This is a genomic window from Aeromicrobium sp. NPDC092404 (assembly GCF_040684095.1).
Taxonomy (GTDB): domain Bacteria; phylum Actinomycetota; class Actinomycetes; order Propionibacteriales; family Nocardioidaceae; genus Aeromicrobium.
Genome location: NZ_JBFBFI010000002.1, coordinates 1,001,940 through 1,057,666, shown reverse-complemented (window position 1 = coordinate 1,057,666; position 55,727 = coordinate 1,001,940). Strand labels below are relative to the sequence as shown.

Annotated in this window: 57 protein-coding genes (2 of these 57 cut by a window edge); 21 read left to right on the top strand and 36 right to left on the bottom strand. The window is 69.6% G+C overall.

Annotated elements, in window-relative coordinates; genetic code table 11:
• Both AB0N22_RS15790 and AB0N22_RS15785 read left to right on the top strand, forming a co-directional pair.
• A protein-coding gene (locus AB0N22_RS15790; protein ID WP_364642227.1) for a response regulator transcription factor crosses the window boundary here: on the top strand, window positions 1-622 show its 3' portion. It extends 59 nt beyond the left edge of the window; only the last 622 of its 681 coding nucleotides appear in the window; its start codon lies beyond the left edge, outside the window; it ends in the stop codon at window positions 620-622.
• Between the two features lie 125 nt (window positions 623-747).
• Window positions 748-1,299 carry a hypothetical protein gene (locus AB0N22_RS15785; RefSeq protein ID WP_364642224.1) on the top strand — a complete coding sequence of 184 codons (552 nt, stop codon included), beginning with the start codon at window positions 748-750 and terminating at the stop codon, window positions 1,297-1,299.
• Here the strand turns inward: AB0N22_RS15785 and AB0N22_RS15780 are convergent.
• From AB0N22_RS15780 to mshA, 4 genes are read right to left on the bottom strand one after another with little or no spacing between them, the layout of a single operon-like run.
• Entirely contained in the window at window positions 1,296-2,039 is a 744-nt protein-coding gene (locus AB0N22_RS15780) for a phosphoglyceromutase (protein WP_364642221.1), read from the bottom strand. The genes AB0N22_RS15785 and AB0N22_RS15780 overlap by 4 nt on opposite strands.
• An 18-nt stretch (window positions 2,040-2,057) precedes the next feature.
• Window positions 2,058-2,723 (bottom strand): DsbA family protein, encoded by a 666-nt coding sequence (locus AB0N22_RS15775; RefSeq protein ID WP_364642219.1) that lies wholly within the window; start codon window positions 2,721-2,723, stop codon window positions 2,058-2,060.
• Window positions 2,724-2,753: 30 nt separating this feature from the next.
• Window positions 2,754-3,239, bottom strand: a complete 486-nt coding sequence (locus tag AB0N22_RS15770; protein ID WP_364642216.1) for a YbjN domain-containing protein — start codon at window positions 3,237-3,239, stop codon at window positions 2,754-2,756.
• A complete protein-coding gene (gene mshA / locus AB0N22_RS15765) occupies window positions 3,236-4,498 on the bottom strand; it encodes a D-inositol-3-phosphate glycosyltransferase (protein ID WP_364642213.1) in 1,263 nt (420 codons plus the stop codon). The genes AB0N22_RS15770 and mshA overlap by 4 nt, the downstream gene beginning before the upstream one ends.
• 78 nt (window positions 4,499-4,576) lie before the next feature.
• Between mshA and AB0N22_RS15760 the strand changes: the two genes are divergently transcribed.
• Window positions 4,577-5,311 (top strand): SDR family NAD(P)-dependent oxidoreductase, encoded by a 735-nt coding sequence (locus AB0N22_RS15760; RefSeq protein WP_364642210.1) that lies wholly within the window; start codon window positions 4,577-4,579, stop codon window positions 5,309-5,311.
• Window positions 5,312-5,359: 48 nt separating this feature from the next.
• Here the strand turns inward: AB0N22_RS15760 and AB0N22_RS15755 are convergent, their stop codons facing one another.
• On the bottom strand, window positions 5,360-6,970 hold the full coding sequence (locus AB0N22_RS15755; protein ID WP_364642207.1) for a DHA2 family efflux MFS transporter permease subunit: 1,611 nt from the start codon (window positions 6,968-6,970) through the stop codon (window positions 5,360-5,362).
• An 11-nt stretch (window positions 6,971-6,981) separates the two neighbouring features.
• The gene (locus tag AB0N22_RS15750; protein ID WP_364642204.1) at window positions 6,982-7,437 is read right to left on the bottom strand and encodes a MarR family transcriptional regulator; all 456 of its coding nucleotides are present in this window, start codon (window positions 7,435-7,437) and stop codon (window positions 6,982-6,984) included.
• Window positions 7,438-7,597: 160 nt separating this feature from the next.
• On the opposite strand from AB0N22_RS15750, the gene typA reads away from it, so the two are divergent.
• The gene (typA, locus tag AB0N22_RS15745) at window positions 7,598-9,466 is read left to right on the top strand and encodes a translational GTPase TypA (RefSeq protein ID WP_364642201.1); all 1,869 of its coding nucleotides are present in this window, start codon (window positions 7,598-7,600) and stop codon (window positions 9,464-9,466) included.
• 61 nt (window positions 9,467-9,527) lie between these two features.
• On the opposite strand, the gene AB0N22_RS15740 is transcribed toward typA, so the two are convergent.
• On the bottom strand, window positions 9,528-10,331 hold the full coding sequence (locus AB0N22_RS15740; RefSeq protein ID WP_364642198.1) for a hypothetical protein: 804 nt from the start codon (window positions 10,329-10,331) through the stop codon (window positions 9,528-9,530).
• Window positions 10,332-10,723: 392 nt separating this feature from the next.
• The gene (locus AB0N22_RS15735) at window positions 10,724-11,347 is read right to left on the bottom strand and encodes an alpha-ketoglutarate-dependent dioxygenase AlkB (protein ID WP_364642196.1); all 624 of its coding nucleotides are present in this window, start codon (window positions 11,345-11,347) and stop codon (window positions 10,724-10,726) included.
• 52 nt (window positions 11,348-11,399) lie between these two features.
• Here AB0N22_RS15735 and AB0N22_RS15730 point away from each other — a divergent pair, with 52 nt between their 5' ends.
• Window positions 11,400-11,714, top strand: a complete 315-nt coding sequence (locus tag AB0N22_RS15730) for a hypothetical protein (protein WP_364642193.1) — start codon at window positions 11,400-11,402, stop codon at window positions 11,712-11,714.
• 27 nt (window positions 11,715-11,741) lie between these two features.
• Here AB0N22_RS15730 and AB0N22_RS15725 read toward each other — a convergent pair whose 3' ends face one another.
• The 5 genes from AB0N22_RS15725 to AB0N22_RS15705 all read right to left on the bottom strand — a co-directional run bounded on the left by AB0N22_RS15725 (window position 11,742) and on the right by AB0N22_RS15705 (window position 15,772).
• Complete coding sequence (locus AB0N22_RS15725) at window positions 11,742-13,397, bottom strand: BCCT family transporter (protein WP_364642191.1); 1,656 nt, start codon at window positions 13,395-13,397, stop codon at window positions 11,742-11,744.
• Window positions 13,398-13,472: 75 nt separating this feature from the next.
• A complete protein-coding gene (locus AB0N22_RS15720) occupies window positions 13,473-13,742 on the bottom strand; it encodes a DUF2516 family protein (protein ID WP_364642188.1) in 270 nt (89 codons plus the stop codon).
• A 77-nt stretch (window positions 13,743-13,819) separates the two neighbouring features.
• Window positions 13,820-14,356, bottom strand: a complete 537-nt coding sequence (locus AB0N22_RS15715; protein WP_364642185.1) for a hypothetical protein — start codon at window positions 14,354-14,356, stop codon at window positions 13,820-13,822.
• The gene (locus AB0N22_RS15710; protein ID WP_364642182.1) at window positions 14,353-14,766 is read right to left on the bottom strand and encodes a helix-turn-helix domain-containing protein; all 414 of its coding nucleotides are present in this window, start codon (window positions 14,764-14,766) and stop codon (window positions 14,353-14,355) included. Before AB0N22_RS15710 ends, AB0N22_RS15715 begins: the two co-directional genes overlap by 4 nt.
• A 76-nt stretch (window positions 14,767-14,842) precedes the next feature.
• Window positions 14,843-15,772, bottom strand: coding sequence for an asparaginase (locus AB0N22_RS15705; protein WP_364642180.1), 930 nt, complete (start codon window positions 15,770-15,772; stop codon window positions 14,843-14,845).
• Between the two features lie 126 nt (window positions 15,773-15,898).
• On the opposite strand from AB0N22_RS15705, the gene AB0N22_RS15700 reads away from it, so the two are divergent.
• The 4 genes from AB0N22_RS15700 to AB0N22_RS15685 all read left to right on the top strand — a co-directional run bounded on the left by AB0N22_RS15700 (window position 15,899) and on the right by AB0N22_RS15685 (window position 21,644).
• The gene (locus AB0N22_RS15700; RefSeq protein WP_364642177.1) at window positions 15,899-17,626 is read left to right on the top strand and encodes a fibronectin type III domain-containing protein; all 1,728 of its coding nucleotides are present in this window, start codon (window positions 15,899-15,901) and stop codon (window positions 17,624-17,626) included.
• A gap of 48 nt (window positions 17,627-17,674) precedes the next feature.
• The gene (locus AB0N22_RS15695; protein WP_364642174.1) at window positions 17,675-18,886 is read left to right on the top strand and encodes an endonuclease/exonuclease/phosphatase family protein; all 1,212 of its coding nucleotides are present in this window, start codon (window positions 17,675-17,677) and stop codon (window positions 18,884-18,886) included.
• Between the two features lie 210 nt (window positions 18,887-19,096).
• The gene (locus AB0N22_RS15690; RefSeq protein WP_364642171.1) at window positions 19,097-20,536 is read left to right on the top strand and encodes an endonuclease/exonuclease/phosphatase family protein; all 1,440 of its coding nucleotides are present in this window, start codon (window positions 19,097-19,099) and stop codon (window positions 20,534-20,536) included.
• A 19-nt stretch (window positions 20,537-20,555) separates the two neighbouring features.
• Window positions 20,556-21,644 carry a mannose-1-phosphate guanylyltransferase gene (locus tag AB0N22_RS15685; RefSeq protein WP_364642168.1) on the top strand — a complete coding sequence of 363 codons (1,089 nt, stop codon included), beginning with the start codon at window positions 20,556-20,558 and terminating at the stop codon, window positions 21,642-21,644.
• Here AB0N22_RS15685 and manA read toward each other — a convergent pair.
• From manA to AB0N22_RS15665, 4 genes are all read right to left on the bottom strand, one after another.
• Complete coding sequence (manA, locus tag AB0N22_RS15680; RefSeq protein ID WP_364642165.1) at window positions 21,604-22,848, bottom strand: mannose-6-phosphate isomerase, class I; 1,245 nt, start codon at window positions 22,846-22,848, stop codon at window positions 21,604-21,606. The two genes, AB0N22_RS15685 and manA, sit on opposite strands and share 41 nt — an antisense overlap.
• Window positions 22,848-24,722: a DEAD/DEAH box helicase gene (locus AB0N22_RS15675; protein ID WP_364642162.1), complete on the bottom strand. Its 1,875-nt coding sequence runs from the start codon at window positions 24,720-24,722 to the stop codon at window positions 22,848-22,850. The genes manA and AB0N22_RS15675 overlap by 1 nt, the downstream gene beginning before the upstream one ends.
• 161 nt (window positions 24,723-24,883) lie before the next feature.
• Entirely contained in the window at window positions 24,884-26,371 is a 1,488-nt protein-coding gene (locus AB0N22_RS15670; RefSeq protein ID WP_364642159.1) for a sugar transferase, read from the bottom strand.
• Window positions 26,368-26,628 (bottom strand): hypothetical protein, encoded by a 261-nt coding sequence (locus AB0N22_RS15665; RefSeq protein ID WP_364642156.1) that lies wholly within the window; start codon window positions 26,626-26,628, stop codon window positions 26,368-26,370. The genes AB0N22_RS15670 and AB0N22_RS15665 overlap by 4 nt, the downstream gene beginning before the upstream one ends.
• A gap of 173 nt (window positions 26,629-26,801) precedes the next feature.
• On the opposite strand from AB0N22_RS15665, the gene AB0N22_RS15660 reads away from it, so the two are divergent.
• A complete protein-coding gene (locus AB0N22_RS15660) occupies window positions 26,802-28,163 on the top strand; it encodes a polysaccharide biosynthesis tyrosine autokinase (protein ID WP_364642154.1) in 1,362 nt (453 codons plus the stop codon).
• Here the strand turns inward: AB0N22_RS15660 and AB0N22_RS15655 are convergent.
• The 3 genes from AB0N22_RS15655 to AB0N22_RS15645 are packed head-to-tail and all read right to left on the bottom strand — an operon-like array spanning window position 28,160 to window position 30,121.
• Window positions 28,160-28,702: a hypothetical protein gene (locus tag AB0N22_RS15655; protein ID WP_364642151.1), complete on the bottom strand. Its 543-nt coding sequence runs from the start codon at window positions 28,700-28,702 to the stop codon at window positions 28,160-28,162. The two genes, AB0N22_RS15660 and AB0N22_RS15655, sit on opposite strands and share 4 nt — an antisense overlap.
• Window positions 28,702-29,634, bottom strand: coding sequence for a glycine cleavage T C-terminal barrel domain-containing protein (locus AB0N22_RS15650; protein ID WP_364642149.1), 933 nt, complete (start codon window positions 29,632-29,634; stop codon window positions 28,702-28,704). Before AB0N22_RS15650 ends, AB0N22_RS15655 begins: the two co-directional genes overlap by 1 nt.
• Window positions 29,627-30,121 carry an FABP family protein gene (locus AB0N22_RS15645; protein WP_364642146.1) on the bottom strand — a complete coding sequence of 165 codons (495 nt, stop codon included), beginning with the start codon at window positions 30,119-30,121 and terminating at the stop codon, window positions 29,627-29,629. Before AB0N22_RS15645 ends, AB0N22_RS15650 begins: the two co-directional genes overlap by 8 nt.
• A gap of 36 nt (window positions 30,122-30,157) precedes the next feature.
• Here AB0N22_RS15645 and dtd point away from each other — a divergent pair, with 36 nt between their 5' ends.
• A complete protein-coding gene (gene dtd, locus AB0N22_RS15640) occupies window positions 30,158-30,580 on the top strand; it encodes a D-aminoacyl-tRNA deacylase (protein ID WP_364642143.1) in 423 nt (140 codons plus the stop codon).
• A gap of 69 nt (window positions 30,581-30,649) precedes the next feature.
• The gene (locus AB0N22_RS15635; RefSeq protein ID WP_364642140.1) at window positions 30,650-31,777 is read left to right on the top strand and encodes an LCP family protein; all 1,128 of its coding nucleotides are present in this window, start codon (window positions 30,650-30,652) and stop codon (window positions 31,775-31,777) included.
• A 12-nt stretch (window positions 31,778-31,789) separates the two neighbouring features.
• On the opposite strand, the gene AB0N22_RS15630 is transcribed toward AB0N22_RS15635, so the two are convergent.
• The 12 genes from AB0N22_RS15630 to AB0N22_RS15575 all read right to left on the bottom strand — a co-directional run bounded on the left by AB0N22_RS15630 (window position 31,790) and on the right by AB0N22_RS15575 (window position 42,385).
• On the bottom strand, window positions 31,790-33,580 hold the full coding sequence (locus tag AB0N22_RS15630; RefSeq protein ID WP_364642137.1) for a DUF4012 domain-containing protein: 1,791 nt from the start codon (window positions 33,578-33,580) through the stop codon (window positions 31,790-31,792).
• A gap of 75 nt (window positions 33,581-33,655) precedes the next feature.
• The gene (locus AB0N22_RS15625) at window positions 33,656-34,234 is read right to left on the bottom strand and encodes an LPXTG cell wall anchor domain-containing protein (protein WP_364642134.1); all 579 of its coding nucleotides are present in this window, start codon (window positions 34,232-34,234) and stop codon (window positions 33,656-33,658) included.
• Window positions 34,235-34,482: 248 nt separating this feature from the next.
• The gene (locus tag AB0N22_RS15620; protein WP_364642131.1) at window positions 34,483-34,779 is read right to left on the bottom strand and encodes a DUF1416 domain-containing protein; all 297 of its coding nucleotides are present in this window, start codon (window positions 34,777-34,779) and stop codon (window positions 34,483-34,485) included.
• The gene (locus tag AB0N22_RS15615; protein WP_364642129.1) at window positions 34,779-35,627 is read right to left on the bottom strand and encodes a sulfurtransferase; all 849 of its coding nucleotides are present in this window, start codon (window positions 35,625-35,627) and stop codon (window positions 34,779-34,781) included. The genes AB0N22_RS15620 and AB0N22_RS15615 overlap by 1 nt, the downstream gene beginning before the upstream one ends.
• Before the next feature lie 78 nt (window positions 35,628-35,705).
• Window positions 35,706-36,143: a DUF4395 domain-containing protein gene (locus AB0N22_RS15610; protein WP_364642126.1), complete on the bottom strand. Its 438-nt coding sequence runs from the start codon at window positions 36,141-36,143 to the stop codon at window positions 35,706-35,708.
• A 249-nt stretch (window positions 36,144-36,392) separates the two neighbouring features.
• Complete coding sequence (locus AB0N22_RS15605) at window positions 36,393-36,821, bottom strand: thioredoxin family protein (RefSeq protein WP_364642123.1); 429 nt, start codon at window positions 36,819-36,821, stop codon at window positions 36,393-36,395.
• 42 nt (window positions 36,822-36,863) lie between these two features.
• Window positions 36,864-37,304 (bottom strand): lasso peptide biosynthesis B2 protein, encoded by a 441-nt coding sequence (locus AB0N22_RS15600; protein ID WP_364642120.1) that lies wholly within the window; start codon window positions 37,302-37,304, stop codon window positions 36,864-36,866.
• Window positions 37,301-39,106, bottom strand: a complete 1,806-nt coding sequence (locus AB0N22_RS15595; RefSeq protein ID WP_364642117.1) for an ABC transporter ATP-binding protein — start codon at window positions 39,104-39,106, stop codon at window positions 37,301-37,303. The genes AB0N22_RS15600 and AB0N22_RS15595 overlap by 4 nt, the downstream gene beginning before the upstream one ends.
• A complete protein-coding gene (locus AB0N22_RS15590; protein WP_364642114.1) occupies window positions 39,103-40,026 on the bottom strand; it encodes a hypothetical protein in 924 nt (307 codons plus the stop codon). Before AB0N22_RS15590 ends, AB0N22_RS15595 begins: the two co-directional genes overlap by 4 nt.
• Window positions 40,027-40,049: 23 nt before the next feature.
• On the bottom strand, window positions 40,050-40,175 hold the full coding sequence (locus tag AB0N22_RS15585; protein ID WP_364642111.1) for a hypothetical protein: 126 nt from the start codon (window positions 40,173-40,175) through the stop codon (window positions 40,050-40,052).
• Window positions 40,176-40,234: 59 nt separating this feature from the next.
• Complete coding sequence (locus AB0N22_RS15580) at window positions 40,235-42,079, bottom strand: asparagine synthase-related protein (RefSeq protein WP_364642108.1); 1,845 nt, start codon at window positions 42,077-42,079, stop codon at window positions 40,235-40,237.
• Between the two features lie 18 nt (window positions 42,080-42,097).
• Window positions 42,098-42,385 carry a PqqD family protein gene (locus tag AB0N22_RS15575; protein ID WP_364642106.1) on the bottom strand — a complete coding sequence of 96 codons (288 nt, stop codon included), beginning with the start codon at window positions 42,383-42,385 and terminating at the stop codon, window positions 42,098-42,100.
• Between the two features lie 116 nt (window positions 42,386-42,501).
• Here AB0N22_RS15575 and AB0N22_RS15570 point away from each other — a divergent pair, with 116 nt between their 5' ends.
• Window positions 42,502-43,461 (top strand): nucleotidyltransferase family protein, encoded by a 960-nt coding sequence (locus AB0N22_RS15570; RefSeq protein ID WP_364642103.1) that lies wholly within the window; start codon window positions 42,502-42,504, stop codon window positions 43,459-43,461.
• On the opposite strand, the gene AB0N22_RS15565 is transcribed toward AB0N22_RS15570, so the two are convergent.
• Complete coding sequence (locus AB0N22_RS15565; RefSeq protein WP_364642101.1) at window positions 43,458-44,264, bottom strand: hypothetical protein; 807 nt, start codon at window positions 44,262-44,264, stop codon at window positions 43,458-43,460. The genes AB0N22_RS15570 and AB0N22_RS15565 overlap by 4 nt on opposite strands.
• 36 nt (window positions 44,265-44,300) lie before the next feature.
• The gene (locus tag AB0N22_RS15560) at window positions 44,301-44,546 is read right to left on the bottom strand and encodes a MoaD/ThiS family protein (RefSeq protein ID WP_364642098.1); all 246 of its coding nucleotides are present in this window, start codon (window positions 44,544-44,546) and stop codon (window positions 44,301-44,303) included.
• Window positions 44,547-44,700: 154 nt separating this feature from the next.
• Between AB0N22_RS15560 and AB0N22_RS15555 the strand changes: the two genes are divergently transcribed.
• Genes AB0N22_RS15555 through mshD form a run of 3 tightly spaced genes read left to right on the top strand, consistent with a single transcriptional unit; the run spans window position 44,701 to window position 47,675 of the window.
• Complete coding sequence (locus AB0N22_RS15555) at window positions 44,701-45,408, top strand: response regulator transcription factor (protein WP_364642095.1); 708 nt, start codon at window positions 44,701-44,703, stop codon at window positions 45,406-45,408.
• Window positions 45,409-45,444: 36 nt separating this feature from the next.
• Window positions 45,445-46,869 (top strand): carboxyl transferase domain-containing protein, encoded by a 1,425-nt coding sequence (locus AB0N22_RS15550; RefSeq protein WP_364642092.1) that lies wholly within the window; start codon window positions 45,445-45,447, stop codon window positions 46,867-46,869.
• Window positions 46,866-47,675: a mycothiol synthase gene (mshD, locus tag AB0N22_RS15545; protein WP_364642089.1), complete on the top strand. Its 810-nt coding sequence runs from the start codon at window positions 46,866-46,868 to the stop codon at window positions 47,673-47,675. The genes AB0N22_RS15550 and mshD overlap by 4 nt, the downstream gene beginning before the upstream one ends.
• A gap of 5 nt (window positions 47,676-47,680) precedes the next feature.
• On the opposite strand, the gene AB0N22_RS15540 is transcribed toward mshD, so the two are convergent.
• On the bottom strand, window positions 47,681-48,724 hold the full coding sequence (locus tag AB0N22_RS15540; RefSeq protein WP_364642086.1) for an alpha/beta hydrolase: 1,044 nt from the start codon (window positions 48,722-48,724) through the stop codon (window positions 47,681-47,683).
• An 80-nt stretch (window positions 48,725-48,804) separates the two neighbouring features.
• Here AB0N22_RS15540 and AB0N22_RS15535 point away from each other — a divergent pair, with 80 nt between their 5' ends.
• On the top strand, window positions 48,805-50,925 hold the full coding sequence (locus tag AB0N22_RS15535; protein WP_364642780.1) for an RNA degradosome polyphosphate kinase: 2,121 nt from the start codon (window positions 48,805-48,807) through the stop codon (window positions 50,923-50,925).
• Between the two features lie 5 nt (window positions 50,926-50,930).
• Here the strand turns inward: AB0N22_RS15535 and AB0N22_RS15530 are convergent, their stop codons facing one another.
• A complete protein-coding gene (locus AB0N22_RS15530) occupies window positions 50,931-52,016 on the bottom strand; it encodes a hypothetical protein (RefSeq protein ID WP_364642083.1) in 1,086 nt (361 codons plus the stop codon).
• A 44-nt stretch (window positions 52,017-52,060) separates the two neighbouring features.
• Between AB0N22_RS15530 and AB0N22_RS15525 the strand changes: the two genes are divergently transcribed.
• The 4 genes from AB0N22_RS15525 to pstA all read left to right on the top strand — a co-directional run.
• On the top strand, window positions 52,061-52,948 hold the full coding sequence (locus tag AB0N22_RS15525; protein ID WP_364642080.1) for an NUDIX hydrolase: 888 nt from the start codon (window positions 52,061-52,063) through the stop codon (window positions 52,946-52,948).
• 138 nt (window positions 52,949-53,086) lie between these two features.
• Window positions 53,087-54,184: a phosphate ABC transporter substrate-binding protein PstS gene (gene pstS / locus AB0N22_RS15520; RefSeq protein WP_364642078.1), complete on the top strand. Its 1,098-nt coding sequence runs from the start codon at window positions 53,087-53,089 to the stop codon at window positions 54,182-54,184.
• Window positions 54,185-54,285: 101 nt separating this feature from the next.
• On the top strand, window positions 54,286-55,239 hold the full coding sequence (gene pstC, locus AB0N22_RS15515; protein WP_364642075.1) for a phosphate ABC transporter permease subunit PstC: 954 nt from the start codon (window positions 54,286-54,288) through the stop codon (window positions 55,237-55,239).
• On the top strand, window positions 55,239-55,727 hold the 5' end (the start) of the coding sequence (gene pstA, locus AB0N22_RS15510) for a phosphate ABC transporter permease PstA (RefSeq protein WP_364642072.1). Its footprint extends 576 nt past the window's final position; the window shows 489 of its 1,065 coding nt (coding positions 1-489); its start codon is at window positions 55,239-55,241; its stop codon lies off the right edge, out of view. Before pstC ends, pstA begins: the two co-directional genes overlap by 1 nt.

The window sequence follows — 55,727 nt, the reverse complement described above, 5'->3', positions numbered from 1 at the left end:
CCTGCGCAAGGAAGGATTCGAGGTCGCGATCGCCGAGACCGGACCCGACGCGCTGACCGAGTTCGACCGCGGCGGCGCGGACATCGTGCTGCTCGACCTGATGCTGCCGGGCCTGTCGGGCACCGAGGTCTGCCGTGCACTGCGGCAGATCTCGTCGGTGCCGATCATCATGGTCAGCGCCAAGGACACCGAGGTCGACAAGGTCGTCGGGCTGGAGCTGGGCGCGGACGACTACGTCACCAAGCCCTACTCCCCCCGTGAGCTCGTCGCCCGCATCAAGGCGGTCCTGCGCCGCGGGTTCACCGAGGACGTCGACGACAACGCCTCGCTCGAGCAGGGCCGTGTCCGCATGGACGTCGACCGCCACCTCGTGACGATCGACGGGACGGAGACCAAGTTCCCGCTCAAGGAGTTCGAGCTCCTCGAGTACTTCCTCCGCAACCCCGGCCGCGTCCTGACGCGCGGCCAGCTGATCGACCGGGTGTGGGGCGCCGACTACGTCGGCGACACCAAGACGCTCGACGTCCACGTCAAGCGGCTGCGGGCCAAGATCGAGAAGGACCCCGCCAACCCCATCACCCTGACGACCGTACGAGGCCTCGGCTACAAGTACGACTCGTGACGAACGCTCACGATGTCGGAACCATCTGTGACGTGCTGACGCATACGCCACCTCGATCTGGGTAAGAGAGCGTTCGAGGTCGAGGGCGAGCGGGAGGCGTGACTCGATTCGGAAAGGTCAGCATCGTGAGCTCGTTGACAGACGGCTGGCACCGCCTTCCGGCGGTGGCCCGTTGGCCCATTGGGTTCGTCCTGGTTATCGGCGTCTACGCGATCGGCTACGTGGCCATAGCCGCGGCCTTCGGGCTGGACTCCGATCGGGACGACATGACGATCCGGCTCGCCCTGCTGCCGTTCGCAGCCGTGCTCTTCGGGATCGGCCTCTTGGATCAACGTCGCCGCCTTGGCGGCAAGGGGCAATTGAGCCTGTACCGGAAGGCATACCGAACCGGCGTCGTGCCCGAAGGCGCACGGGTCGACAGGTGGCGGAGGGTCGTGCGCAGGCAGGCGCGCTACTTTCGCGAAGGGCGACGCGTCTACTTGGGCCTGTACGCGATCTTCATCGCCGTCTTGGTCGTTGTCGCCGTGCTGGGGACGGTGCTGCACGGGCCCACGTGGCTGTGGTTCCTGGCTCTCGCCGCGGTGACGTCGCTGATCGCCTGGGGGACCGATCGCCTGTGGCTGTGGCGGCGCCGACAGTTCGAGCGCCTGGAGCAGGCTCTGGCGAGCAGCGGCTAGCGACCCTGGTTGGCGACTGCTGCGATCGCGGCGGCCGCGGCGTCGGGGTCGAGGTAGGTCCCGCCCTTGACCGTCGGCTTGAGGTTGTCGTCGAGCTCGTAGACCAACGGGATACCGGTTGGGATGTTGAGGCCTACGACGGCCTCCTCGCTCAGCCCGTCGAGGTGCTTGACGAGGGCGCGCAGCGAGTTGCCGTGCGCGGTCACCAGCACGACGCGACCCTCGAGCAGGTCGGGGACGATCGAGTCGTACCAGTAGGGCAGCATCCGGTCGAGCACGTCGGCGAGCGCCTCGGTGCGCGGCAGCAGCTCGTCGGGCAGTGAGGCGTAGCGCGCGTCGGACGCCTGGCTGAACTCCGAGTCGTCCTCGAGCGGCGGCGGCGGCGTGTCGTACGACCGGCGCCACGTCATGAACTGCTCCTCGCCGAACTCCTCCAGCGTGGCCTTCTTGTCCTTGCCTTGCAGAGCGCCGTAGTGCCGCTCGTTGAGCCGCCACGAACGGCGGACCGGGATCCAGTGGCGGTCGATCCCGTCGAGGACGATCTGCGCCGTACGGATGGCGCGGCGCAGCAGCGAGGTGTGGAGGACGTCGGGGGCGAGGCCGGCGCCCGCCAGCAGCTCGGCGCCGCGGGACGCCTCGGCGAGACCCTGCTCGTTGAGGTCGACGTCGACCCAGCCGGTGAACAGGTTCTTGGCGTTCCACTCACTGTGACCGTGGCGCAGGAGGATCAAGGTGCTCATGCCGACGAGCCTATTGGGTCAGTCCTGCGGGCCTTCGTCGGCCTTCCACTCCAGGTAGATCTGGTTGAGCGCCTGCACGTAGTCGTCCTGCGAGTGGATTCCGGCGAGCGTCCAGTGCTGCTCGACCACGACGTAGGGCAGCTGCGTGACGCCGATGGCCTGCCCGGTGGCCACCTGCGTACGCACCTCGTCGGCGTACTCCGTGCTGGCCAGCAGCGCCTCGGCCGTCTCGAGGTCGAGCCCCACGAGGGCGGCCCTCGTGGCCAGTGCGAACGGGTCACCGATGTCGGCGCCCTCGAGGAAGTGCGCGCGCCAGAGCTGGTGTGCGAGGTCGCGCTGGATGCCCGGACCGGATTCGTCGGCCCAGGTCAGCAGCCGCCACGCGTCGAACGAGTTGGCCCGCACGGCCTCCTCGAAGTTGAGGTCGATGCCGGTGATCCTCGCCGCAGCGGTGACCTGGACGTTGACGAGCTCGGCCTGGTCCGCGCCACCGAGCTCCTCCGCGGCCGCCGCCATCAGGAGCCGGCCGTCGCTGGGGGCCGAGGGATCGAGCTGGTAGGCCCGGAACGTGAGCTCGACGGGCTCGCCGGTGAGGATCGAGAACATCGCAGCAGCGCGCTCGAAGCGGGTGGCGCCGATGTAGGACCACGGATCCGTGATGTCGGCGAAGATCAAGACCTTCACAACGGCAACGCTACGCGATCGCGGAAGGGCTCAGCTCGACGGCTTGAGGTGCTTGAACGCGTCGAGATTGCGGGTCGACTCGCCTCGTGACTCGCGCCAGGCCCACTCCTTGCGGATCGACGACGCGAACCCGAGCTCGAGGATCGTGTTGAACGACTCGTCGGCGTACGTCAGCACGGCGCCGAGCAGGCGGTCGACCTCGTCGGCCGTGACGGCGTGCAGCGGCACCCGGCCGTCGAGGTAGATGTCGCCGGCCGAGTCGACCGCGAAGGCCACGCCGAACATCTTGAGGTTGCGCTCCAGCAGCCAGCGGTAGACCGTCTCGTGGTTCTCGTCGGGGTTGCGGCACACGAACGCGTGGATGCCCAGCGCGTGCTTGCCGATCTCGAGGCGGCACGTCGTCTGCAGCTTGCGCTCCCCCGGCAGGGTGATCTCGAAGACGCCGGGCCGGTGCTCGGTGTGCTCGAGCTCGGCTCCGGCCAGGGCCTCGAGGATCGTCGTGCGTACGTCGCTCATGCTTCGTTCTCCACGTGGGTGCGGTGCCAGGCGATCGCCTCGTCGTAGACCTTGAGCGTACGGTCGGCGGTGACGTCCCAGCCGAAGCCCTCCGCGTGGTGCACGGCCTTCTGGCTCATCGCCCCCCGCAGCTCGGCGTCGGTCAGCAGCGGGTGCAGCGCCGCGGCGTAGTCGCGCGGGTCGTGGCCGTCGACCAGCACGCCGGACACGCCGTCGGACACCGCAGTCGACAGACCGCCCACCCGCGCGGCGACGACCGGGGTGCCGCACGCCTGTGCCTCGATCGCGACGAGACCGAACGACTCGTTGTAGGACGGCACGCAGACGACCGACGCCGCGGCGTACCAGTCCGCGAGCTCGTGCTGCGACACCGTCGGGACGAAGCGGACGACGTCCTCGATGCCGAGGCGGGCGCTCAGGTCGGTCAGGGCGGACGGCCGGTCCAGGCCGGATCCCGAGGCGCCACCGACGATCGCGACGACGAGGTGGTCGCGCAGCCCGGGATCGTCACGCAGCATCTGTGCCGCGGCCTCCAGCACGACGTCGGGGGCCTTCAAGGGCTGGATGCGACCGGCGAACAGCAGGAGCGCCGCGTCGTCCGGGATCCCGAGAGCCGCTCGCGCCTCGGCCTGCCGTCCTGCGCGGAACACCTCGAGATCGACGCCTGGGTGCACGACGGCGACGTGCTCGGGCTCGGCGTCGTACATCTCGATGAGCTCGCGGCGTTCCTCCATCGTGTTGGCGATGAGCCGGTCCGCGAGCCGGACGATCTCCTCCTCGCCGTAGATGCGACCGATCGGCTCGGCATCATCACCGTCGGCGAGCATCGCGTTCTTGACCTTGGCCATCGTGTGCATCGTGTGGACGAGCGGCACGTTCCATCGCTCGCGGGCCACCGTGCCGACCTGGCCCGACAGCCAGTAGTGGGAGTGGACGAGGTCGAAGTGTCCGGGCTCCCGCTCGACCTCGGCCCTCAGCACGTCGCGGACGAACGAGCAGAGCTGGGACGGCAGGTCGTTCTTCTGGAGTCCTTCGAAGGGGCCTGCGGGGACGTGGTGCACCAGGATCCCGGGCTCGGCATCGACGAGCTGGGGCTGGTGACGCGACGTGGCGCGGGTGAAGATCTCGACCTCGATGCCCCGGGAGGCGAGCTGTCGCGAGAGCTCCAGCACGTAGACGTTCATGCCGCCGGCGTCGCCGTCCCCGGGCTGCTCGAGCGGCGACGTGTGCGCCGAGAGCATCGCGATTCGCTTGAGCATCGATCAGCCACCTTTCAACTACATCGTCTCACCCGAGGCCCAACCCGCACCCGCCCGGCGGTCTGACACGATGACGTCATGCCCACCGCCGTCGTCACCGGGGCCAGCAGCGGCATCGGCGCCGCCACTGCGCGCGCCCTCGCCCAGGCCGGATTCCACGTCTTCTGCGTCGCCCGCCGGACCGAGCGCATCGAGGCCCTCGCGGCCGAGATCGGCGGCACCGCGATCACCTGCGACGTCACCGACGAGGCCCAGGTCGCCGACCTCGCCGAAGCGGTCGGCCCCTCGCTCGACCTGCTGCTCAACAACGCCGGCGGAGCGGTCGGCACCGACCACGTCGCCGCGAGCAACCCCGACGACTGGCGCCAGATGTACGAGGTCAACGTCATCGGCACGCTCCTCGTGACCCGCGCCCTGGTCCCGGCCCTCGTGGCCAGTGGAGCCGGGACGCTGATCAACCTCGGGTCGACAGCGGGCCGCATCGCGTACGAAGGTGGCGGCGGCTACACCGCGGCCAAGCACGGCGTCGCCGTCATGACCGAGACGCTCCGCCTCGAGCTCAACGGCCAGCCGGTGCGGGTCACCGAGATCGCGCCGGGCATGGTGCGCACCGACGAGTTCTCGCTCAACCGGTTCGGCGGCGACCAGGCCAAGGCGGACGCGATCTACGCGGGGGTGCGGGAGCCTCTCGTCGCCGACGACATCGCCGAGGCCATCGTCTGGGTCGCAACCCGGCCCCACCACGTCAACGTCGACCTGATGGTGCTCAAGCCGATCGCGCAGGCCGCGCAGCACAAGGTCCACCGCACATGACGAACGGCCCCACCGGTTGCCGGTGAGGCCGTTCGGACGAGGCGCTGGTCAGTGCATGACGACCGGCGTGGCGCCCTCCTCGTCGTCGAGCAGGTGCACGGCCTCGCGCTTGCGCGGGAGGAACGCGACCGGGATCAACGTGGCGAGCAGCACCGCGAAGGCGACCCAGTAGGACGACTGGAAGGCATCCGCCAGGTCCTGGAAGCCCTTCTGGAGCGTTCCGTCCGTGACGTTCAGCATGTCGACGAGCTTGCTGCCGTTCTCGGTGTGCGAGCTTGCCGCCAGCTGGGCTGCTGTCAGACCGCCCTCGACGCCCGGCAGCTTCTCCGAACCGGCCAGGACGTCGCCACTCTTCATCGCGTTGGTCAGCACGACCGAGATCGTCGCGATGCCGGTGGCGCTGGCCACCTGCTGCGTGACGTTGAGCAGCGTCGACCCACGGGCGACGTCGGCCGCCTTGAGCGTCTTGAGCGCCGACGTGAACAGCGGCATCATCGTCGCGCCCATGCCGAGACCAGTGACGAACAGCCAGCCCATGATGGTCCAGTCGGACGTACCCGGATCGGTGCTCTGGGCGAGTCCGAACATGCCGATCAGGATGCCGAGGAAGCCGAACGGGACGATGCGACCCACCGGCATCTTGTCCGTGAGCGCGCCCGCGATCGGCATCGTCAGCATCGCGCCGATGCCCTGAGCCGCGACCAGCAGACCCGCCTTCTTGACCGAGTAGCCGTCGACCTGCTGGAAGTAGGTCGGGACCAGCAGCAGGGCGCCGAAGAACGCGCCGGCGAACAGGAACATCGTGATGATCGAGACGGTGAGGTTGCGGTCCTTGAACAGTCGCAGGTCGAGCAGCGGGTGCTGCGGCTTGAACGACCAGAACACGAACGCACCGATGAGGAGCACCCCGATGATCGCCGGCAGCAGCACCTTCGTGGCCGCGACCGTACCCTCCTCGGGGATCGACGAGACGCCGTAGAGCAGCGAGGCGAGACCCGGCGACAGCAGGATCATGCCGACGACGTCAAGCGACTCGCTCGGCTCCGGGGCGTCCTTGGGCAGGACGCGCGAGGCGTACACGAGGCCGATCAGGCCGATCGGCAGGTTGATGAGGAACACCCAGTGCCACGACGCAGCGTCGATCAGGACACCACCGAGGATCGGGCCCATGATCGGGCCGAGCAGCATCGGGATGCCGAGGATCGCCATGAGGCGGCCCATGCGGTGCGGTCCTGCAGCCTTGGTCATGATCGTCATGCCGAGCGGCATCAGCATGCCGCCACCGAGGCCCTGAAGCACCCGGAAGCCGATGAGGGCCTCGATGTTCCAGGCCGTCGCGCAGAGCAGCGAGCCGATCGTGAAGAGGGCGATCGCCGTCATGTAGAGCCGCTTGGTGCCGAACCGGTCGGCCGCCCAGCCGGTGAGCGGGATGACCGCGGCGAGCGCCAGCATGTACGCCGTGGCGGTCCACGCGACGGTGGAGTAGGCCAGCGGCTCGTCACTGCTCGACAGCTCGGTCTGGAACGTCGGCAGGGCGACGTTGACGACCGTGACGTCGAGGATCGACATGATCGCGCCGAGCACGACGACGCCGGCGATCTTGAGCAGCTCCGGGGTGATCTTGTCGCTGTCGTCGATCTGTCCCGTTGGGGAAGTCATACGCATATCTCCTAGTGGGTGTGCCGGCGCAGGGTGTCGCCGGCGAGGATCTCGCTGATCGCGCGATGCAGGTTGTCGCGCTGGTCTTCGGGCAGGTCCGCCGTGAAGGCCTTGATCGACTGCCGCTTGCAGTCGATGTGTTGCATGCTGAGCTTCTCGCCGACCGGGGTGAGCGAGACGAGCTTGACCCGTCGGTCGTCGGGGCTCTCCCGACGCTCGACGACATCGAGCTTGAGCAGCTGCTCGACGTTGCGACCGGTCGCTGCGTCCGAGAGGCCGAGCGTCTTGGCGATCGCGTGGATCGGCATGGGCTCGCCCTTCTTGGCGAGCAGGAACAACGTCCGTGCCTGCGAGAACGACAGGTCGAGCTCGACCATCGCGTCCATGCCGTCGGACTCGGCGAGTGTCATCAAGCGCATGATGAAGTCCTCCAAGGCGGCATAGAGATCGTCCGGTGAGGTGGGCACGGGAAAAACCTAACGTTGATGCAACCTTTGTGCAAATGAAGTGTTTGTGAACGAGCAATGACCTGCGTGCGGCCGCGATTCGTCTCTCACGGGTCGTCCCCCGTAGAATGGGAAGGCTCCGAGGTGCTCGAGCATTCCCCACGCATAGGACTTTTTTCGCATGCCCATTCGCTCCGACCTGCGCAATGTCGCAATCGTCGCCCACGTCGACCACGGCAAGACCACGCTGGTCGACGCCATGCTCCAGCAGCAGGGTCACTATGACGAGCACCACCAGCTCGCCGAGCGCGCCATGGACTCCGGCGACCTCGAGCGCGAGAAGGGCATCACGATCCTCGCGAAGAACACCGCGGTGAGCTACAACGGTCCCGGTGCTCCCGACGGCGGCGTGACGATCAACATCATCGACACCCCCGGGCACGCCGACTTCGGCGGTGAGGTCGAGCGCGGCCTGTCGATGGTCGACGCCGTCATCCTGCTGGTCGACGCGTCCGAGGGCCCGCTGCCCCAGACCCGCTTCGTGCTCCGCAAGGCCCTCGCGGCCCACATGCCCGTCGTGCTGGTCGTCAACAAGGTCGACCGTCCCGACTCGCGCATCGCCGAGGTCGTCGACGAGACGTACGAGCTCTTCCTCGACCTGCTGGAGGACGGCGCCAGCGAGGACGCCCTCGACTTCCCCGTCGTGTACGCCTCCGCCCGTGCCGGTCGCGCCTCGCTCAACAAGCCCGAGGACGGCGGCATGCCGGACAGCGACAACCTCATCCCGCTGTTCCAGACGATCATGGACGCGGTGCCGGCCCCGGAGTACACCGAGGGCGCGCCCCTGCAGGCCCACGTCACCAACCTCGACGCCTCGCCGTTCCTCGGCCGGCTCGCCCTCGTCCGCGTCTTCGAGGGCACCCTCAAGAAGGGCGCCCAGGTCGCGTGGATGAAGCACGACGGCACGACCGAGCGGGTCAAGATCACCGAGCTGCTCGTCACCAAGGAGCTCGAGCGCGTACCCGGTGAGAGCGCCGGTCCCGGCGACATCGTCGCGATCGCAGGCATCCCCGACATCACGATCGGCGAGACCCTGGCCGATCCGGAGAACCCCGTCGCGCTGCCCCTCATCACGGTCGACCAGCCGGCCATCTCGATGACGATCGGCACCAACACCTCGCCGCTGGCCGGCCGCGAGAAGGGCACCAAGGTGACCGCCCGCCTCGTCAAGGACCGGCTCGACCGCGAGCTGATCGGCAACGTGTCGCTCAAGGTGCTCGACACCGAGCGCCCCGACGCCTGGGAGGTGCAGGGTCGTGGCGAGCTGGCCCTGGCGATCCTCGTCGAGCAGATGCGCCGCGAAGGCTACGAGCTGACGGTCGGCAAGCCGCAGGTCGTGACCCGCGAGGTCGACGGCAAGCTGCACGAGCCGATGGAGCGCCTGACGATCGATGCGCCCGAGGAGTACCTCGGCGCCATCACCCAGCTCCTGGCCGTCCGCAAGGGCCGCATGGAGCAGATGATCAACCACGGCACCGGCTGGGTCCGCATGGAGTTCATCGTGCCGGCGCGTGGCCTGATCGGCTTCCGCACGGAGTTCCTGACCGACACCCGCGGCACGGGCATCGCGCACCAGACGTTCGAGAAGTACGAGCCGTGGGCCGGCGAGATCTCGACGCGCCCCTCCGGCTCCCTCGTCTCGGACCGCGCAGGCGCCGCGACGTCGTACGCCATGACCAACATCCAGGAGCGCGGCACGCTGTTCATCGAGCCCGCGACCGAGGTGTACGAGGGCATGATCGTCGGCGAGAACTCCCGCTCGGACGACATGGACATCAACATCGTCCGCGAGAAGAAGCAGACCAACGTCCGCTCGAACGCCGACGAGTTCGAGAAGCTCGTCCCGCCGCGCAAGCTGTCGCTCGAGCAGTCGCTGGAGTTCTGCCGCGAGGACGAGTGCGTCGAGGTCACCCCGGCCAACGTCCGTATCCGCAAGATCATCCTCGACGCCACCGAGCGCGACCGCGCCAACCGCCGCGCCAAGAAGTAACCTGCCGGGCGGTGGGTTAGCGTCCAGCTGACCAGCCGAGCGGTGACCTGGCGTCCAGCTGTCAGGGGATCTTGGACGCTAGGTCACCGCTCGATGGGATACGGGTGAAGAGGGACGACCATCTGGCGCCGAAGACGGGCGGCGGGCCGTCATAGCCCCGATCGATCAGCTTCTGATGGATCAGCAGCATCAGGGCACGGGGCTGCCGGAGCATCTCGTTCGTGATCTGTACGTACGCGACGAGCTCGTCGCGAAACCCCGCGTACCGCGTGATGTCGATGTTGAACTGCTCGACCGTCTCGGCGTGCTGACGGCCCTCGTACTCCAGGACGAGCAGCCAGATCCGGAACAAGAGGTCGACGCAACCGAGGTGTCGGCCGTTGAGCACGAGATCCACGTTGACCTCAGGCCTCGGCAGTCCGGCGAAGACCACCAAAGCCCGGGTCTCGGACTCCTTCAGCGAACGAGACGCCGCGTCAAGGTGCGGCAGCACGCGCCGGACCTGGCGCGCGCCCGGGCGCCAATGATCGCGCCGCGCGAGCTCGCCCGCCTCGAGTATCGTCATGTGCCGTCGATGCAGCAACCAGTCGCCCACCTTGATCGCGTCGATCATCCGAGCGTCCGAGCAGTACTGGAGGAACGCCGCGGCCGGAGTCACCCCCACGTCGTCCAGCGGCGGGAGGACCTCCGTTCGGTGGAGGAAGACATCGTCGAGATCGAGGTGCAGGTCGCCCGCGACAGTGAACCGGACCGGTGTGACGGGACCGAAGGCGAGACCCAGCGCCTGGATGCGGCTGAGGTGGCTGAGCTGAGCACGATTTGGCATTGCCAGCTTCGCGCCCGCGATCTGGTCTAGATCGCTCATCGCATGATCCACGTGGACCCACACTCGCGGGTAGATTCTGCGGAAGCGCTTGCCACGCAACACCTTCTCCGAGACGCCGAGAGCTCGTGCGCTTGCTGCTGTGAACGGGCCGGCCAAGAGCGCAGGTGGAAGGCCCATCGGTGGAGGCATGCTTCCACCATCGACCCCCGGTGCCCGTGCAGCGGCGCTTGGCAGCTCGCCTGTGGACGCCTGGACACCGCTGCGGCAGTGTGGACACGGATCGGTGACACAGCGTCCAGAGAGAGTGCTGGCTTGGACGCCTAGTCACCGCCCCCGCAGCCGACTGGACGCCGAGACACCGCTCCCGCAGCCGACTGGACGCCAAGTCACCGCCCCCGCAGCCGACTGGACGCTAACCCACCGCCCGGGGGTCAGAGGACGTTCTTCGGGCGGAACTGGACGCTGATGCGGGGGCCGACGGGCTTGGCGGTCTTGAGGATCGCGTGCTCCCACGTACGTTGGCACGTCCCGCCCATGACGACGAGGTCGCCGTGCCCCAGGGCGAACCCGATCTGCTTGCCACCGCCACGGGGGCGCAACGACAGCCGGCGGGCAGCGCCGAGCGAGACGATCGCGACCATCGTGTTGTCGGTCCGGCCCCGGCCGATGCGATCCCCGTGCCAGGCCACGCTGTCGCGACCATCGCGGTAGTTGCACAGCCCAGCGGTCACGAAGCGCTCACCGAGCTCGGGCTCGTAGTGGTCGCTCAACCGCTCCCGCGCCTCGAGCAGCAGCGGATCGGGCAGCCGCGCGCCGACGCCGTAGTGGCACAGCAGACGGGGCACGTCGACGACCCGGTCGTACATCTCCCGGTTCTCCGCCCGCCACGGCACCTCGGCCTGCAGGCGAAGAAACAGGTCGTCGGACCCCGTGACCCAGCCCGGCTGCACGTCGACCCAGGCACCGTCGGTCAGCACCGTGCGAGCCGGCGCGAGCGCGCCGAGGCCGGTGGGTTGACCCATGTCGAGCAGCGATCCCTGGAAGAACTCCTCCATACCGCCATCGTACGCCGAATCGAACGCATGTTCTAGTGACTATCGTGGAGCCGTGACGACCAACGACGCGGTGGACGAGACCGCCTGGGACCGGCTGCTCGACCTGCTCGACCACCTCGCCGACAACCCCGGCCTGCCGCTCAGCCGCGACGTCGAGCGGACGTTCGCCACGCTCTGCAGCCAGGCGATCGAGGACGGCTCGGTCGATCGCGAGCTCCACGTCGACGACACCGCCCGGTGGCTCGCCGGGCTCGTGGTCGCGCACCGGGCGATCCGCGACACGCATCCCGAGGTCTCGCCCGACGCCGACCTGGGGGTCCTGCGGGTCGTGGTCACCCGGTGGCTGCACCCCGCCCGGCCACGCTGACGTGAGGCCCCGACGGCCCGAGGGCGGCTAGGTCTTCTGGTCGTCCGGAGCCGGCTCGATCACCAGGACGAAGTCGTCGTCGTGCTCCTCCTCGCCGGTCACCACCGCGTTGGCGACGACCTCGACCGCCCGGTGGTGCCGGACGATCACGGGGTCGGTCTGCAGGTCCTTGTAGAGCGACAGGCACATCGCGGCCATGACCAGCACGAACGGCACCGCCGCGACGATCGTGATCTGCTGGAGGCCCGTCAGCGCCTCCGAGCCGTCCTTGCCGCCGGTCGCCAGCATGATCGCCGCGACACCGCCCATGACGGTGCCCCAGAACACGACGGTCCACCGCGACGGCGCGATCGAACCCTTCTCGCTGAGCGTGCCCATGACGATCGACGCCGCATCGGCGCCGGAGACGAAGAAGATGCCGACCAGCACCATCACGAGGACCGTCGAGACCGACGCCAGGGGCAGGTGGTCGAGGGTCCCGAAGAGTGCGGACGTGGGCTCGACCGCGCCGGCCTTGTCGACCAGGTCTCCGGTCCGGCGCTGGACGTCGATCGCCGTGCCGCCGAAGATCGCGAACCACACGAGGCTGACGAGCGACGGCACGATCAGCACGCCGGTGACGAACTGGCGGATCGTACGACCGCGGCTGATGCGCGCGATGAACATCCCGACGAACGGGGTCCACGAGACCCACCAGGCCCAGTAGAAGATCGTCCAGCTCGCCAGCCAGGTCTTCATGTCATCGTCACCGCTGGCCGCCGTGCGCGAGGCCATGCCGGTCATCTGGCTGACGTAGTCGCCGAGGGTGGTGGGAAGCAGGTTGAGGATCAGCAGCGTTGGGCCGGCGAGGAAGACGAACACGGCCAGGACCAGCGCCAGCACCATGTTGATGTTGGACAGCCACTGGATGCCCTTGGCGATGCCGGAGACGGCGGAGGCGATGAACGCGATCGTCAGGACGACGATGATCGCGACCAGCAGCGTCTTGCCGGCGCTGTCGGCCCAGCCGTTGTAGGTGATCCCGCTGCCGATCTGCAGCGCACCGAGCCCCAGCGACGCGGCGGACCCGAAGAGGGTCGCGAAGATCGCGAGCATGTCGATGGCCCGTCCGACCGGACCGTCGGCCCGGGCGCCGATCAGCGGCCGGAACGCCGAGGAGATGAGGTGGGAGCGACCCTTGCGGAACGTGCCGTAGGCGATCGCGATGCCGACGACGGCGTAGATCGCCCAGGGGTGCAGCGCCCAGTGGAACATCGTGGTCGCCATCGCGGTCTGCATGGCTTCCTCGGTCTCGGGCCTCGAGGTGCCGGGCGGCGGCGCGGCGTAGTGCGTGAGCGGCTCGGCGACCCCCCAGAACATCAGGCCGATGCCCATGCCCGCGCTGAACATCATCGCGATCCACGAGACCGTGCGGAACTCGGGCTCCTCGTCGTCGTCGCCCAGCGGGATCTTGCCGTACTTGCTGGCGGCCAGGCAGATCACGAAGATGACGAAGAACGTCGAGCTGAGCACGAAGAACCAGCCGGTGTTGGTGATGACCCAGCTCTGGGCGTCACCCGAGGCGTCGGCCAGGCCGTCCGTGCTGAGAAGGCCCCAGGCGACGAAGGCCACGGCCAGCACGCTGGTGACCCAGAAGACCACCGGGTCGATACGTGCGCGCCACGACGCTGTCTGCTGATTCATCCGATCCCCCGAACGGTAGGTGAAGCTGGCAACCTTGCGACCGTACGCGAGGCGCGCCGCAGTTGGCCAATCCGCTCAGCGGGCGTCGGACCCCCGCACCTGGGCGAGATAGACGAACGCCGCGACGGTGCCGATGAGGCTGAGCAGGCCGAGCGGGTTGAACCCGTCGACGAGGTGGGCGAGGATCGCCAGCACCAGGATGATGAGCCAGGTCTGCTTCGGCAGGGTCTCGATGTAGGTGAACTTCGCCGAAGGACGAGCGACGCAGTCGACCAGGGCGAAGCCCTTGGCCGCGAACAGCGCGATCGACAGGACGATCATCAAGCCGTTCTCGATGTCGAGCATGGGACGAAGGCTATCCAACGACGCACACGAGGCGGGCCCCCGCATGGGGACCCGCCTCGTGCGATGGTGCTGGGACGTCAGGCCTTCTTGGCCGGAGCCTTCTTCGCGGGCGCCTTCTTGGCAGCCGCCGACGCCGTCTTGGCCGGAGCCTTCTTGGCGGCGGTCGTCGCCTTCTTGGCAGCCGGAGCCTTCTTGGCCGGAGCCTTCTTGGCGGCCGGGGCCTTCTTGGCCGGCTCGGGCGTCTTCTTGACGGTCGTGTCGACCTTCTCGGCAGCCTTGCGGGCCGTGGTCGGCGCCTTCGACGTCACCTTGGTGACCTGCGTCTTGGCGTCCGTCACGAGCTGCTCGGCGCGCTTCTGGGCCTCGTCGGCAAACTCACGAGCCTGCTTGGCGTACTCGTCGACGCTCTCGTTGGCCTTCTCGACGAGCTTCTCGCTGCGCTTGGCCAGATCGGCGTACGCCGCGGTGGCGGTGCCGAGGGCGGTCTGCGCAACACCCTGAGCCTGCTTCTGCAGGTCGGAGACGTCGAGCTTCTTGAGGGTGTCCTGCAGGTTCTTGACGTCGTCGACGATCGACTTCACCTGCGCGTTGATGGTCTCGGTGATGGTGGTCATGCGGTTTCCTCCTGGTTGGCTTCGGTCACTGTTGCGGCCAGCTCGGTGTCCGACGCTTCGGCAGTGCCGACGAACGAGCGATAGATATCGAGCAGCGCGGTCTTCTGACGCTCGGTGAGACGGGGGTCGAGGGCGATGGCGTCCTCGACCATCCGCGCTCCGTTCTCGTCGGCATCGAGGATGCCGGCTCGGACGTAGAGCGACTCGGCGGAGATCCTGAGCGCCTTGGCGATCTGCTGCAGGACTTCTGCTGAAGGTCGGCGCAGCCCCCTCTCGATCTGACTGAGGTACGGATTGGAGACATCCGTGAGCTCAGACAGCTGCCGGAGAGACATCTGCGCCTGACCCCGCTGCTCACGCAGATAGTCGCCCAGTCCTTCGACGGTCTTCTGCATGCTCAACTTGGCCATGACTCCATGGTGCTTGCAAAAGTTAGCAAATGCAAGCAGAACTGCTTGCGACCCTCGTCACACGCATCGCCGCAGGTCAGAAGGTAGTTCGCAGCTCGCCGACGGGCTTGCCCCCACCGAGGACGGTGGGGCGATCGCGCAGGATCGGCGCGTCCAGACCTGCGAGCTCGAGGGCCCGGCCCATCACGGCGTACAAGGGCCGCTCGCTCCCGTCCTCGATCTTGATCGCGTACGCCGAGCCGTCGGACAGGCCCACGACGTAGACGCTCTCGGCGCCGGACTTGGCCACCAGCCCGGGGACCGCCAGCATGAGGTCGCGCTCGGCCCGGGTCGTCCCGCTGACGTACTCGGGGTGCTCCCGCATGGCACCGATCAGCCGTGCTCCGGGAGTGCCGGCCGGGCTCTGCAGGATGCGGCCGACCGCCCTGGCGAGCTGCTGGAGCGGGGTCGCGAGCAGGGGCGCTCCGCAACCGTCGGTGCCGGCGACCGCCGGGGGGCCGTCGGTGAGCTCGGTGAACGTCGCGGTGATCTCCCGCTGGAGCGGGTGCTCGGGGTCGAGGTAGTCGTCGACCGACCACTCGTTGACCACGCAGGTGAGCAGCATCGCGGCGTGCTTGCCCGAGCAGTCCATGCAGATGGGCTGGCGCGTGCCACCGGCACGGAGGTGGTCGGCGTGGACGTGGGGGTCCAGCGGGTACGACGGCGGGGTCTGCAGCGCCGACTCGTCCAGCCCGGCCAGGGCGAGGATCTCGCGGACGGCGTCGAGGTGGAACGGCTCACCGGAGTGGCTCGCCGACGCCAGCGCCAGCAGGCGGCCGTCGAGCGGCAGACCGGCGCGCAGCATGCCGAGCGCCTGGATCGGCTTGTTGGCCGATCGCGGGAAGATCACGGTGCTCGGATCGCCGATCGACCAGGTCACCTCACCGGCCGGATCGACGCCGACGGCGACCCCTCGATGGCGGCTCTCGACGAGCCCTGAACGCACGACCTCCGCGAGTACTTCCACGCCGGCCACTCTAGGCCGCGCGGCCGTACGGCCCGCCATACGGTGCTTTTCGGCCGGAATTCGCCTACCCTCGTAGGACTACTGGTCGGCTCGACCGAGCCGCTTCCCCACCAGCAAGGTTCATTCATGACTGCAACACTCCGGCGTGCTGTCGTCCTCGGCACCGCTTCCATCGCCCTCCTCGTCTCCCTCGTCGGCTTCGTCCCTGCCGGCGCGGCCACGGCCCCGGCGGCGCCCACCGGGCTCTCGGCGCGGGCGGGACAGTCGTCGGCCGTCCTGTCCTGGCGACCGGTGGCGACCGCGACGAGCTACCGCGTCTGCCTCATGGTGCACAACACGAGCACCTCGTGCGCACGGACCTCGGGCCAGCTCACGACGACGTCGTTCACCGTCCTCGGGCTCGAGCCGACGCCCGGCACCGACTACTTCTTCAAGGTGTACGCCTTCAACGGCGAGGCCAGCTCCGTCTCGGCCCTCGCGTCGTTCGACCTCAAGGAACCGGCGGCCCCCGCCGTCGTCACCGGCATCACCCAGCGCCTTGGCTACTCGACGCTCGTGGTCGAGTGGGAGCCCGCAGCCTCGGCGCGCACCTACTCGGTCTGCCTCATGAGCACGACCGCCGAGACGTGCCTGCGCTCGTCCCCTCGCTCGGCGACCCGGACCGCCACCTTCGCCGGACTGACCCCGACGGCGTACGGCGACTACTACTACCGGGTCTACGCCTACAACTCGCTCGGTGCGTCCTCGCGGTCGGCCAAGCGCGCCGTCGACCTCCCCGTCGGCAGCGTCGAGGAGATCACGGCCAAGCGGCAGTCGGCCTCACGCAGCATCGCCTTCAGCTGGACCGGCGCACGGAACGCCGAGACGTACGAGATCCAGGTCTCGACGTCCTCGTCGATGACGACCGAGCTCAAGACGTACTCGGCGACCGGCACGACGGGAACGGCCACGGGCCTCGTCGTGGGCCGGAGCTATGCCTACCGCGTGCGCGGCATCAACGGGATCAGCCGAGGCCCCTACTCCGCGGTACGCCTGCTCCGGCTGCCGGCCAACCCCGCGACCATCAACGTCATGACCTACAACCTGTGCGGGCAGGACAAGTGCGTCAGCTCGGCCAACCGGATGAAGACCTGGCGGACCCGCAAGGACTACGCCGGCGCCATCGTCCGCGGCGCCAAGTCCGGCATCGTGGCCACGCAGGAGTCGCACGACGAGGACACCCGCTTCATCACCGAGCTCCCCGGCTTCGGGGTCGCGGCCTACCTCCACGCCAAGACGCTGTTCTACGACAAGGCCCGCTACGACGTCCTACGCTCCGGCGGGATCACCTTGAGCTCCGCGGAGCGCAAGTACGCCGTGTGGGCCGAGCTCCGCGACCGGACCTCCCGGGCCACCTTCATCGTCGTCGACGCCCACCTGCAGCCGGGCAAGGGCAAGTCCCGCGACGACCTGCGCTATGCCCAGACCAAGACGCTGCTGAGCAAGGTCGCTGCCGCGAACCCGAAGGACCTGCCGGTGGTCTACGCCGGCGACTACAACTCCAACAAGAGCAACGCCATCCAGAGCCGCTACCCCGGTGGCTACGACGCCGTGCTCAAGGTGTTCACCGCCGCGGGCATCCCCGACGCGCTGAACCGGGCCGACTACGTCGTGGCGTCGACGTGGAACAGCGCCAACCAGGCCATCAACCCGCCGCTCAAGCACAGCGACCACGTCGACCACATCTACGTCGACCCGGAGATCCGGGTCGACTCGTGGCGGGTCGTCCTGAGGCTGAAGGGTGACAACTACGCCCTGCCGTTCGCGACCGACCACAACCCGGTGCGCACGGTCCTCACGATCCCGGGCCGATGACTCCGCAGAGTCGCCCCGCCTGACCTCGCGACCACTTATCCTCGGTTGATGCGTGTTCTTGCGGCGGGGGCCGTCACCTTCCTCCTGATGCTCACCGGACTGGAGGCGGCGTCGGCCGCCACGAGGCCCGGCAGCGTGGGCCTCGTGTCGTTCACCGCGGCGTCCTACTCCCGAAGCACCGGCACGGCCGGGCTCACCGTCGACTGGTACACCGCGAGCCACGCGCGGTCGTACGAGGTCTTCATCTCCCGGCACTACTCGATGGACAACGCCAAGCGCTACACGACGACGGCCAGCGCCAAGACGTTCACCGGGCTCGCCCGCGGCGCCAGCTACTTCGTCCAGGTCCGGGCGCGCAACGGCAGTGCCGTCGGCTCGAAGTCGGCGCGCGTCGGTCACACGACGATCAGGCGGCTGGATCCTGCGGCGGGCCCGCGCTACCGCGTGATGACCTACAACGTCTGCTCGCAGAAGTGCTCCTCCTGGAGCACCCGGCAGCCGGCCGCGCTGGCCCGCATCGCGGCCTACTCCCCCGACGTCATCGCAGCGCAGGAAGCGGTCAACCTGGCCGTCCCGCCCGCGACGGGCTACGCCGAGGCGGTGAGCAAGAGCTCCAAGCGACTGCTCTACAAGACCTCGAGGTTCACGGTGGCCGAGCCCACCACGCCGGTGCCTGCCGACCCGGGCGAGAACCACGTGGGCTGCGACCGCACCTGGCCGAAGAGCACGACCGGCTACGTCTATCTCGGCTATCACGACGCAGGCTGCCGCTATGCCGTGTGGGCGGTCCTGGTCGACCGGCAGACCGGCCAGCCCACGGTGTTCGTCGACGTCCACACCGTGGCGGGCGACAACGAGACGCGCGCCGAGCAGCGCGAGGCCGAGATCAAGACGCTGACCTCGCACCTCACGACGATCAACCCCGGCGGCCTGCCGGTCGTCTACGCCGGCGACTTCAACTCGCACAAGAACCGCGACAACGACGACATGGCCAGCGTGTTCCACCGCCTGGGCTACTACGACGCGTTCGACCTGGCGCTCAAGCTCTACCGCCAGCACCACAACAGCTACAACGGGTTCGACGTCGTGCCGCGGATCAGCTACAAGTGGGGCGATCACGTCGACCATGTCTGGATCCGGCCGAGCGAGGGCAGGATCGAGAGGTGGGCCAACGGTGCCCTCATCTCGAACGGCCGCATGGTCAGGCCCATCCCGTCCGACCACAGCCCCATCGTGGTGGACGTCCGGCTCAACCGCTGATCGCCGGGACACCGAGCGCCGGTCGCGGGTGACCCATTAGAATTCAGCAACCCCACCACCCCGTACGTCCTGGAGCCTCCCGTCGTCACCCGAAGAAAGATCGCCCCGCGTCGGCGCGCCGACCCGCCCGGGCGGTCCCGCCCCGCCGCGCGCGTCGCCGGTCGGCGCAGGAGACGTGATCGCCGTCGCCTGCTGATCGGCGTCGTCGGTGTGCTCGTGGTCGGTGGGCTGGCGACCGGGCTCGCGGTGACGTACGCGACACCTGACTCCCTCGACGCGCCGACCAAGCTCTCCGCCACCCCGTTGTCGCCGACCAGCGTCAAGCTCGACTGGGCCGGCTCCGAGGGCGTCGACTCGTACGTCGTGAAGGTCGGCTCGGACCGCGCGCTCACCCAGGCCAAGACCACCAAGGTCCCCGCCAAGGGCACCTCGGTCACCTTGGCGGACATCGGGCCGACGACCCCGGGCGTCGACCGGTTCTACCGCATCGACGCGATCCGGGACGGCAAGGTCAGGTCGTCCCGCACCGCCCGGTTCACCCTCAAGCCCGGCTCGCTCGGCGGCCTGCGCATCAAGCAGACGACCGCCGACGGAGTCCGGGCGACGTGGAAGAAGGTGGCGAACGCCCGGCAGTTCGACGTGACGATCGCGCGTGACAAGGCGTTCACCAAGCAGGTGAGTGCGGTCCGCACCCTCGCGGGCTCGCACTCGTTCGTGACCCGTGGGCTCACCGCGGCAACCGTCTACTGGATCAGGGTGCGCCCGGTCAACGGCGACCAGGCGGGCCGGTTCAGCAAGCCCGTGAAGTTCCGCACGATGGTCCGCAAGACGTCGTTCAAGGTCGGCACCTGGAACGTGTGCTCGGAGAAGTGCTCTGGCTACGCGGGCCGTGCGCAGATCGGTGCCGCATTCCTCAACGCCAACAAGCTCGACATGTTCGGGCTGCAGGAGGCCGGCGGGCAGCGCGTCGGCCGTACGACGAACGCCATCTGGTCCGGCGGTTCGCAAAAATTCGTCCGGGCCAGCGGCGGCGGCGAGGCCGGCTACATCTTCTACCGGCCCAAGCTGTTCACCCAGCTCAGCGGCGGCCTCTTCTCGATCGGCGACGGCCGCCACACGGTGTGGGCGAAGTTCAAGGTCAGGCAGACCGGCCGCATCTTCTACTTCGTCGACATCCACCTCGACAACGGCAAGGGCAACGACTCGGCCCGGTCCCGCGAGATGAACGTGACGCTGTCGCGCATGGCCCAGATCAACGACACCGGGCTGCCGATGGTCTACGTCGGCGACTTCAACTCCGGCAAGCACCGCGGCGCCGACTCCCCCGGGGTGCAGATGCGGGGCGCCGGGATGACCGACAGCATCGACCTCGTCAAGGAACCCGTCAACGCCCAGTACAACTCCAGCTATCCCGACGGCGGCACGCTGAGGTCCGGAGCACACGTCGACCACATCTTCGTCTCCAAGCAGTTCACGGTGCTGGCGTGGAAGCAGCTCGTGCGCCTGTCGGCCAGCGGCGCGTACGCCCGGCCCGCGGTCTCGGACCACAACGCGATCAGCGCAGTCGTGGCCCTCGACGCGGAGCCCAAAAAGCTCGGCGAGCCGACCGCCACGACGACCGTCAGCGGGCTCGACGCACCCAAGCCGTAGCGCGCCCTAGGATGACGTGGTGCCTGAACAGTCCGAGGTGACCCTCGCCCATTTTCACGCCGTGATCCCTGCCGGCGGCGCAGGGACCCGGCTGTGGCCGCTGTCCCGTGCGTCGCGGCCCAAGTTCCTGCTCGACCTCGACGGCTCGGGACGATCACTGATCCAGCAGACCTGGGACCGGCTCGTCGACCTGATCCCGCCCGACCGCATCCACGTCGTGACCGGCAGCGCCCATGCCGACGCGATCCGCGCCCAGCTGCCCGAGCTGACCAATTTGCTCGTGGAGCCCTCGCCCCGCGACTCGATGCCGGCGATCGGGCTCGCTGCGGCGGTCATCGGCGCGACGGACCCCGACGCCATCATCGGCTCGTTCGCGGCCGACCACGTCATCGACGACCAGGTCTCGTTCGCCGAGGCGATCGGCCAGGCCGTCACGACCGCCGCGAGCGGCCTCATCACGACTGTCGGCATCACGCCGGCCGGTCCGTCGACGGCGTTCGGCTACATCGAGTCCGGTCAGCATCTCGACGTCGACGGCGCCGGTTCAGCACGCGCCGTGGTCGCGTTCGTCGAGAAGCCCGACGCGCCCACCGCCGCGACGTACGTCGCCAGTGGCGTGCACAGCTGGAACGGCGGCATGTTCGTCACCCGCACCGACGTCCTGCTCGGCCACCTCGCGCGGCTCCAGCCGGGCCTCCACACCGGCCTCGCGACGATCGCCGCGGCGTGGGCCTCCGACGAGCGCCAGCAGGTGCTCGACGACGTCTGGCCGACCCTGACCAAGATCGCGATCGACCACGCGATCGCCGAGCCGGTCTCGCTCGAGGGCGGCATGGCCGTCGTCCCCGGCGCGTTCGACTGGAACGACGTTGGCGACTACGCCGCGCTGCAGGACGTGGGCGGCATCTCGTCCTCCGACACCGTGTGGGTCGACGCCGACGGCCTGGCGATCGCCGACGACGGCACGACGATCGCGGTGGTGGGTCTGCGCGACGTCGTGGTCGTCCGGACGTCCGACGCCCTGCTCGTGACGTCGCGCGACCACGCCCAGCAGGTCAAGGAGGTCGTCAGCGTGCTGAAGGACCGGGGCCGCGCCGACGTCGTCTGAGCTCCCGCTCGCTGAACGGCGGGACCAGGTCGATCAGCTCGCCGGCCACCGTGTCAGGTGTCGGCGTGTACGCCTGCGCGACCTCGCCGGTGCCGACGACCCGCAGGTCGCCGTCGTCGGGACCGGCATAGACCGAGTCGCCGCGACCGAGCTTGAGCCGGTCTCCGGCGGCGTTGACCAGCTCGACCTCGCCGCCCGTGCACACCACGATGCGCTGACCGGCCTTCGGCAGGAGCGTGCCTGCGGGCTCGGCGCGTGAGCACTGGCTCACGGCGAGGGCGAACTCGCGCACGTCCGGGCTGAAGACGTCGGTCGAGAAGCCGAACGGCTCGGGGGTCACCCGCGCCAGGCGCGACATGCCGCGGTCGAGACACTTCACCAGGCCCTCGGGATCGAGCGCCTTGGTCGTGAGCCCGGCGCGCAGCACGTTGTCCGAGGCGGCCATGACCTCCAGGCACATGCCGCGCAGGTGCGCGTGGATGATGCCGGTGCCCAGGAACGCCGCCTCGCCCGGCTGCAGCGTCAGGCGGTTGAGCGTCAGGGAGATCACGACGCCCACGTCGTCGGGGAAGTGATCGGCGATCTCCACCGCGGTGACGTACGCCCGCTTGACGTCGATGCCCTGGTCGACGAGGTCGCGGCAGCACACCACGACCTGCTCGATCTCGGCCGCGGAGATCTCCTCGGTCAGCAGCCGCTCGACGAGGCGGACGATGCCGCGGAAGCCAGGTGCAGCGTGCAGGTCCTCGGCGAGGCTCTGCGCGAGCGGGGTGTCGATGCCGTTGAGCACCCGCAGGATCTCCGCGGTCGGCCGGAACCCGACGAGCGTGTCGAACGTCGTCAGCGCGTAGGCCATCTCCGGTTTGTGCTGCGGATCCTTGTAAGTGCGATGCGGTGCGTCGAGCGGGACGCCCGCGGCCTCCTCGGCGTCGAAGCCGGCGCGTGCCATCGCCTCGTTGGGGTGGACCTGGAGCGACAGCGGCCGGTCTGCGGCGAGGATCTTGAACATGAACGGCAGGTCGCCGGCGACCTCGCCGAGCGGCACCGCGCCGTCAGGGCCCTCGACGGTCGACGACCCCAGCGGGTGCGTGCCCATCCAGATCTCCGCGAGCGGGACGTCGCCCGGCTCGCTGCCGACGAACTGCGGGATGTCGGTCAGCGAACCCCAGTCGTACGCCCTCGAGGCGTTGTCGAGCCGGTGCATCACTTGTGCCGCGGCTTGCGTGTGGCGGGTCCGGTCGACGGGCCCTGCGCGTCCTTCTTGTATGGCTTCTTCTCGCCGGCCTTTTTGTCGTACGGCTTCTTGGGTGACTTCGACGGGTAGGGCCGCTTCTCGTACGGCGTCTTGCCGTCGCCGCGCTTGCTGTAGCCCTTGCGGTCCTCGCGCGTGCGCCGGATCGGCGGGCCGTCGTCGAGCTGCAGCTCGATGAGCTTGCCGGAGATGCGCGTGTTGGCCAGCGCCTCGAAGACCGCGTCGGGCAGGTCGGCGGGCAGCTCGACCAGCGAGTGGTCGGTGCCGAGCGTGATCTTGCCGAAGTCCGAGCGCTTGAGGCTGCCCTCGTTGGCCAGGGCCCCGACGATCGCCGACGGCCCGATCTTATGGCGCTTGCCGACGGCGACCCGATAGACCGCTGAGCCCTCGGCGGGCAGCCGGTCGCTCCGGTCGTAGCCCGCGGGCTTGCGCCGCGGCTCGCCGTCCTGGCCCTGGAAGCTGCCCTCACGCGGCGCGCGAACGGACTTGGGCGGGTCGGGCCGCAGGAAGAACTCCTTGTCCGACTGGCTCATGACCGCGAGCGCTGCCGCGACATCGGTCATCGAGACGTCGTTCTCGCTGGCGTACTCCTCGACGAGCGCCCGGAAGGCGTGGAACTGCGGCGAGCCCATGCTCGACGTGATGGCCTGCGCGAAACGTCCGGCGCGCCGCTCGTTGACCTCCTCGGCCGTCGGGACGGACATCTCCTCGACCGGGCGACCCGACACCTTCTCGATCGCCGAGAGCATCCGGCGCTCGCGCGGCGTCACGAACAGGATCGCCTCGCCCGTGCGGCCGGCGCGGCCCGTACGGCCGATGCGGTGGACGTACGCCTCGGTGTCGTGCGGGATGTCGTAGTTGACGACGTGCGTGATGCGGTCGACGTCGAGGCCACGGGCTGCGACGTCGGTCGCGACGATCAGGTCGATCGCGCCGGACTTGAGCTGGGCCACGGTGCGCTCGCGCTGCGCCTGCACGAGGTCACCGTTGAGCGCCGCGGCGGCGTACCCCCGGCTGCGCAGCTTGTCGGCCAGCTCCTCGGTCGCGGACTTGGTGCGGACGAACACCAGCATGCCGTCGCCGGTCTCGACCTCGAGCAGCCGCGTGAGGGCGTCGAGCTTGTGATGGTGGGAGACCTGGATCCACCGCTGCCGGACCGTCGCGGTCGAGGTCGTGGCCTTGGGGGTGGCGATGTCGACCGGGTCGTGGAGGTACTTCTTGGCGAGGCTGCGGATCTGCCGCGGCATCGTCGCCGAGAAGAGCGCCACCTGCTTGTACTCCGGGGTGTCGGCGAGGATCCGCTCGACGTCCTCGGCGAACCCCATGTTGAGCATCTCGTCGGCCTCGTCGAGCACGAGGTACTCCAGCGAGGTCAGGTCGAGGCTGCCGCGCTCGAGGTGGTCGATGACCCGTCCCGGCGTGCCCACGACGATGTGCGCACCCTTCTGCAGGCCCGAGAGCTGGAAGCCGTAGCCCTGGCCGCCGTAGACCGGCAGGACGCGTACGCCCGGGATGTTGACGGCGTACGCCGTGATGGCCTCGCACACCTGCAGCGCGAGCTCGCGGGTGGGCGCCAGCACGATGGCCTGCGTCTTGCGGTTGGCCGGGTCGATCTTCTGCAGGATCGGCAACGCGAACGCTGCGGTCTTGCCGGTGCCGGTCTGGGCGAGGCCGACGACGTCCTTGCCCTCGAGCAGGGTCGGGATGGCCCGCGCCTGGATCGGGGTGGGGGTCTCGTAGCCGAGCGCCGCCAGGCGGTCGACAAGGGTGTCGACGAGGCCGAGGTCCGCGAAGGTCGGCAGCTCGACAGGTGTTTCGGTGGTCATGGAAGCTCCTGGGTCGACGGCGCGGGACCAGATCGGTCAAGTCCCGTGCAACCCGCCGGCAGCCACATGCATGCCAAGGTCGTCTGAGAACGTACGCGCCCACCGCCAACGGTATCGGTCGACAGCGCCTTCGGTGAAACCCAGCAGGCGTGTGATGCGACTCAGTAGGCGCCGGCCGACGACACCACGGCCCGGAACGTCTTCCAGAGGATCAGCATGTCGCCGACGAGCGACCAGTTCTCGACGTAGTAGAGGTCGAGCCGCATCGTCTCCTCCCAGTCGAGGTCGGAGCGTCCGGAGATCTGCCACGGGCCGGTCATGCCCGGGCGTACGAGCAGGCGTCGGCGGGCCTCGGCCGCATAGCCGGACACCTCGGACACCAGCGGCGGTCGTGGTCCCACGAGGCTCATGTCGCCCTTGACGACGTTGAGCAGCTGGGGCAGCTCGTCGAGCGAGTAGCGCCGCAGGAAGCGTCCCACCTTGGTGACCCGGGGGTCGTTGCGCATCTTGAACATCACGACGTTGCTGGTGTCGGGCTGCAGGTCTGCGAGCATCGTGTCGGCACCCTCGACCATGCTGCGGAACTTGATCATGCCGAACGTCTTGCCGTCACGTCCGACCCGCTCCTGCACGAAGAAGACCCGGCCGGAGCTGGTTAGCTTGATCGCGATCGCGAGCGCCACGAGGATCGGCGAGAAGAGCAGGAGCAGGGTCAGGCCACCCACGCGGTCCAGCAGGTCCTTGGCCCAGCGCTGGGCGCCTCGGTAGGACGGCTGCTCGACGTGCAGCAGCGGCAGCCCGGCCACCGGGCGGATGTGGACCCGCGGGCCGGCGATGTTGGCCAGCGACGGCGCCACGATGATCTCGATGTCGTAGCCCTCGAGGTCCCACCCCAGGCGGCGCACCATCTCGGGGTGCATCGCGTCGGACGACGTGATGATGACCGCGTTGGTGCCGGCGTTGATGACCTTGGTCGTGAGGTCGTCGACCCCGCCGAGCACCGGGACGCCGGCGACGTGCGCCGGCGGATCGGCGCTGGTGATGCAGGCGCCCGACAGCCGGTAGCCGAAGGCGGCGCTGCGGTTGATGACGACCGCGAGGTGGGCGACGGCGTCGATGCTGCCCACCACGATCGCGTCGTGGGTCATGTGCCCGTGCTGGCGGCGGACCAGCAGCCACTGCCGCCAGGACCAGCGACTCAGCGACAAGAGCAGCAGGCCGAACGGCAGGAGCACCACGACGTAGGTCCCGGGGATCTGGAACCGCAGGATGTAGCCGATGAACGCGATGATCGCGAAGACCACGAGCGTCGAGTTGAAGACCCGTTTGTACTCCTCAGGGCCCGCCCCGTAGACGCGGAGGTCGCGGGTGCCGGCCACCGTGAGCACGACGTACCAGAGCACCAGCATCAGGATCGAGAACGTGATGGGGAACCAGGTGTACGGATCGATGTCGGGCTGCTGCAGGTTCTCGGCCCACACGACGTGTGCGGTGATGAACGTCCAGGTCAGGAACACGAGGTCGGAGACCACCAGAATGCGGCCGTACTGCCGCTCCCAGTCGGCGCGGCCGCGGTCGCCCGATGACTCCACTTCCGCTCCCGTCGCGCCGAGTGCCTGTTCGGCGACGGGATCGACCCCGAGACTCACGCCCGGGTCGGACGCCGAACCATGCGTCGGCCGAGTGCGACCGTCAACATGAGTACTCCGATCAAGGAGGCCGTCAGGACGGCGCTCCCCGTTCCGAGCACGAGTTCACGGTAGCCGCCATCCGCGTTGGTCACACGGTCGAGGGGGGCGCTCGCCCCGGATTGCAGGAAGAAGAAGAGCGCCGGCGCTAGTGCGACGAACGCGGTGAACGCGAACGCCAGCAACACGCGGCGCGCACTGATCGGCGTGTAGTCCATGGTTACTCGGTTCCGGCAGTCGGGGCGCCAGGGGCGGCGCCTGTCACAGTAGAAACGATCAGGGGCGGCACGGGTTACGTTCGAGACAGGTTTCCGTCATCGATGAGCCACGAGGTGGCGACCGGGTGTCGTAATCTGCCCGTGACCCTTCCGGATCCCCCAAGGAGTGCTCGGTGAGCCAACGCCCCGTCGTCAAGCCCCTCGTCAGACGATGGCCGACCCTGATCCTGATGACGCTGCTCGGGATCGGGCTCGCGGTGCTCTACCTCAATCTCGCCACCCCCCGCTACTCGGCGCACGCCGACGTGCTGGTCTCGCCGCCCGCGGCCAAGAGCACCGACGCGGTCTCCGAACGCACCCTCGAGTCGTACGCGCACGTGCTGGGCGGACGCAGTGTCGCCACCCGCGTCATCGAGGACCTCGGGCTGCCGGGCAGCACCAGGTCGGTCGACCAGCAGCTGTCGGCACGCGTCCTCGACGGCACGTCCGTGCTGCGGGTCTCGGCGGACAGCTCGAACCGCGAGCAGGCCGCGGAGCTGAGCCAGTCGGCCGCCGAGGCGTTCGTGGCCTGGCTGGGCGCCCAGGACACCGACCTCTCCTCGGCGGTCGTCACGGAGGCCGTGGCGCCGACTGACCCGTCGAGCCCCGCCCGGACGCCGTGGCTCGTCGCCGGTGGCCTCCTCGGCCTCCTGGCCGGCCTGCTGGTCGCGGCCGCCCGCAATGCCGCCGATCGGAGCATCCACAGCCCTGCGGAGCTCGAGGAGGCATCCGGCGCTCCGGTGCTCGGCGCGATCGCGTACGACCGGGCCGCGGTGCAGACCCCGCTCATCACCTCGCTCGGCACCCACCACCCGAGGTTCGAGGCCGTGCGCATCCTGCGCACCAACCTGCAGTTCCTCGACATCGACCGCGACAACAAGGTCATCACGATCACCAGCTCGCTGGCCGGCGAGGGCAAGTCGACGACCGCGTGCAACCTCGCGATCGCTTTGGCGCAGGCAGGATCGCAGGTCGCGCTCGTCGAGGGCGACCTGCGGCGGCCCAGAGTCAGCGAGTACCTCGGCATCGAGAAGTCCGTCGGGCTGACCACGGTCCTGGTGGGTCGCGTCTCGCTCGACGCGGCGCTCCAGCAGGCCGCCACCCCCGGCCTCGACGTCCTGGCAAGTGGATCGCTGCCGCCCAACCCGTCGGAGATCCTCCAGACCAACGCCATGCGTTCCCTCGTGTCCGAGCTCCGGCACCGCTACGACATCGTCCTGATCGACGCGCCGCCGCTGCTCCCGGTCACCGACGCGTCCCTTCTCGCGTCCATCTCTGACGGCGCGATCCTAGTCGTGCGGCACGGCGAGACGGGCCTCGAGGAGGTGCGGACCGCGACCGCACGGCTGAGCTCGGTGGGCGCCCGGTTGCTCGGCACGGTGCTCAGCATGTCGCCGGTCAAGGAGCTGTCCCGCTATGGATACGGGTACGGCTATGGCTACGGGCCGGAGTACTTCGAGAAGGCGACGACGGGGCGCAAGCGCCGACGCGGCTAGCCCACCGCGACGAGGGCGTTGAGGCGCTCGCTGATGGTCCCGACGGCGGTGGCGATCTGGTCCGCGGCACGTCGGTGCACCTCGGGGCTGCGGCGATAGGGATCGCCGATGTCGATCTCGGCAGGTGCCTTGCTCCGCTGACGGGACGCGTCGGCGACCAGCGAACGAGGGTCCTCACCGTCCACGATGCCGCACAGCGCAGCGAACTCCAGGAGCGTGAACGTTCTTCGCAGGGCGGCCGGCGTGATCTCCAGGACGGCGGACCGGTGCGACCGGGTGGCGGTGAGGATCAGGTCGGCCGAGTCGACGAGATAGGTGTCGACGGCGTGGGACCGGAAGTGCGTGTTGGAGTGACCGAGGCGCATGAGCTCCATCGCCGCCATGCCGTCCATCGGCTGGCGGTCCCAGCCCTGGGTGCCGGCGCTGGCGACCTCGAACGTGTCGTTGTCGAGCTGGGCGCGCAACAGCGCCTCCATGATCGGCGACCGGCAGATGTTGGCCGTGCACACGGCGAGGATCGCGAAGCGCTGGTCCGACATCAGCGCAGGACCGGCCGCACGTGGAGCCCAGCCTCGGGATCGACGAGCAGCTCCTGATTGGCCGCCACGCCGTCGGCGAGCAGCGTCGCGCCGGCGTCGACGGTGCGCTTGACCACGGCCAGCGCGATCGGTCCGAGCTCGTGGTGCCGGGCCGCCGAGCCGACGAACCCCACGCGCACGCCGTCGAGCGTGACGTCCGAGCCGTGCGCCGGCAGGTGGTCGACCGAGCCGTCGAGCAGCAGGCGCACGAGCCTGCGGGGCGGCCTGCCGAGGGTGTGCACCCGGGCAACCGTCTCCTGCCCGCGGTAGCAGCCCTTGTCGAGGTGCACGGCGACGCCGAGCAGCCCGACCTCGTTGGGGATCGTCTTGTCGTCGGTGTCGAGACCGACCCGCACGAGCCCGGCCTCGATGCGCTCGGCCTCCCAGGCCCAGAGGCCGACGGGGTCACCGAGCTCGGCGGGCAGGTCCGCCAACGAGCCGCGCGGGCGGATCTCCCAGCGCTGGCCGGGCAGGCCGATGACGGCCCAGTCGTCGGTGACGAGGGCGATCTCGACCCGCAGCATGAACCGCATGCGGTCGAGGAACTGCACCAGCGCCGCACCGGCACCCGGCTCGGTGTGGGCCCAGAAGGTCTCCCCGTCGTCGATCCCCGAGAAGCCGTGCTCGATGCGGCCCTGTGGCGACAGCAGCAGCACCTCGGTCGGCACACCTGGCGCGAGGTTCTCGAGGAACTGCGTCGTCAGCGAGTGCAGCCAGGTCAGTCGGTCGGGGCCCGAGATCGTGACGACGTCGCGGTGCGAGAGGTCGACGAACGTCCGCCCCTCGGCCAGCCTTCGCTGCTCCGCGGCGATCGCTCCGTAGTGGGCGGCGACGCCCTGGTCGGGCGCGTCGCCGGACACGGCGCCCTGGAGGGCCAGCAGCGGGCTAGACACGGGCGAGCCTTCCCCACAGGTGCGACTGCATCTCCTGGCCCTCGGCCGCCATGTCGTACGCATACATGAGGTCGCCCTCGACGAGCCCGTACATCCGCTGGCCGGCGGTGTACTCCTTGGCGGTCGAGGTGCGCGCGACGAGATCGGTCGCCAGGGTGATCCGCGGGCCGTCGACCTCGCCGTACCAGACCTCGGCGTAGCCGGTCGGGTGCGCGAGCACCAGCTCAAGCTGCCCGTCACCGGTCGGCCGCACGAAGCCGGTCTCGAGTGCTCCTGGGCGCACGCGCTCGCCCTTCTCGTCGGTGATCCAGGTGCGGCTGAAGTAGTGCAGGAACGGCCGGGTGTCGTGGGCGAAGACGACATCCTGCTCGAACGTGAACGCGTCGATCGTCGGGTAGTCGCCGCGCCCGTCACCGTGCCAGGTGCCCAGCAGCCACACGACCGGCATGAGGTCGGGGTGGAGGTCGGACGGGATCTCGAACGGCATGATTCCAGTCTACGGGCGACCTCTACGCTGACCTGCATGAGAGCAGTCGTGCAACGGGTCACGCAGGCACGGGTGGACGTGGCGGGCGCGACCGTCGGCGAGATCGGCACCGGCCTGATGGTGCTGCTGGGCGTGACGCACGACGACACACCGGACGTCGCCGACCGGCTCGCGGCCAAGATCTGGACCCTGCGGATTATGCGCGAGGAGAAGTCGGCCGAGGACCTCTGCGCCGGCATCCTCGTCGTCAGCCAGTTCACGTTGTACGGTGACGCCCGCAAGGGCCGTCGGCCCACCTGGACGGCGGCCGCTCCGGGAGCTGTGGCCGAGCCGTTGTACGACCACTTCTGCAGCACCCTGCGCACCCTCGGCGCGACGGTCGCTCAAGGCGTGTTCGGCGCCGACATGGAGATCTCGCTCACGAACGACGGACCCACGACGCTCGTCCTCGAGCTCTGAGCCTGCGCGGACTTGGAGCCCTTGGCGCGACCCGGCAGAATGGACGGGATTCCCTGAGGACGGAGCACGATGGCAGGCAGGTTCGGCAACTATCGCGAGGCCGGCAAACGGCGCGCGGACGGTGACAAGTTCCGCCGGCGCCACCGCAAGGCGTTCCTGACCCTCGTGACCCTCGCGGTCGTGTTCAGCGTCGGCGTCGGCATCACGGGTGCGTACGCCTACATGCTCAACAACAAGCTGGGCAACATCGACAAGGTCGACACCGACAAGAAGCTCAAGGAGGAGGACCGTCCCGACCCCGACAAGGGCAAGGCGCTCAACATCCTCCTGATCGGCTCCGACAAGGGCAAGAGGCTCGATGGCGAGGTGCAGGACACCTCGATCGCCGAGGACGCCAAGGCCGCGAAGTGGCCGTCGGGCAAGTACCGCTCGGACACGCTGATGATCGTGCACATCACGGCCAACCGTAAGTACGCCTTCTTGATGTCGATCCCGCGCGACACTCTCACCACGATCTACAACGAGGAGGGCGAGCCCCAGGGCCAAGACAAGATCAACGCCGCGTTCTCCTCGTACGGTCCCAGCGGCACGATCTCGACCGTCGAGCACCTCACCGACCTGCGCATGAAGCACATGGCGATCATCGACTGGGAGGGCTTCAAGGACCTGTCGACCGCAGTCGGCGGCGTGCCGGTCACGATCCCCCGGGCGTTCTACGACCCCAAGCAGAAGATCCAGTGGGAAGCCGGCAAGCAGAACATCGAGGGCAAGAAGGCCCTGGCCTACGTCCGCACCCGCTACGGCCTGCTGCGAGGCGACTTCGACCGCATCGCGCGCCAGCAGAACTTCCTGCGCGCCCTGATGGGCAAGATCCTGGCCAAGGGCACGATGCGCAACCCGGTCAAGCTCATCAACACCGTCAGCGCCCTGACCAAGAACCTCACGGTCGACCAGGCCTGGACCGCCGGCGACATGCGCGGGCTCGCGCTGTCGCTGCGTGGCGTGCAGACGGAGGACGTCATCTTCCTGACCGCCCCCGTAGCCGGCACCGAGACCGTCCCGGTCTACGGCAGCATCGTCCGCCTCGACGAGGCGAAGTCGCAGGAGATGTACACCGCGTTCCGCAAGGACAACCTGCGGGCGTACCTCAAGAAGTACCCCGACGACGTGCTCAAGCCGGCGGATGAGGTCGGCTGACCCGGCGTACGCTCAGGAGCAGGCGGACTTGATCGACACGTCGTTCTGCATGCTGCGCACACCGGGCGTCGTGGAGAACACCGGGTCACCGCCCTGGCCCTTGCCCGAGATCATCGATGTGCTGATGGTGTAGCTCTGCTGCGGCTTGACCGTCAGGAGCACCTTGGTGACGTTACGACCGCGGTGCGTGTCGGCGTAGACGGTCTGCTGCTTGCCGTTGACGCGCACGTCGGTGAACCCGCCGGCGTAGGGCGAGTAGAAGCGCAGGATCAGGCGCATCGTGCCGCGCGGCGTGAAGCTCCCGTTGCCGGTGACGGCCTTGGGGAGCTCGGCAGCGTTGGCCGGCGCGTTGGAGGTGAGCTCCGTGGTGGTGTTGATCTCCTGGACGTCGTCGCGCAGGCACCGGCCCACCGACACCGTGGTGTTGTAGTCGAGGTAGTACTCCATCTTGGTCGACGCCGCGTCGCCGAGGTATAGCCCCACGTGCGGCACTCGGCCGTCGTTGCCGCTCAGCTCGCCGGACACCCCTGAGGGGCGGATCAGCGCCTGCTCGGACTTGTGTGACGACCACACCATCAGGCGGTTCTCGCTCGCAGACTTGACCAGCCCGTCGATCACCACGCGGGAGTCGCCGCGGCCCTCCTTGACGACGTCGAAGATGGCCCGGGCCGCGACCTCGAAGACCGAGTCCTGCTGATCGCGATCCTTGAGCAGCACGTATGTCTTGTTGAGCAGCAGGTCCACAGCGTTGTTCTGATCGACCGCCGGACCGTTGGGGATGCGGATCGGGCCCGTGCCGACCAGGACGTAGCTCAGCGCGACCGGGTCGACCGAGATGACGCCGTCGACCTTAGTGCCAAGGCCCTGCTCGACCATCGCCTGCGCGAGCTGACCCGTGCGCGGGAAGTCGGGGGTGAAGTTGGCGTCGAGCAGGTTGGTGCCCAGGTCGTTCGAGAACACCGCCTGCTCGTTCTTGGTTAGCGGCAGCACAGGCTTGTCAACGGGCCTCAGGTCCTGGATCGAGCCCTGGAAGCCCATCGACAGCTTGCCGTCCTTGGCCTTGAGGATCGCGAACGATCCCGAGATGCCTCCGGTCGACCGGATCTCCGCGTTGTTCTGCACCAGGAGCAGGTAGCGGCGGGTCTCCTTCTGGCCGAGCATGTCCGGCAGCAGCTTCGCCGCGAGGTTACCCGAGTCGGCCGCGGCCTTGGCGCTGTCGAGCTTGAACTTGATCGTGCTGACGGGGCCGCGCAGGGGCACCAGGAGCGAGTCGGGATCGACGTCCTCGAGCTCCTCCTGCGCGGACGCGAGAGCCGCGGAGACCGAGTCGACCGCCGGGGCGATCTCGTTGATGGCGGCGAGATCCACCTTGCCATCGTGCGGGCTGTAGGTGTTGAGGTTGATCTGCTTGGAGAGCGCCACGACCGGTGGCAGCGCGTCGGTCGAGACCTCGTCCATCACGCGAGAGACCGTCTGCACCGCCTCGACGTTGCGACCGAAGAAGGGCACGTGCGAGCCGATGTCCCACAGCGGACCGTCGGTCGTGCTGCGGGCGCGGAAGGTCGAGTCCTGCAGGCTCGCGAGCGTCGCCTTGGCAGCGGTGTCGTCCCCCGCGACGATCTGATTCTGCAGCAGCTCGGCCTGGCTCGCCGCCAGGCGGAGCGAGGAGTTGGCCTTGAAGGCCTGGTAGGCGAACAGCAGGAGCATCAGCACCGCGACGGCGAGCAACGCCATCAGGACGCGGTCGCGGGTGATCTGGCGGTACCACGGCTTGTGGCCGCGCCTGCGTTGTGTCGTGCTCACCGCAAACACCGCCAGTCACACGTCATGCACGCCCCGAGGTCTGGGACGTGCATGACGTGACGGGGTTCTTGAGTCTCAGCGAGCCGAGTGACGGCGACGGGCGACGTAGGTGACGCTGCCACCGACGACGACGAGCGCACCACCGAGGACGAGGAGCCAGATGTTAGAGCCGCCGGTGTCGGGCAGCGCGCCGTCGTCCTCGGCGTCATCAGGCGCGACACCCTCGGGGAGCAGCGTCACATTCGCCGACACGGGGCAGACGGTCGTGGCCGCCGGCAGGACCGCGCTGCGCTCAGCGGAGTAGAACGCGGGAGTCACGGTGGACGCCGACGCGGACGACGCGGATGCATCGGAGATCTCGTGCTCACAAGCAGCGGTGATCTTAGTCGTCGTCTTCTTGCTCACCACGGGCGTCGAGTACGAGCCCGAGATCGAGGTGCCAGAGCCGGTCTTGGTCTTGCCCCGATAGGTCACGGTCCAGTCGCAGTCAACCTCGCCGGCATCAGCGGTGAACGAGAAGCTCTTGCCACCGACCAGCGTCGAGTCGTTGAGAGTGAGCGAGATTCCGCAGTCGGGGTAAGCCTGCGCGCCCGAGGACAACAGGGTCACCGCGCACGCGATGGCTGCTGCGGCTACAAGCCGAAGTTTGAACATGAAGCACTCCCATGGGTGTTCGATGAGACGAACGTGATGATGACAAGTGATGCGTGTTGCTGGTGGTGACACAGATGCGTATGACTCAACGACTGCTCAACGCAGTTCGTTACGCGGAACTCTATCGCACCTCGCGCCTACTGCGTACTCAATTCGAGACGACGTCTCATCCGAACGAGCGTGACGAGACGATCGGAGGGGTGCGACCGGCAGCGTCGGGCGCACCCCATCCGGTCATCCGCGGTCGGTCAGACCGCGACGGCGACCTCGGCCACGACGCCCTTGGCGGCCGTCACCGAGCTGTCGACCGAGATCGACTTCGGGGCGAGGGTGCGAAGCGTCCACTCGCCGGGTCCGGCGAAGAACCGGAACTGCCCCGTCGCCGAGGTGGGCACCTCGGCGGTGAACTCGCCCGTGCGGTCGAGCAGTCGGACGTACGCGTTGCCGACCGGCTGGCCGTCACGCGTGACGATGCCTTGGATCACGGCCTGGTTCTCGACGTCGACGCCGTCGAGCGAGGGGCCGCCCTTGATCGCGCCGCACATCAGGCGGCACCCGGCTCGTCGCCGAGGGCGACCGGCACGCTGCGCAGCGAGCCGTACTCGCTCCACGATCCGTCGTAGTTCTTGACGTTGGGGTAGCCGAGGATCTCCTTGAGGACGAACCACGTGTGCGAGCTGCGCTCACCGATGCGGCAGTACGCGATCGTGTCCCGGCCCTCGTCGAGCCCTGCGTCGGCGTAGAGCTCCTTGAGCTCGTCGTCGCTGCGGAACGTGCCGTCGTCGTTCGCGGCCTTGCTCCACGGCACGTTGCCGGCGGTCGGGATGTGGCCACCGATCTGCGCGGCCTCCTGGGGCAGGTGTGCGGGGGCCAGGAGCCGGCCCGCGTACTCGTCGGGGCTGCGCACGTCGATGAGGTTCTTGGTGCCGATGGCCTCGATGACCTCGTCGCGGAACGCACGGATCGAGCCGTCGGCGTCCTTGGCGGTGTAGGTGGTCGCCTCGCGGCTCGGCACCTCGGCGGTCAGCTCGCGGGAGTCGAGCTCCCACTTCTTGCGACCGCCGTCGAGCAGACGGAGGTTCTCGTGCCCGTAGTAGGAGAGGTACCAGTAGGCGTAGGCCGCGAACCAGTTGTTGTTGCCGCCGTAGAACACGACGGTGTCGTCGTTGCCGATGCCCTTGGCCGACAGGAGCGCCTCGAGCTTCTCCTTGCTGACGAAGTCGTGGCGGACGCCGTCCTGGAGGTCCTTCTTCCAGTCGAGCTTGACGGCACCGGGGATGTGGCCCTTGTCGTACGCCTCGGCGTCCTCGTCGACCTCGACGAGCACGACCGACGGGTCGTCGAGGTGTTCCTCGACCCAGTCTGCGGTGACGAGCGCGGATTCGCGGCTCATGCTGTACCTCCGTTGTGTGCCCGGGATGGGCGTTGGTTGATGAGACAGTGCTTGTTCGGTGTGGGGCGGATGAAGTTGTCAGGCGCGTGCCGGCGTGAGCCGGCGCACCGCCAGGTAGAGCTCGCACCCGAGGCACAGGCCGACGGACGCGTTGAGCAGGGCTGCCACGAGTGCGAGCACCGTGGCGACGTAACCGACCGTCGCAGCTCCTGCGAGGAACGCGACGAGGGCGACGGCGGTGAACCCGAGGCCGACGACCTGGGCGAACCGCGGCGGGCGGGCGTCCTCGAGCTCGGCAGGAGCGCCGATCCGGGGGCGCACGACCGTGGCGAAGAACAGCGCGTAGGGCGAGAGCCGCAGGCTGACCAAGGCCGAGACGGCGAAGACCGCGACCTGGATCGCCAGCAGCACGATGCTGACCGGTTCAGGGGTCACCAGCACCAGCGCGAGCACGACGGCGGTGATGCCGGCCGAGACGCGCAGACCGCGGGGGTCCACCTGCGTGGGTTGGGACATGGTGCTCCTGCGCTGGGGCACGGCCCGGGATGAGCGGGCGTGCGGGAACTGACGGACGAGAGGTGTCAGCGCATACGACACAGCGAGGAGCGGGTGCGGCAGTTGTCGACTGCGCGCCGCCTCGTCAGGTGTGTCGTCTCAAGCATGTGCTCCAGAGTAGGGACACCCGTCGAGTTATTCACTCCGTGGTCTCGACATGTGGACGCTTGTCCCACATGTTGGCGGCGGCACTGCAATCGCAGGCCAATATTACGACGCTTCGACCGCGCGACCGAGTGCCGCGAGCACCTGCTCGCGCCGCGGAAGGCCGGAGGCGCGGGTTGTGACGGCTCCACCGGCGTCGAGGACGAGCACCGTGGGCGTGCGCATGATGCCGAACCGGCGTACGAGGTCGAGGTTGTCCTCGGCGTCGATGTCGACCGCGACGACGCCGTCGACCTTGCTCGCGATGTCGGCGAGCAGCACCCGCGTGGCGCGACACGGGCTGCAGAACGCGCTCGAGAACTGCACGAGGGTGGCGCGCTCGCCGAGCTGGGTCCCGATGTCGCTGACGCCGAGGACGTCCGGCTGGGCCTGCGTCGAGGACGTCGACCCGAAACGCCCGTTGCGCACGCGATATGCCCATGCCACCGAGACCGTCAGCACGAGGGCGGCGAGCAGCGCCAGAATTCCTGCCATGCCCCAAGCGTACGTTCGGGGGCCCGGAGGACCGGGGGTGCCTCAGTGGCCGGTCGGAGGCAGCGGCAGGACCTGGTAGCGCTCGCGTACGTCGGCCGTGTCGTTCAACGGCTGTCCTCCGTACTCGACCCAGGCGTGCGCCGGCAGGGTGCCCCCGATCGGTTCCGACACTCCCATGAAGAGCTCCACGTGATGGCCCCGGCGCCGGGTCATCCAGAGGATCGTCACGGCCCGCGGCAGGCACGTTCCCCGAGGCCGCCGGCCGGCCACCACGGTCACGGCCGAGGTCACGACCAGCACGGGAACCGGCGGCGGGGCGCCGGCGTGCGGCGCTGGCCGGCCGGGCGACGAGCCGGCGGCCCATCGAACCGTGCCTGCATACCCGCGGAGCCGCAGGGCGAGCGCCACCCACGGCATCACGACTGCCGCCTCGAGGAGCGCGAGCCACCACGACGGCCGGCTCCGCATGCGGCGACGCGTCACGGCTTCCCGCTGCCGAAGGTCGCAGCCTGCATCGTGTAGAGATCCGCATAGGTGCCGCCCCGTGCCATGAGCTGGTCGTGCGTGCCCCGCTCGACGATCTCGCCCTCGGCGAGCACCACGATGTTGTCGGCGTCGACCACGTTGGCGAAGCGGTGCGAGATGACGAGCACGGCACGGTCGGCGAAGACCTCGCGCGTGCTGTCGATCATCTCCCTCTCGGCGACCGGGTCGAGCGCCGCGGTCGGCTCGTCCAGGACGATGACCGGCGCATCGCGGAAGAGCGCCCGCGCCATCGCGACCCGTTGCCACTGACCGACCGACAGGTCGGTCCCGCCCTCGAACGACGGGCTGAGCCAGGTGTCGAAGCCGCGTGCCAGGCGGGAGAGGAAGTGGTCGGCCCGGGCTGCGCGGGCGCTCGCGACGACGCCGGCGCGGTCGTCGTTCCGGGAGACGTCACCGAGGGCGACGTTGTCGTGCGCGGACAGCTGGTAGCGCAGGAAGTCCTGGAAGATGACGCCCACCCGCGGCCGGCCGTGCGAGCTCGTCACCGCCTCACCCCACGTGATGGTGCCCGCGTCGGGCTCGTACAGCCGGCACACGAGCTTGGCGATCGTCGTCTTGCCCGAGCCGTTCGCACCCACGAGTGCCGTCACGCGACCCGCCTCCAGGGTCAGGCTGACCCCCCGCAGGGCCGGCACGGCGGAGCCCGGGTAGGAGAACGAAACGTCGTGCAGCGCGACGGCCGCTCCCTCGTCGGAGCCCGGGCCGGCGTCCGCAGTCTCCGTCGCCCGGACCCGCGCGGCACGGGCGACGAACGCCGCATGGTCGTTGAGAAATAGCGAGGACTCCTGGACGGCGCTGATCGAGCCGCCGATCCCCCGCACGCGCGTCGTCAGCTGCTGGACGGCGACCGCGCCGATCGCAGCGTCGGCCAGGGAAATCTGCCCGTCGACGCCGAGCCAGACGAGCAGCGCCAACGTCGCGATCGTGATGATCGTCGTCCCGATGCCCGCGATGAACAGTCGGCGGGACCGCAGCCGGGAGACGACGCGCAGCCCCTCGATCTCGTCGTCGTACCGCTGCTCGAAGCGGGCGCGGAGGTGCTCGCCGGACTCGAAGGCCCGGATCTCCTTGGCCTGGTCGCGACCCGTGAGCAGGTCCTGGAGGTACTCGCGCTCCCGGTTCACCGGCGTGATCGCCGTGACGGCGGCGAACATGGCGCTACTGTTGCGCCCCGCCGCGAGCAGGACCGGGAGCCCGACGAGCAGCGCGGCCGGGACGAGCCACGGCTCCACTGTCGCGAGTACCACGGCGACCACCGCGCCACCCGTGACGGCCCCCGCCATCTGCGAGACGGCTTGGGTCAGCTCCCACGGGCGCTGTGCCGCCTGGCGCAACGTGCGTTTCAGGTGGTCCTGGAAGTCCGGGGACTCCAGCTCGGCCAGCGGCACGGTCGACGCCGCCTTCACGACCGCGGCCACGGACTGCCGCTCCACGAGGTGGGCCATGAGCCACCGGACCTCGGACTGGACCGCGGCCGCGAGCGTGGTGAGCACCGTGCCGACCGCGATGCCCACCAGCCCAGGCACGAGCGGGCCGATCTCCCGGCCCCGGTCGCCGGCCGTCAGGTCGTGGATGAGGTCACGGCCCGCGACGAGCAGCAGGACGAACCCGATTCCCGAGACGACCGTGCAGACGAGCAGGACGACGTACTCCCGCGGTGCCGTGCGCCGGATCAGCCGGGCCGCGTCGAGCGTGTTGCCGAGCACCGACCGGTGCGAGGTCTCTTCGGTGCCGCTCACGTCAGCGCCGCCTCGAGGTGCGCCGCGAGGTCCGGGAACACGTCCCACCGGCGGGGGAAGTCGACGCGCAGGCACGGCACGTCGAGCGCCAGGGCGCTGGCGAGCAGGAACGTCTGCGCCGCGAGCGACTCCTCGGCGGCCGCGAGGTAGAACGAGTGCCGGGCCAGGCACGCCGTGGCGTCCGACAACGACATGCGGTGCGTCTGCAGCGCGGAGTCGGCACCGAGCTCGACCACGAGGGACAACGGCACCGGCCGGTCGGCGGCCGCCTGGAGGTTCGGGGTCACGCGATGCTTCGCCGCCCCGTCCGCCATCGGGCGCGACGGCAGGTCCGGCACGAGCGCCGCCCGGCTCTCGGCCAGCAGGCGTACGCCCGGATAGCTCGGGACGACGTCGTGACCTGCGGCGGTCCGCACCAGCCGGCAGGCGTCGTCGGCAACGAAGCCCCACCCGATCTGGCTGAGGGCCGTGGTGGTCGTGGACTTGCCGCGGCCGCTCTCGCCCACGAACGCCACGACGCGGCCGCTCGGAGCCTGGACCGCACCGGCGTGGAGCACGAGGTCCCCCCGCATCGCGAGCCATTGCGGGACGACGTGGTCGATCACGAGGTGCGCCACGTGATCGAGGTCGTCGGTCCCGGAGGCGTCCACCACGATGACGGAGGTCTCAGTCGACAGCTGGGCCGTCAGCTCGGCGAACCGCAGGACCACCCGGGCATCGCCCCAGCCCTTCTCGAGCCAGATGTCGTCACCGCCTGCGTCGAGGTCGGCGAACCGCACGCCGTCACAGTCGACCGAGCCTCGGCGAATCTCGAGATCGACCTGGGTGCCCCGTCGCGACGGGAGCGGCAGAGGGATCGCGGAAGCGATGCACAGCCCGTACGCGTCGTACGTCGAGGGGGCGCCGACGCGCGGGCGCATGGCGGGTCAGAAAAGTTCGGGTGTCAGCGCCTGGCGCGGCCTGAGGCCCCGTCCAGACCGAGGCCGGAGCGTCCCTGCACGACCTTGGTGATCGCGCCGTAGCAGCGGAGCTCGGGGCGGACATAGGGCAGGTTCTTCTTGGAATCCATGGGAGTCTTCGATTCGTCGAGGGAGCGTTGACCTGCATAACGAATCTCGCGCGCGCAGGTTACCCGTACATCCGTCCCACTTCGTCCAGCGTGAGACCAGCGCTCAGGGCGAGCCAGAGGTGGAAGACGTGCGGATCATCGGACTCGGGCTCCACCGCCCGCTCCCCCAGGTCGTACGTGCGCAGGAAGGCCGCTTGGTCGACGCGGCCGTCCAGAGCCTGGAGCGCCGCGACTGCCGCGGCCCGGTCGAGGGCCGTGGAGACCTTGCGCACGAACGGAGCGGACAGTTCGGCCTTGTCGAACCGGCCGACCACCGAGTCCGGCAGTCGGCCGGCAAAGGCCAGCCGGTGCAGGCCACGGTGGTCGCCGTCCGCGCGGACGTGCTCCTCTGGGAGGCGCAGGACCAGGTCCACCACGCGGCGGTCCAGGAACGGGTAGCGGACCTCGACATGACGCTCGGCCGCCAACCGGTCGGTCTGCTCGTACGCGGCCTGGTTGTGGGGAGCCGACAGGTAGTAGGCGAGCTGCTGCTCCTTGGCCCGGGAACCGGCAGCCGGTCGGTCGGCCGCCGTCGGCAGCGGCGCCTTCAGCCAGGCGAGCCCCCGGCGTCGAGACCGGGCGCGGCGCGCACCGTCCAGGCGGGCGAGCATCCCGGCGGGACGGTGACGCGTACGGACGTCGACGCGGTGGCGGACCGCCGCCCGCACGACCCTCGACAGGGTGCTGGGCATGGACAGGCCCTCCCGCCGCCACCATCGACCGCCGGCGAGGAGTCGCCCGGCGCCGACGAGGTCGGCCGCCACGAGATCCGATCCGTACAACGCCTCGTCGCCACCCACCCCGCTCAGCACCACGGAGCAACCCAGCGCACGCGCCGCGTCGTGCCGTGCGGCGGTGTCGGCGGCGTCGATCGAGTAGAGCGGCTGCCGCTGGGCGGCGATGTCGGCGCGGGGGTCGTACGCCGGGATGTCCTCGACGTCGACGACCTCGACGTCGAGACCCACGCGCCCGGCGACGGCTGCTGCATGGTCGAGCTCGTCGGCCTCGGCGTCCGGGAACGTCGTCGTCACCAGCGACACCGCGGAGCCGAGTCCCGCCGCGGTCGCCGCGATCGTCGACGAGTCCAGCCCGCCGCTGAGCTCGACCGCCACGCCACCCCGGGCCCGCAGGCGGCAGCGCACCGCCTCGTCGAAAGCCTCCCGCAGGCGTACGACCGACTCGTCCAGCGAGATCGGGAGCGGCTCGGTAGACGGGTTCCACCATCGCTCCACGACGATCCCGGACGGCCCGAGGCGCAGAAGGTGCCCGGCCGGCAGCCGGTGTACGCCGGCCCAGATCGTGCGGTCGACCGGTGGCTCATCGGCGAGGAAGCCCGTCAGGTAGTCCTCGTCGACCGTGGTCCCGCCCACCGCGGCCAGCACCGCCGGCAACGTCGACGCGGCCACGAGGCCGGTTCCGGAAGCGGCCCAGTACAGCGGTCGTACGCCGACCGCGTCCCGAGCCAGCAGCAGCTCCTCGCGCTCCGCGTCCCAGATCGCCATGGCGAAGTCACCGACCAGGCGCACGACGAAATCTGCACCCCAGTGCTCGTACGCGGCCGCGACCAGGTCGGCATCGGTGTCGAGGGGGTGCTCGACCCGACCGGTGAGCAGCTCGGCGAGCTCCGCACGGTTGTCGATCCGACCGTCGACCGTCAGCCAGACGTGGCGCAGGAGGTGCCGCAGAGGCTGCTCCTCCCGCTCGGCCTCCGGAGTCGTCCACGACGCAGCGTGGAGCAGCGTGCAGGGACCGGCCACCTGCATCGCCTCGCGGTCGCGGCCGCGAGGGGCGATGGCCAGGGCCATCCGCTGCGCGACGTCAGGGCTGACCGGCTCGTCCGCCAGGTGGACCGCGAAGCCACTCACCCGCGGCGAGCCTCCGGCTCAGTCATGGACGACGACCAGGCCGCGCTCGACCAGCTCGCTCGCCAGGCCGAGCAGGTCCGACGCCAGCACGGCGCGCTCGACGTCGTACTCCTCCACCAGGACATCAGCCACCGTGTCGATCGTGCTCGGCTCGGACAACAGCTCGAACAACCGAGCCCCGACCCCGTCGAGCCCGAAGAACTCCTCGCTGGCCTGGTCGAGAAGGACCGTCTCGGTGCCGGCGCTCCGCACGAGCACGGTGCCGGAGGCCTGGAGCACGGTACTGCCGGACAGCGATGAAGGCATGGGAGAGGTTCCTCTAGGGCGGGCGGGGCTGGAGATCGGGTCTCGGACGCCGGCGAATGTAGCATGTTTCCGGTGGAGATCTGCGCCGAATGAACCGCCCCGTGCCGCCTCGTGTGATGGCTGCGGTCCAAGCGATCGGTCTCGACATGGCGACCGCTGAAGTGGTCGATGCGCTGGCCGATCGGGACATCGACGCCGTGCTGTTGAAGGGACCCTCCACCGTCCGCCGGCTCTACGCCGACGACCCTGACCAGCGCCTCTACGTCGACGTCGACCTCCTCGTCGCGCCCGAGAGCTTCGACGCTGCCGAGGACGTGCTGGCGGCGTGCGGATTCAGCCCGGGTCTGGGTCGGCTGCGCGCCGTGGAGCGGGAGTGGATGCCGGTCACGCCGTGGGAGCGGACCTCACCGACACCCGCCCAGGTCGACCTGCATCGTGGGTTCCACGGCGTCCGTGACTTCGCGGCGTTCTGGTCCGTGATGGCTGGTCACACCGAGGAGATCCTCGTGCACGACCGGTCGGTGGCGGTCCCGGACGCCTCCGGCTGCGCACTGGTCGTGACCCTGCACGACACGGCCGTCGCGCGTACGTCCAAGGCTGCCGAGGACCTGGCAAGGGCCCTCACGCAGCTCGACGACAAGACGTGGGCCCAGGCCGCCCGCCGCGCCGACGCCTGCGGTGCCGCCGAGTCGTTCGCGCTGGGACTGTCCCACCATCCCGAGGGCCGACGGCTCGCCGAGCGCCTCGGCCTGGCGGCTCCGCTGTCGCCCAGCGTCGTGGCCCGCAACCTGGCAGAGCCCGGTGACGACCCGGCGCCCGCCGCGGCCGCGGCCCTCCTGCTCGAACGCTTCGAGGACGCCTCGCGGTGGCGCGAACGCGGCCGGGTCGTGCTCAACATCGTCTTCCCGTCGGCCGATCACCTCCGTGCCCACCGGCCCCTGGCCCGTCGCGGGCCCCTCGGGCTCGCCGCCGTCCGGCTGACGTGGCCGGTCGCGCTCCTCACGCGGGCGCCGAAGGTGCTGCTGCTCGTGCGCCGTGCCCAGCGCAGGTCGGACGACCCTGCGGCGACGGACTAGAGCCCGGGCGCACCGACGAGCTGGCCACCGACGTAGACGAGCGGCGCCGCCAGTGCGACGGACATCGCGCCGGGGAACCCCCAGCCGGCAGCAGCGTGCGTGCGGCCCTGGGCCCAGGCCCGGCCGAGCACCTGCCCGAGCACGCCGAACAGCGCCGCGGCCGACCCGATGGCCACGCCGAAGACCGAGGTGAGCGGCGAGTCGACCCCCATCGTGACCGCGACGCCACCTCCGGCACCGGCCAGGACCGCGAGGCACGCACAGGTCCACCGGTCCAGCGGAACGAGCCAGACCAGGAGCCCGGCACCGAGGCCGCCCGCACCGACCGCGACGGCGTCGGCCCCGCCCAAGGACTGCGCTGCGCCGATCCAGCCGGCCGACAGCGCCGCGAACGCGCCCAACGCAACGGCGTACGCCGTGGAGGACACCAGGTCGGGGCGACCATCGGTGCGCAGCATCTGCGCGACCAGCGCGACGAACACCGACACCGCGACCGCCGGCAGGATCGCGGCCAGCATCCCGTTGTCGGTCGCGCCGACGACGTCCGGTGACGTGCCCTCGGCGCCGTCCAGCAGGCCGGGCGCCAGCGTGATGCCGGTGGCCACGACGCCACCGCCCAGCGCCGCCACGAGGTGGGGTGAGCGGATCGAGCGCCCCGAGGGATCGATCGCGCTGGGTGCGAGCGCGATGAGCACCTGGACGAGGAGGACCGCTGCGGCGACGAAGACCGTGTCGGTGTACGCCGCGAGCGTGATGACCCCCGCGAGCGCGAGGGACAGGAGCGTCGAACCGAGGCGTGGCACCCCCGCATGATGCCAGTACGCCGTGACGCGTGGTGGCTAGCCGCCGGCGAACGGCGGGAGGAGCTCGACCGTGTCCCCCGGGTGCAGCGTGATCGTCGCGGGGTCCCGGGCACCCACGGGGGTGTCGCCGACCAGGATCGAGCAGGACGCGATCACGTCGTCGAAGCGGTCGCGGTCGCGGTGCCGGCGACTGATCTCCTCGAGCAGCTCGGCGAGGCTGCCGGCCGGGACGCGCTCCTCGGCCTGGCCTGCGGCGGCGCGTGCCGACGCCCAGTAGTGCACTGTGACGTCGTTCTCATTCCCGTCACCTCGTGGCCCTTGATCCGTCACATGACGTATTGTTGACCATGCAACGAGGCCACGGTGTCCCACCATGGCCTTTTCGCACATCTGGACCAGATCGACCCGGCTACCTCACGCGGCACGAAGGATCCTCATGTCCCACCTGCTCCTCCTGACCAAGAGCACGCAGTCGTCGGTGGAGGTGCTGCCCGCGCTCGCGCTGCTGCCGCACCACGTCAAGATCCTCCCGGCCGAGGCCAGCGCCCTGCTCGACGCTCCGCCGTGCGACGCCGTGCTCGTCGACGGCCGGCACGACCTCGCCCAGGTGCGGTCCCTGACCCGCGTCATCCGCACGACCGGCATCGAGTGCCCCCTGATCCTGATCCTCACCGAGGGCGGCCTCGCCGTCGCCGCGTCCGACTGGGGCATGGACGACGTCATCCTCACCACGGCGGGACCGGCCGAGCTCGAGGCCCGGCTGCGTCTCGGCATCGGCCGCATCGCGGCGAGCCGCGACGGTGACAACGACAGCCACGTCATCTCCTCCAGCGGTCTCGTCGTCGACGACGCGACCTACACCGCGAAGCTCGAGAACCGCACCCTCGACCTGACGTTCAAGGAGTTCGAGCTCCTCAAGTTCCTCGCCCAGCACCCGGGCCGCGTCTTCACCCGCCAGCAGCTGCTGCAGGAGGTGTGGGGCTACGACTACTTCGGTGGCACCCGTACGGTCGACGTCCACGTGCGCAGGCTGCGGGCCAAGCTCGGCAGCGACAACGAGACGTTGATCGGCACGGTCCGCAACGTCGGCTACCGCTTCGTGGCCACCAAGACCGAGCCGGCTCGCGACACCGCTGACGCCTAGGCCACGGCGCTGCGTCACTCCTGAGACGATGGGCGCATGGCCCACCTGACCGCGCAAGAGCTGCTGGACCTCGTCCTCGACGCGGGATCGTTCGAGTCGTGGGACGAGCCGGTGGACCATGCGGGGCTCGACCCCGCGTACCAGAAGGAGCTCGCCGCCGCAGCCGAGCGGGCCGGCACCGACGAGTCCGTGCTGACCGGCCGCGGCCTGATGCACGGGCGGCCCGTCGCGGTGCTGGTCAACGAGTTCAGGTTCCTCGCCGGCTCGATCGGCGCCGCGGCTGCGAAGCGGATTGTCTCGGCGGTCCGCCGCGCCACGGCCGAGGGCATCCCGCTGCTGGCGACCACGGCCTCCGGCGGCACGCGCATGCAGGAGGGCACGCCCGCCTTCGTCCACATGGTCGACATCTCGCGGGCGATCATGGACCACCGGGCGGCCGGGCTGCCCTACCTCGTCTACCTGCGGCACCCCACGACCGGTGGGGTCTTCGCGTCGTGGGGGTCGCTGGCGCACGTGACGGTCGCGGAGCCCGGGGCACTCATCGGGTTCCTCGGGCCCAAGGTCTACGAGCTCCTGGAGGGCCGGCCGTTCCCGCCCAACGTGCAGACGGCCGAGAACCTCGCCGATCGCGGGATCATCGACGCTGTCGTGCTGCCGGACGAGCTCCCGCTCCTGGTCGACCGTGCCCTCAGCCTGTTGATCGACCCGCCGGGGCCGCAGACCCGTGACCTCCGCACCTCGGAGGTCACCCGCTCGCGGTCGGCGTGGGAGTCCATCCAGATCACCCGCGGCCGGCACCGCGCCGGCGTACGCGAGGTGCTGCGCTACGGCAGCGACGCGACGCTGAGGCTGCAGGGCACCGAGAAGGGTGAGCGCGACAGCGCCATGATCGTCGCGATGGCTCGCATCGACGGCCAGCCCTGCATCGTGATCGGCCAGGACCGCACGACCCAGACCCGCTTCAAGCCCATGGGCCCCGCGGCGCTGCGGGAGGCGAGACGCGGGATGCGCCTGGCGAACGAGCTGCGGCTGCCCCTGGTGTCGTTCATCGACACCCCCGGCGCCGAGCTGTCGCCGGAGGCCGAGCAGGGTGCCATCGCCGGCGAGATCGCCCGTTGCATCGCGTGGATGTCCACGATGCGCGTGCCGACCGTCTCGGTGCTCCTGGGGCAGGGCTGCGGTGGCGGCGCGCTGGCCCTGCTGCCGGCGGACGTCGTGATCGCAGCCGAGAACGCGTGGTTGTCGCCGCTCCCGCCCGAGGGCGCCAGCGCGATCGTGCACGGCGACCTCGACCATGCCGCCCAGATGGCCGAGGCGCAGCGCGTCAGCGCGATCGACCTCCACGAGAACGGCACGGTCCACCGCATCGTCGCCGAGCCTGAGGGCGACACGCCGGAGCTGCTGGCCCGCGCGATCGCCGCCGAGGTGGGGTCGCAGCTCGTGGCCCTGAGGGCCCGATGAGCATCCTGACGCTGGCCGAGCGCGCTGCGGCCGTCGACGGGGTCGAGCCGTTCAACGAGGCGAGCCTGTTCGCCTTGAGGGACGGTGCGTCCGCCCGGGTCCTGGTGCAGCAGACCGAGCGCGACGGCACGATCTCGGCCGCGGCCTACGCCGTCGGCGACGCGCCGGTCGAGATCGTCGTCGACCCCGACCACCGCCGGGCCGGCAAGGGGCGGCGCATCCTCGACGAGCTGCTGGCCGACGGCGAGGACCGCTTCTGGGCGCACGGCGACCTGCCCGGCGCACGGGCCCTCGCTGCGTCGGCGGGGCTCTCGGTCGAGCGCGAGCTGCTGGTGCTGCGGCTGACGTTCGACGGTGCGCCGACGCCCGAGCGGGTGCCTGACGGCGTCACGATCCGGTCCTACACCCCGGCGGACGCCGACGACGTCATCGCGGTGAACGCGCGGTCGTTCGCGCACCACCCGGAGCAGGGCGCGATGGACGCCGCCGACTTCGCGCGGCGCACGTCATCGGACTGGTTCGACCCGGCAGGGCTCTTCGTCGCCGAGCGCGACGGGCGGATCGTGGGATTCCACTGGACCAAGGTCGAGGACGAGGTCGGCGAGGTCTACGTCGTCGGGATCGACCCGGACGCGCAGGGTGGCGGCCTCGGCACCGCGCTGACAGCACGTGGGCTCCGCCACCTCCACGAGCAGGGGCTCGGCGTCGTCGACCTCTACGTCGAGGGTGACAACGCCCCGGCCCTCGCGGTCTACCGCAAGCTCGGCTTCGAGGACTGGAAGAAGGACGTCCTCTACGGCCGCTGACCGGGTCAGCTCAGGCCGCGCTGGAGCGCGGCGGCGACGCGGCGCATGGCCCGGGGTGCCGAGGTCCCGACGCCGACCATGTTGGCGAACGAGTGGATCAGGCTCTCCTCGCAGACGTACTCGACCGGCACGCCGGCCGCCCGCAGCTTGTCGGCGTACGCCTTGCCCTCGTCGAGGAGCGGGTCGAAGCCGGCGGTGACGAGGAACGCCGGCGCCACGCCGGTGACGTCCTGGTGGAGCGGCGAGAGGCGCGGGTCGGCCCGGTCCTCGTCACCCAGAAGGTAGTTCTCCTCGCCGAGATCCATGAAGGCCTTGGTCAGGTAGAACCCCTCGGTGTACGTCTTGCGGCTCGCGCTCGTGTCGAGGAAGTCGGTCGCGGGGTAGATCAGCAGCTGGAACGCCGGCTTGATCCCGTCGTCCTTGGCGGCGTGCTGCGCGACGAGTGCCGCGAAGTTGCCACCCGCACTGTCGCCGCCGACCGCGATGCGGGTGGCGTCGATCCCGATGCCCTTGGCGTGCTCGGTGATCCACCTCCACGCCGCCCACGCGTCCTCGAAGCCCGCTGGGAACGGCGCCTCGGGGGCGAGGCGGTAGTCGACCGCGACGACCCGGACCTGCGCCTCCTCGGCGAGGAACCGGCAGACCGCGTCGTGGCTGTCGAGGCCGCCGTAGATCCAGGCACCGCCGTGGTAGAACACGAGCGCCGGGGCGTCGCCGGTCAGCCCGCGCGGCGTGTAGAACCGCAGGGTCAGCGGACCGGCGGGACCGTCGATCGTCCGGTCGGTGACGGCGCCGATCGGCAGGTCGCCGCCGACGACCTTCGCACCGGAGACGATGTTGGCGCGCCCCTTGCGGATCGGCATGGTCTCGACAGCGGGCCCTTCGAGGCGCTGGAGCCGCAGCAACAGCTGCATCTCGGGGTCGAGAGTCTTGCCGTCGATCACGACCGGAGCGCCGGCCAACCTGCGGATGACCGGCTGCGGCAGGCTCAGGATCGAGCGGGCCGTGAGGGCGCGAGCGGAGCCGACCAGCTGGGACACGAGCGACATGGTGGTCAAGGTAGCGCATCGGGCTCGTTCAATCCGCGTTCATCTTGGCCTGTCAGGCTGGTCACGTGGAGACTCATGACATGGCCGTCGCCGACCTCGAGGCACCGGCCTCCCCCGACGAGTTCGACGTCGATCCGCCGTTCGACCCCGCCGGGAGCATCCTGCCGGCCGACCGGTTCCTGGATCGCGAGCTGTCATGGATCGCCTTCAACGCCCGGGTCCTCGAGCTGGCGCAGGACGACGCCCTGCCCCTCCTGGAGCGCGTACGCTTCGCGGCCATCTTCGCGAGCAACCTCGACGAGTTCTTCATGGTGCGCATCGCCGGCCTCAAGCGCCGGATCGCGGCCGGCGTCGCGGTGCCCTCGGCCAGTGGTCTCAACCCCCGCGACGTCCTCTCGCGCAGCCTCGCCGCGAGCCAGGAGCTCATGGTGCGGCACGCCGAGACGTACCACCGCGAGCTCGTGCCGGCGCTCGCCGACCACGGCATCGAGCTGCTGCACTGGGACTCGCTGCGACCCGACGAGCAGGAGCAGGTCAGCGCGATCTACCGCGACCGGGTCTTCCCGATCCTGACGCCACTCGCGGTCGATCCTGCTCACCCGTTCCCCTACATCTCCGGGCTGTCGCTCAACCTCGCGCTCGTCATGCGCAACCCCGAGACCGGCAAGGACCACTTCGCCCGGGTCAAGGTCCCGCCGATCATCAACCGCTGGATGGCCGCGTCGCCTGGTCGGTACGTCCCGTTGGAAGAAGTGATCTCTGCACATCTGGACCTGCTGTTCCCCGGCATGGAGCTCATCGCCCACCACGCGTTCCGGGTGACCCGCAACGAGGACCTCGAGGTCGAGGAGGACGACGCCGAGAACCTGCTCAAGGCGCTCGAGAAGGAGCTCCTGCGGCGCAAGTTCGGCCCGCCCGTTCGCCTCGAGGTCGAGGAGTCGATCGATCCCGGTGTCCTCGACCTGCTGGTGTCCGAGCTTGGCATCAAGGTCGACGAGGTCGTCCGCCTCCGGGGACCGCTCGACCTGCGCAGCCTCAACGAGATCGCCGACCTCGACCGGCCCGAGCTGCGGTACGACCCGTTCGTCCCGGGCACGCACCAGCACCTCGCCGAGGTCGAGACGTCCAAGCCCGCCGATCTGTTCAGCGCGCTGCGCAAGCGCGACGTGCTGGTGCACCATCCGTACGACTCGTTCGCCACGAGCGTGCAGCGCTTCATCGAGCAGGCGGCCGCCGACCCGCAGGTGCTGGCGATCAAGCAGACGCTCTACCGGACCTCGGGAGACTCCCCCATCATCGACTCGCTCGTCGACGCGGCCCGCGCCGGCAAGCAGGTGCTCGTGCTGGTCGAGATCAAGGCCCGGTTCGACGAGCAGGCCAACATCCGCTGGGCGCGCAAGCTCGAGCGCGCGGGCTGCCACGTCGTGTACGGCCTGGTGGGGCTCAAGACGCATTGCAAGCTCGCGCTGGTCGTGCGGGACGAGCCGGACGGGCTGCGCCGCTACGCGCACATCGGCACGGGCAACTACAACCCCAAGACCGCACGCCTCTACGAGGACTTCGGGCTGCTCACGGCCGACCCCGACATCGCGCACGACCTCACGGACCTGTTCAACAACCTCTCGGGGTTCGCGCAGGACTTCTCCTACCGGCGACTCATGGTCGCTCCCGCAGGGCTGCGCGACGGCATCGTCGAGCGCATCGACACCGAGATCGCGCACCACGAGGCCGGCCGGCCCGCGGGCATCCGCATCAAGGTCAACTCCCTGGTCGACGAGGCCGTGATCGACAAGCTCTACGAGGCTTCGCGGGCCGGGGTCGAGGTCGACCTCGTCATCCGCGGCATCTGCACGTTGCGACCGGGGGTGCCCGGCCTGAGCGACAACATCCGGGTGCACAGCATCCTCGGCCGCTTCCTCGAGCACAGCCGGGTGTACTGGTTCGCCGGTGGCGGCGAGCCCGAGGCGTGGATGGGCTCGGCGGACCTCATGCACCGCAACCTCGACCGCCGCGTCGAGGTCCTCGTCCGGGTGCCGTCCGCCGCACACACCGAGCAGCTCGGTGAGCTGCTCCGGCGCTCGGCCGATCCCGAGACCACGTCATGGCACCTCGGTCCGGACGGGCAGTGGAAGCGTCACGTCGGCTCGTCGGACCTGCAGTCAGTCCTGATCGACCGCGCCAGGGCCCGCCGCAGTCGCTGACCCGGCTAGAGCGGGCAGCCGGCGAACAGCAGGGGGCCCTCGCCGGTCATGTAGGCCGTGCTGTCGGGGTCGTGCCTGAACCGCAGCACCGCGGTGCTGCCGCGAGCCGTCGACGAGAGCGGCACGAGCGAGTCCTCGACACGCCCCGATCGCCCGATGAACGGGCCCACGGCCAAGGACGCGCGCGTCTTGGCCTGCTGGGCCGCGATCGACGGCGACCGGAAGCCGAACGCGAAACGCATGACCTCGCTCGACCTGGTCCCGCCGTCGAGGGCTCGGCCGGCGAACTCCGGCTCGACCAACGCGTCGGCCCGGCCGAGGGCCGCCCTGGCCTGGGAGAGGACCTCGGCATCCTGGGTCTCGAGCGTGGTCGACCGGCACGCCGATGGGCCGGCCTGCACGAGCACGCTGTCGGCTCCCGCAAGAGCCCTCGTGACGTCGGCGGCGCTTCGCACGCTGAGCAGCGAAGGCGTGTCCCGGTCGATCGTCCCGAGCACCTCCGAGACCTGTGCCGCCTCGCTCGCAGCGATCACGAGATCACGATCGGGCACGAGCGCGATGGCGCCCAGGGTCGAGGCGAGGTCGGAGCTCACGGCGCTGGTGTCGGCGCGGATCGACCACACCCGTCCGTCACGCACGTAGCCGAGCTTCGTCAGGTTCGACCGGATCGTGGCTCGGGAGACCGAGTCGTCGAGCCGGGCGACCATGGTGGCGCTGGCCTGACCTTGTCCGTAGGCCTCCCAGAGCAGATCTGCCGCCGACCATCCGTAGGCGTTGTGCATCTCCTCGGCGTACGGACCGATGACCGACCGTGTCGAGAGGTCGCGCAGCGATGCCCCGTCGACCAGCTCGGACCGCTCTGCCGCGTTCCTCGGCTCGTCGACCTCGAGCAGCCGGCGGATCCGCGACCAGTCGGTGAATCCGGCGATCTGGGTGTCTGCCGGCAGCGAGTCGAAGCCGACGGTCAGGCTCGAGCGAGCGTCGCCGGCCGCCGACTCGCCGGCCTGCCGGCCGCCCACGACGGCCAGGACGATGGCGATCAGCGGCACCAGGACCGTGACGAGCCCGAGGCGCAGTCGCATCCCGTCCACGTCTCCTTCATCGGCCGGCCATCTCCTCAGGGGAGAATACGCGTATGCCAAGTGAACGGATCATCAACGCCGCGGGCGGAGTCGTCTGGCGCAAGCGAAACGGCTCGGGTCGCGCGGAGCCCCGGGTCGACGTGCTCGTGGTGCACCGGCCGTCGTACGACGACTGGACCTTTCCCAAGGGCAAGGTCGACCCGGGCGAGGCGTTGCAGGCCACCGCCGTCCGCGAGATCGCCGAGGAGACCGGGGTGCGCGTGCGGCTCGGCGCGCCGCTCGTGCAGGTGCGCTACCCGATCGCGGCCGGCACCAAGGTCGTCGACTACTGGTCGGCGCGGGCCGTCAGCCCCGGGGCGGGCGAGGAGTTCGTCCCCAACAAGGAGGTCGACGAGATCCGCTGGGTCGGCATGCGTGAGGCCCGGGAGCTGCTGACGTACGAGCACGACGTCGAGGTGCTCGAGGACTTCCGCAGCCTGCGCGAGCGGCAGGGCCACCGGGCCCGGACGCTCGTGGTGGTCCGGCACGGCAAGGCAGCGCCCCGAGCGGACTTCGAGGACGACCTCGAGCGACCCCTGACACCGGTCGGCATCCAGCAGGCCGCCGTGCTGGTGCCGCTCCTGTCGGCGTACGGGGTGCGCCGCGTCGTGAGCAGCCCGGCCGTGCGCTGCGCGCAGACCGTCGAGCCGTACGCGCACTCGATCAGCACGTTCCTCGAGATCGACGACCGGCTCTCCGAGGACACCAGGGCCGCACAGGTCGCGCGGTCCGTCGCGGCGTTGCTGGACCGCAAGAAGCCGGTGGCGCTGTGCTCCCACCGTCCGACGCTGCCGTGGATCTTCGACGCCATCGGCACCGACGTGCACGAGCTGGCGACGGGCGAGGCGATCGTCGTGCACCACCGCAAGGGCAAGGTCGTCGCGACCGAGAGGCTGCCCTGACAGGCCATTTCACGTCAGGCAGGCACCACCGTTACATCACCGTTCACCCCGCGTTCACCCACGGTCGGACATCGATACACCTGCCCCTCATAGCGTCACGGGACGTAAGCATCTAAGAATCCCAGAGAGGGACCCCCCGTGAACCGCAACTCACTGCGCATCGCCGCCCCCGCGGCCGCGCTCGCACTCGCCCTCGGCCTCAGCGCCTGTGGCGCCGGCAACGAATCCGACGGCGCCGGCACCGGCGACTCGGGCACCAAGGTGTCCGGCACCCTGAACGGCGCAGGCGCGACGTCCCAGGAGGCGGCCATCGCCGCTTGGAAGAAGGGCTTCCAGACCGCGAACCCCGACGTGACCGTCAACTACGACCCCTCCGGCTCGGGCGGCGGGCGTGAGCAGTTCATCGCCGGTGGCGTGCAGTTCGCCGGCACCGACTCCTACCTCGAGGACGAAGAAGTCACCGCCGCCACCGAGAAGTGCGGCAGCGACATCGTCGAGGTGCCGGTCTACGTCAGCCCCATCGCCGTGATCTACAACCTCGACGGCGTCGACGAGCTCAACCTCTCGGCCAAGACGATCGGTGAGATCTTCGAGGGCAAGATCACGAAGTGGGACGACGCGGCCATCAAGGCCGACAACCCGGACGCCGAGCTGCCGAGCAGCGACATCACGCCGGTGCACCGCTCGGACGACTCGGGCACGACCAAGAACTTCACCGACTACCTGGACAAGGCCTCCGACGGTGGCTGGTCCAAGGGCGTCGTCGAGACGTGGCCCGTCAAGGGTGGCGAGGGCGCCAGCGGCACCTCGGGCGTCGTCGCCGCCGTCACCGGTGGCAAGGGCACGATCGGCTACGCCGACGAGAGCCAGGCCGGCGACCTCGGCCAGGCCAAGGTCAAGGTCGGCGACGAGTTCATCGCCGCCTCGCCCGAGGCCGCGGCCAAGGTGCTCGACACCGCCACCCCGGTGGAGGGCCGCCAGGCGACGGACGTCGCGGTCGACATCGACCGCAAGACGGAAGAGGCCGGCGTCTACCCGATCGTCCTCGTCTCCTACCAGGTCGCCTGCCAGACCCAGAAGGACAAGGCCACGGCCGATCTCGTCAAGGGCTGGCTGACCTACGTCGCCAGCAGCGAGGGACAGGCTGCTGCCGCCGACACCGCAGGATCCGCTCCGCTCTCGTCGGAGTTCAGCACCAAGGTCCAGGCCGCGATCGACACGATCAAGGCCAGCTGACCAACACCTTGAGCGGCCACACGCTCCTTGGGCTTGTCGGAGGTTCGACAAGCCCAAGGAGCGGGGCCGCCCCGGACCTCAACTTCTGAAAGGCACCACCTGTGACCAGCACGCAGGCTCCCGCTCCCGGCAAGGCCGCCCCGGTCCGCCGGCCCGGCGACCGCGTCTTCGCCGGCCTCTCGCTCAGCGCCGGGCTGCTGATCCTCGCGATCCTCGCGGGCGTCGCGATCTTCCTCACCGTGCAGGGCATCCCCGGCATCACCGCCGGCGCCGACGAGGTCAAGAGCGGCAAGAGCTTCCTGCCCTTCGTCTGGCCCCTGGTGTTCGGCACCCTGCTCGCCGCCATCATCGCCCTCCTGATCGCCGTGCCCGTCGCTATCGGCGTGGCCCTGTTCATCTCGCACTACTCGCCCCGCCGCCTCGGGCAGGTCCTCGGCTACCTGGTCGACCTGCTGGCCGCGGTGCCGAGCGTCGTGTACGGCCTGTGGGGCATCCAGTTCCTGGCCCCCAACCTGGCTCCGTCCTACGCCTGGCTCGAGGACAACCTCGGCTTCATCCCGTTCTTCGCCGGCCCCGCCGCGTCGGGCGGACGTACGATCCTGACGGTCTCGATCGTCCTCGCCGTCATGATCCTGCCGATCATGACCGCGATCTGCCGCGAGATCTTCCTCCAGACGCCCCGGCTTCACGAGGAGGCCGCGCTGGCCCTCGGCGCCACGCGCTGGGAGATGGCCCGCCTCGCGATCTTCCCGTACGCCCGCAGCGGCATCGTGTCGGCCGCGATGCTCGGCCTCGGCCGCGCCCTGGGCGAGACCCTAGCCGTGGCCATGGTGCTGTCGGTCGGCGTCGGATCGGCGGTCACCGCCAACCTGATCAGCAACGACAACCCCAACACGATCGCCGCCAACATCGCCCTCATCTTCCCCGAGGCCAGCGGGCTGACCGTCAACGCGCTGATCGCCAGCGGACTCGTGCTGTTCGTGATCACCTTCCTCGTCAACTTCGCCGCGCGGTCCATCGTGGACCGCCGCAAGGAATTCTCCGGAGCCAACTGATGACGACCACCCTCACTCCCGACGCCCTCGACATCCACGAGGAGCTCTACGGAGCCCAGCTGCCGTCATGGGGCGCCAAGGCCGTCGTCGGCGGCGGCGTCGCGATCGGGCTGGTGCTCTACCTGCTCGGGGTCAATCTCGTCCTGGCGACGCTGGTGGTCTTCGTGGTCAGCCTCGCGCTGCCGCTGTGGTCCGTCGCCGTCGAGGGCAGCCGCAAGGCCACCGATCGGCTGGTCACGGTCCTGGTGACCTCGGCGTTCGTGCTGGCGATGTTCCCGCTGTTCAGCATCCTCTACACCGTCATCAGCAAGGGCCTCACCGTCCTGTCCAGCCAGTTCTTCACCTACTCGATGCGCAACGTGGTCGGCGAGGGCGGCGGCATCTACCACGCCATGATCGGCACGCTCCTCATCACCGGAGCGGCAGCGGTCATCTCGGTCCCGATCGGCCTGTTCACCTCGATCTACCTGGTCGAGTACGCCGACGGC

Excerpts from the sequence above, each read along its gene's own strand:
- AB0N22_RS15780 (WP_364642221.1), bottom strand. The coding sequence starts at position 2,039 with ATGAGCACCTTGATCCTCCTGCGCCACGGTCACAGTGAGTGGAACGCC.
- AB0N22_RS15770 (WP_364642216.1), bottom strand. The coding sequence starts at position 3,239 with ATGAGCGACGTACGCACGACGATCCTCGAGGCCCTGGCCGGAGCCGAG.
- mshA (WP_364642213.1), bottom strand. The coding sequence starts at position 4,498 with ATGCTCAAGCGAATCGCGATGCTCTCGGCGCACACGTCGCCGCTCGAG.
- AB0N22_RS15760 (WP_364642210.1), top strand. The coding sequence starts at position 4,577 with ATGCCCACCGCCGTCGTCACCGGGGCCAGCAGCGGCATCGGCGCCGCC.
- AB0N22_RS15755 (WP_364642207.1), bottom strand. The coding sequence starts at position 6,970 with ATGACTTCCCCAACGGGACAGATCGACGACAGCGACAAGATCACCCCG.
- typA (WP_364642201.1), top strand. The coding sequence starts at position 7,598 with ATGCCCATTCGCTCCGACCTGCGCAATGTCGCAATCGTCGCCCACGTC.
- AB0N22_RS15740 (WP_364642198.1), bottom strand. The coding sequence starts at position 10,331 with ATGAGCGATCTAGACCAGATCGCGGGCGCGAAGCTGGCAATGCCAAAT.
- AB0N22_RS15735 (WP_364642196.1), bottom strand. The coding sequence starts at position 11,347 with ATGGAGGAGTTCTTCCAGGGATCGCTGCTCGACATGGGTCAACCCACC.
- AB0N22_RS15725 (WP_364642191.1), bottom strand. The coding sequence starts at position 13,397 with ATGAATCAGCAGACAGCGTCGTGGCGCGCACGTATCGACCCGGTGGTC.
- AB0N22_RS15720 (WP_364642188.1), bottom strand. The coding sequence starts at position 13,742 with ATGCTCGACATCGAGAACGGCTTGATGATCGTCCTGTCGATCGCGCTG.
- AB0N22_RS15715 (WP_364642185.1), bottom strand. The coding sequence starts at position 14,356 with ATGACCACCATCACCGAGACCATCAACGCGCAGGTGAAGTCGATCGTC.
- AB0N22_RS15710 (WP_364642182.1), bottom strand. The coding sequence starts at position 14,766 with ATGGCCAAGTTGAGCATGCAGAAGACCGTCGAAGGACTGGGCGACTAT.
- AB0N22_RS15700 (WP_364642177.1), top strand. The coding sequence starts at position 15,899 with ATGACTGCAACACTCCGGCGTGCTGTCGTCCTCGGCACCGCTTCCATC.
- AB0N22_RS15695 (WP_364642174.1), top strand. The coding sequence starts at position 17,675 with ATGCGTGTTCTTGCGGCGGGGGCCGTCACCTTCCTCCTGATGCTCACC.
- manA (WP_364642165.1), bottom strand. The coding sequence starts at position 22,848 with ATGCACCGGCTCGACAACGCCTCGAGGGCGTACGACTGGGGTTCGCTG.
- AB0N22_RS15675 (WP_364642162.1), bottom strand. The coding sequence starts at position 24,722 with ATGACCACCGAAACACCTGTCGAGCTGCCGACCTTCGCGGACCTCGGC.
- AB0N22_RS15665 (WP_364642156.1), bottom strand. The coding sequence starts at position 26,628 with ATGGACTACACGCCGATCAGTGCGCGCCGCGTGTTGCTGGCGTTCGCG.
- AB0N22_RS15655 (WP_364642151.1), bottom strand. The coding sequence starts at position 28,702 with ATGTCGGACCAGCGCTTCGCGATCCTCGCCGTGTGCACGGCCAACATC.
- AB0N22_RS15645 (WP_364642146.1), bottom strand. The coding sequence starts at position 30,121 with ATGCCGTTCGAGATCCCGTCCGACCTCCACCCCGACCTCATGCCGGTC.
- dtd (WP_364642143.1), top strand. The coding sequence starts at position 30,158 with ATGAGAGCAGTCGTGCAACGGGTCACGCAGGCACGGGTGGACGTGGCG.
- AB0N22_RS15635 (WP_364642140.1), top strand. The coding sequence starts at position 30,650 with ATGGCAGGCAGGTTCGGCAACTATCGCGAGGCCGGCAAACGGCGCGCG.
- AB0N22_RS15625 (WP_364642134.1), bottom strand. The coding sequence starts at position 34,234 with ATGTTCAAACTTCGGCTTGTAGCCGCAGCAGCCATCGCGTGCGCGGTG.
- AB0N22_RS15620 (WP_364642131.1), bottom strand. The coding sequence starts at position 34,779 with ATGTGCGGCGCGATCAAGGGCGGCCCCTCGCTCGACGGCGTCGACGTC.
- AB0N22_RS15615 (WP_364642129.1), bottom strand. The coding sequence starts at position 35,627 with ATGAGCCGCGAATCCGCGCTCGTCACCGCAGACTGGGTCGAGGAACAC.
- AB0N22_RS15610 (WP_364642126.1), bottom strand. The coding sequence starts at position 36,143 with ATGTCCCAACCCACGCAGGTGGACCCCCGCGGTCTGCGCGTCTCGGCC.
- AB0N22_RS15605 (WP_364642123.1), bottom strand. The coding sequence starts at position 36,821 with ATGGCAGGAATTCTGGCGCTGCTCGCCGCCCTCGTGCTGACGGTCTCG.
- AB0N22_RS15590 (WP_364642114.1), bottom strand. The coding sequence starts at position 40,026 with ATGCGCCCGCGCGTCGGCGCCCCCTCGACGTACGACGCGTACGGGCTG.
- AB0N22_RS15585 (WP_364642111.1), bottom strand. The coding sequence starts at position 40,175 with ATGGATTCCAAGAAGAACCTGCCCTATGTCCGCCCCGAGCTCCGCTGC.
- AB0N22_RS15575 (WP_364642106.1), bottom strand. The coding sequence starts at position 42,385 with ATGCCTTCATCGCTGTCCGGCAGTACCGTGCTCCAGGCCTCCGGCACC.
- AB0N22_RS15570 (WP_364642103.1), top strand. The coding sequence starts at position 42,502 with ATGGCTGCGGTCCAAGCGATCGGTCTCGACATGGCGACCGCTGAAGTG.
- AB0N22_RS15555 (WP_364642095.1), top strand. The coding sequence starts at position 44,701 with ATGTCCCACCTGCTCCTCCTGACCAAGAGCACGCAGTCGTCGGTGGAG.
- AB0N22_RS15550 (WP_364642092.1), top strand. The coding sequence starts at position 45,445 with ATGGCCCACCTGACCGCGCAAGAGCTGCTGGACCTCGTCCTCGACGCG.
- mshD (WP_364642089.1), top strand. The coding sequence starts at position 46,866 with ATGAGCATCCTGACGCTGGCCGAGCGCGCTGCGGCCGTCGACGGGGTC.
- AB0N22_RS15540 (WP_364642086.1), bottom strand. The coding sequence starts at position 48,724 with ATGTCGCTCGTGTCCCAGCTGGTCGGCTCCGCTCGCGCCCTCACGGCC.
- AB0N22_RS15535 (WP_364642780.1), top strand. The coding sequence starts at position 48,805 with ATGGCCGTCGCCGACCTCGAGGCACCGGCCTCCCCCGACGAGTTCGAC.
- AB0N22_RS15525 (WP_364642080.1), top strand. The coding sequence starts at position 52,061 with ATGCCAAGTGAACGGATCATCAACGCCGCGGGCGGAGTCGTCTGGCGC.